The organism is Curtobacterium guangdongense (genome assembly GCF_049341845.1).
Taxonomy (GTDB): Bacteria; Actinomycetota; Actinomycetes; order Actinomycetales; family Microbacteriaceae; genus Curtobacterium; species Curtobacterium guangdongense.
The window spans coordinates 57,307-114,851 of record NZ_JBMPIT010000004.1 but is presented as its reverse complement, the minus strand read 5'-3'; the positions used below and the strand labels follow the sequence as shown (position 1 = coordinate 114,851).

Sequence of the window (57,545 nt, the reverse complement as noted above, 5' to 3'; positions counted from 1 at the left end):
CGAAGCCGGTGATGAACGTGATCGTCGTCGCGATGGCGTAGCGGACGGTGTCGGCGAGCAGCGCTCCGGCGAGCGGGGCGATGCGGGCGATCGGCAGCGACTTGAACCGGTCGAACACGCCCTTGTCCATGTCCTCGCGGAGCTGGACGCCGGTGACGATCGACGACGTGATGTTCGTCTGCACGAGGATGCCCGGGATGATGATCGGCAGGTACGACGCCACGTTGCCGGAGATCGCGCCGCCGAAGATGTACGTGAACATCACCGTGAAGACGATCGGCATGAGCGTCACGTCGAAGAGCTGCTCCGGCGTGCGACGGACCTTGACCAGGCCGCGGTACGCCATCGTGAACGACTGCCGGATCGTGGCACCGATGCCGGTGCCGCCGACCCCGGGTCGCGGGGTGATGCGTGGGGTGGTCGGAGCGGCTGGGGTGAGCGTGGTCATGCGATGCTCCCTTCGAGCTCGCGCTGGGCGTCCTCGTCGGCCGCGTCGGCGGTCGGCTTGCCCGTGATGGTCAGGAAGACCTCGTCGAGCGTCGGCTTCTGCACGCTCATCTCGGCGAGGGAGATGCCCGCGTCGCGGAACGACACGAGCAGGTCGGTGACGCGGTCCGGCTCGGCCATCGGCGCGGTCAGCCGGGAGCCCTCGGGACTCGCGACGGCGTCGACGCCGAGCGTCTGGCGCACGATGGTCCTGGCCGCGTCGAGTCGGAGCGCATCGGCGAGCCGGAGCTGCAGCGACGCGGTGCCGATCGACGCCTTGAGCTCGTCGCCGGTGCCCTCCGCGACGACCCTGCCGTGGTCGATCACCGCGATGCGGTCGGCGAGCTGGTCGGCCTCGTCGAGGTACTGCGTCGTCAGGAGCACGGTGGAGCCGGTCGTGACGAGCTCCCGGATCGTGTCCCACATCTGCGCACGGGTCCGCGGGTCGAGGCCCGTCGTCGGCTCGTCGAGGAAGATGAGGGGCGGCTGGGCGATGAGGCTCGCCGCGAGGTCCAGGCGTCGACGCATGCCACCGGAGAAGTTCTTCAGCGGGCGCTTCGCCGCCTCGGTCAGGCCGAACCGCTCGAGGAGCTCCGCGGACTTCCGCTTCGACTCGGCGCGGGACAGCCCGAGCAGCCGGGAGAACACGACCAGGTTCTCGGTCGCGCTCAGCGTCTCGTCGACGCTGGCGTACTGGCCGGTCACGCCGATCAGCCGGCGGACCTCCTGGGGCTCCCGACGGACGTCGTGGCCGAAGATCCTGGCCTCGCCGGCGTCCGCCTTGAGCAGGGTCGCGAGCATGCTGATCGTGGTCGTCTTGCCGGCGCCGTTCGGGCCGAGCACGCCGTACACGGTGCCGGCCTCGACGCGGAGGTCGACTCCGTCCACGGCGCGGTTCTGCCCGAAGGTCTTGACGAGGCCGGTGGCCTCCACCGCGAGTGGTGTCGTCGTCATCGCAGTTCCTTTCGTCGATGTCGAGGACGATGCTGCCGCCTGGCACTCACACGGCACTGACGCGGCGCTGACATCGGTACCGTTGGGGTGTGAGCGAGACCGACGGGCTGCAGAGCGGGGTGCGGCTGCGGCTCGACCTCGCGTACGACGGCGCCGCGTTCTCCGGGTGGGCCAAGCAGCCGGGGCTGCGGACCGTGCAGGGCGCGCTCGAGGACGCGCTCGCCACCGTGTTCAGCCGCTGGGGGAGCGCGCCGCTCCTGACCGTCGCCGGACGCACCGACGCCGGGGTGCACGCCACCGGACAGGTCGCGCACCTCGACCTGACCGCCGAACAGTGGGGTGCGCTCAGCACGAAGCGGGGATCGGGGCGCTCGCCGCTGGACGGGCTCGTCAAGCGTCTGAACGGGCTCGCCGGGCCGCTCGGGGACGTCGTCGTCAGCAGGGTCTCGGTCGCGCCCGACGGGTTCGACGCCCGGTTCTCCCCGCTCTGGCGGCGCTACGCGTACCGGGTCGCGGACCTCGACGCCCCCCGCGATCCACTCCGTCGTGGACACACGACCTGGTACCCGGGGCATCTCGACCCGGCAGCGATGGAGCGCGGTGCGCTGACGCTGCTCGGGCTGCACGACTTCGCGGCGTTCTGCAAGCCGCGCGACGGCGCGACGACCATCAGGACGCTGCAGGAGTTCCGCTGGGACCGTGAGCCGGACGGCGTGCTGGTGGCGAGCCTCCAGGCCGATGCCTTCTGTCACTCCATGGTGCGTGCGATGGTGGGGGCGACCATCGCCGTCGGCGAGGGCCGCTTCGGACCGGACCGTCTCGAGGAGCTGCGTGTCGCGGGGGAGCGGACCAGTGCGTTCAAGGTCGCACCGGCGCGCGGTCTCACCCTGACCGAGGTGGGCTACCCGGCCGACGACGAACTCGCCGAGCGGGCATCGCAGACCCGGGCGCGGCGCTCTGCACCGTCCGGCTCGGATAGCGTCGGGGGATGAGCTCCCGCGAACCCCGGTCCGTCGTCTCCGTGGCACCAGGGGTGGTCTTCGTCGAGGGGCCCGTGTCGAACTGGGTCGTCCTCGCGGAAGAGGACGGCGTCGCCCTCATCGACGCTGGCTACCCCGCCGACACCGACCTGGTGCTCGACACCGTGCGGTACGCCGGACACGACCTCGACGACCTCCGCCGCGTCTACGTCACGCACGGGCACGTCGACCACGTCGGTGGCATCCCCGGGATCCTCGAACAGCACCCGCACGTCGAGGTCCTGGCGCACGCGGACGAGGTGTCGAACGTGCGAGGACCCTCGCGGCAGCAGGTCACGCCGGCGGAGATCGGCGGCCGGCTGGCGTCGCCACGGGTTCTCCGCTGGCTCGCCCGCGCGATCGGGTCCGACGCGCTCCGGCCGACCACGGTGCCGAGCGTCCGGGCCTTCACGGGAGCGGACTTCGAGGGGCGGGCGATCACGCCGTTCCCCGCGACCGGGCACACCGACGGGTCCACCGCGTACCTCCTGCCGGCCGCGGACGCGATCGTCACGGGGGACGCCGTCGTCTCGCGGCACGACACGCAGCCGGCGTCGTGGACGCCGCGGCCGCGGATGATCACGCCGTTCTTCACGGCGGACCCCGCGGTGGCGCTCGAGTCCGCTCGGGCGCTGCCGATCCCCGAGATCGTGCTGCCGGGGCACGGGCCGGCGGTGCACCGGGTCGGGCGGGAGTGGGTGCCGGTCGGGTCGTGATGTTGTCGAGCGCAATCATTTACCTGGGCGCAACCTGAGGGACTCTGCAGGTCTGTACCGTCTGACCATCCACGTCTCCGACCCGAAGGTCAGCATGCCCAAGATCGTCGGCCGCACTCTGCTGTGCGCCACGGTGGCCGCGACACTCCTCGCAGCGCCACTCGCCTCCGTCTCCGTCGCCAGTGCGAACACCGCCGGCACGGGTCTCGTCATCGCCGAGGCCTACCTGAAGGGCGGCAGCGCGAACGCCGTCTTCAACAAGAAGTTCGTCGAGATCGCGAACCCGACCGACGCCCCGGTCTCGGTCGACGGCTGGTCTCTGCAGTACCGCTCGGCGACCGGCTCGGCGGCGTTCAGCACGAGCGGCCTCGAGGGCACCGTCCCCGCGAACGGGACGTTCCTCGTCACGATGGCGGGCAACGGCGCGACGGGTGCGGAGCTGCCTGCCGCGGACGACACCGCGACCCTGAACACCTCGGGCACCACGGGCACGCTGGTCCTGTCCGACCAGTCCCAGGCGCTCACCCTGCCGACCGGCGCGATCGCAGCGGGCACCGCGGGGGTCGTGGACCTCCTCGGCTACGGCGCGTCGAACACCTTCGAGGGGCACGTGCGCACGGTCGACGGCGGGAACACCGTCCCGAACGGCCTGGTCCGCCAGGGCACGGTCGACAGCGACGACAACGCAGCGGACTTCTCCGTCACGACGACGCTCACGCCGACGAACGCCGCCGGCGAGACCGCGCCGACGACGCCGACGGACCCGACCGACCCGACCGACCCGACGGACCCCGGTGCTCCTGCCGAGGCCGTCACCATCGCGCAGCTGCAGGGCACGACGGACACCTCGCCGTACGTCGGCAAGTCCGTCGTCACCAAGGGTGTCGTCACGGCCGTGTACGCCACCGGTGGGTTCAACGGCTACACCGTGCAGAGCCCCGGCACCGGCGGTGCGATCGACTTCGGCACGCACACCGCGTCCGACGGCGTCTTCGTGTTCTCCTCGGCCACCGCGTCCCAGGTCGCGGCGGGCGACTACGTCGAACTGACCGGTTCGGTGAGCGAGTACTACGGCCTCACCGAGCTGAACGTCGCCGCCGGCGGCATGACGAAGCTCACCGAGACCGTGCCGGCACCGCAGGCCGCCACCGTCGCGTTCCCGTCCTCGGACGCACAGCGCGAGTCGCTCGAGAGCATGCTCGTCGCACCGCAGGGCGACTACACCGTCGCCGACAACTACACGACGAACCAGTACGGCGAGATCGTCCTGGCGTCTGGTACGAAGCGGCTGATCCAGCCCACCGAGGTCGCCCGACCGGGCAGCGCAGCGGCCAAGGCGGTGGAGGCCGACAACGCCGCCCGCAAGGTCACGCTCGACGACGGCGGCAGCACGAACTTCCTGACCCAGGCGAACAAGTCGATCCCGGTGTCCTGGCTGACGCAGGGGCCCGTCACCGTCGGCGCAGCGGCGACCTTCACGAAGCCCGTCGTCCTCGACTACCGCAACGACTCGTGGAAGTTCCAGCCGACGTCGCCGATCACCGGTGCGACGGCGAAGACCGACCTGCCCGCGACGTTCTCGAACGTCCGCACGACGAAGCCCCAGGACGTCGGCGGCGACCTCAAGCTCGCCGGTTTCAACGTCCTCAACTACTTCCCGACGACGGGCGACCAGCTCACCGGCTGCTCGTACTACACGGACCGCGACGGCGACCCCGTCACGGTGAACTCCGGCTGCGACGCCCGTGGTGCCGCCGAGCAAGAGGACTTCGAGCGCCAGCAGGTCAAGATCGTCAAGGCGATCAACGGACTCGGTGCCGACGTCGTCTCGCTCGAGGAGATCGAGAACTCCGCCGAGTTCGGCCAGGACCGTGACGCCGCCGTGGCCACCCTCGTCGGGGCGCTCAACGCCGCGACCGGTGCCGACACCTGGGCGTACGTGAAGTCGCCGAAGACGCTCCCTGCGAGCGAGGACGTCATCCGCCTGGCACTCATCTACAAGAAGGACCGCGTCGCACCCACGGGTGAGTCGACGATCCTCATCGACCCGGCGTTCACGAACGCCCGCCAGCCCGTCGCGGACGCGTTCCGTCCGATCGGGGGCACGGTGGACGACGAGTTCCTCGTGATCGCGAACCACTTCAAGTCGAAGGGGTCCGGCACCGGCGAGAACGCCGACCAGGGCGACGGCCAGGGGGCGTCGAACGCGGATCGCGTGAAGCAGGCGACGGCGCTCGCCGCGTTCTCCACGAAGATGCAGACGCAGTACGGCACCGACAAGGTGTTCATGCTCGGCGACTTCAACGCCTACAGCCAGGAGGACCCGATGGTCGTCCTCGACGAGGCCGGCTACACCGACCTCGGGCCGGCGCTCGACTCGTCGGAGTGGTCGTACGTGTACAGCGGCCTGAGCGGCTCGCTCGACCACGTGCTCGCCTCGCCGGCGGCACTCGCGACGGTGACGGGTGTCGACATCTGGAACATCAACTCGGTCGAGTCGGTGGCCCTGGAGTACAGCCGCTACAACTACAACGCGACGAACCTGTACACCGACGACGTCTACCGGGCGAGCGACCACGACCCGATCCTGGTCGGCTTCGACCTGACCGGCGACACCACCCCGACGGACCCGGGCACGGATCCCACGGACCCGGGCACCGATCCGACCGACCCGGGCACGGACCCGACCGATCCCGGTACCGCTCCGGGTGCCGGTCAGACGCCCGCTCCGTCTCCGGGTGCTGGTTCGACGCCGGTTGCTCCGTCGGAGTCGTCGCTGACGGATGCGACCCGCGGAACGGTCACGGCGCCGTCGTCGGCCCGTGCGGGGGAGACGATCACGATCGGTGTCGGCACGCAGTACGCGGGGCAGCGGGTGAGCGTGTGGATGTTCTCGACACCCACGTTGCTGGGCACGGTGACGGTCGCCGCTGACGGGACGGTGCGGGTGACGATCCCCGCGGATGCGCAGGCTGGGTCGCACCGTCTCGCGGTGACGGCTGCTGACGGGTCGCTGATCGGCTGGACAACGATCCGGATCGATCCGGTGACCGGTGCGCTGGCGTTCACGGGTGCCGACCTGACGGGCGGCATCGCCGCAGCGCTGCTGCTGCTCGCTGCGGGTGCGGGTGTGCTGGTGGCACGCCGCCGCCGCGCCAGCGTCGCGTGACCAGAGGCCGGACGGGAGGCACGGTGCCAGCTGGCACCGTGCCTCCCGTCCGCCGTGAACGCGCGTTCCGACCCATGGCACGCGCGCTGGAAAGCCGAATCGCGCGTAGGTGGTCAGAAGTTCGGGCCTCCTACGTGCGTTTCGACCTCCTACGCGCGAAACGGCCACCCGGACCGAGCCGGTCGCGTTTGACCAGCGGGAGGCCGGTCCGGTAGGCTCTCACCTTGGTCTGCGCGCCGTGTGCGCCGGACAGTCAGATGAGCCCTCCACCCGGGCGTTCCGCCGGCTTCTGCCGCGGGGAACCCCGACCGGAGCGGGATTCACGGACTCCTCACCTCGACACGAAAGCAGCACTCCTGTGACTCGCACGTTCTCACCGAAGCCGGCAGACGTCCAGCACGACTGGATCGTCATCGACGCGACCGACGTCGTCCTCGGCCGTCTCGCCACCCACGCCGCGGCGCTCCTGCGCGGCAAGCACAAGGCCACCTTCGCCCAGCACATGGACATGGGTGACTACGTCATCATCGTGAACGCGGACAAGGTCGCCCTCACCGGCTCCAAGCTCGCGAAGAAGGTCTACTACCGCCACTCGGGCTACCCGGGCGGCCTCACGGCGACCTCCTACCCGGAGATGCTCGAGAAGCACCCCACCCGCGCCGTCGAGAAGGCGATCCGCGGCATGCTGCCGAAGAACACCCTCGGTCGCGAGCAGCTCAAGAAGCTGAAGGTCTACGCCGGCGCGGAGCACCCGCACTCCGCGCAGCAGCCCAAGGCGTACACCTTCGACCAGGTCGCACAGTAGTTCCGGCCACGACGACTTCAAGGACATAGAGAAACTCATGGCTCAGATCGCTGATTCCCTCGACCAGACCCCGGAGAGCTTCACCACGGAGAGCGCACCCGCCGCTGCCGAGGCCGCTCCCCGTCAGATCCTCAACGTCTCCGGCGGTGCCGTCGGGCGCCGCAAGGAGGCCATCGCGCGCGTTCGCCTCGTTCCGGGCTCCGGCTCGTTCACGGTGAACGGCCGTTCGCTGGAGGACTACTTCCCGAACAAGCTGCACCAGCAGCTCATCAACGACCCGTTCAAGGTGCTCGAGCTCCTCGGCGCCTACGACGTGACCGCCCGCATCACGGGTGGTGGCCCCTCGGGTCAGGCCGGTGCCCTCCGCCTCGCGATCGCGCGCACGCTGAACGAGATCGACCGCGAGAACAACCGCGCCACCCTCAAGAAGGCCGGCTTCCTCACCCGTGACGCCCGCGTCATCGAGCGCAAGAAGGCCGGTCTCAAGAAGGCCCGCAAGGCTTCGCAGTTCTCGAAGCGCTAGTCGTCACCGGCTGAAGATCGCAATGCCGCGTCTGTTCGGTACCGACGGGGTTCGTGGTCTCGCCAACGGCGAGCTGACGGCCGCGCTCGCACTGGGTCTTGCCCAGGCGAGCGCGGCCGTTCTCACACACGGACACCACGCTGACGCCCGACGGGCGTCCGGTCGACCGCGCCCCCGCGCGGTCCTGGCGCGCGACCCGCGCGTCTCCGGCGAGTTCCTCGGTGCCGCTGTCGCGGCCGGGCTCGCCTCCGCCGGCGTCGACGTGCTCGACGCCGGGGTCATCCCCACCCCTGCTGCCGCGTTCCTCGTCGCGGACGTCGACGCCGACTTCGGCGTGATGATCTCCGCGTCGCACAACCCGGCGCCGGACAACGGGATCAAGTTCTTCGCAGCGGGCGGCCGGAAGCTCCCCGACGAGGTCGAGGACCGCATCGAAGCCGCGATGCACGACCACTCGGCGCCGACCCCCACCGGCGCCGACGTCGGCCGGATCACCCGGTTCGCCGACGCCGAGGACCGCTACGTCGTGCACCTGCTCGGCACGCTGCCGCACCGTCTCGACGGGCTGCACGTCGTGCTCGACTGTGCGAACGGTGCCGCTGCCGGCGTCTCGCCAGAGGTGTTCGTCAACGCGGGCGCCAAGGTCACGCTGATCGGTGCCGACCCCGACGGCATCAACATCAACGACGGCGTCGGGTCCACGCACATCGACAACCTCGCGCGTGCGGTGCTCGAGCACGGCGCCGACGTCGGCATCGCCCACGACGGCGACGCGGACCGCTGCCTCGCGGTGGACGCCGACGGCAACGCGATCGACGGCGACCAGATCATGGCGATCCTCGCGCTGTCGTTGCAGGAGCGCGGGCACCTGAAGGACGACACGCTCGTCGCGACGGTGATGTCGAACCTCGGACTCAAGCGCGCCATGGCCGACGCGGGCATCACCGTGATCGAGGCCGGAGTGGGCGACCGCTACGTGCTCGAGAAGATGAACGCCGGCGGTTTCTCGCTCGGTGGCGAGCAGTCCGGGCACATCATCTTCCAGGAGTACGCCACGACGGGTGACGGCATCCTCACGGGGCTGCACCTCGTCGCCGAGATGGCGCGCACCGGCAAGACGCTCGGCGAACTCGCGTCGTGCATGACGGTGTTCCCGCAGGTGCTGCTCAACGTGAAGGGCGTCGACCGGCACGGCCTGGCGGACCAGGGCGTGCAGGACGCCGTCGCATCGGCCACCGAGTCGCTCGGTGACACCGGCCGCGTGCTGCTGCGTCCCTCGGGCACCGAGCCCGTCGTCCGCGTCATGGTCGAGGCCGCTTCCCAGGACGACGCCCAGCGCATCGCCGAGGAGCTCGCCGCGGTCGTGTCGGACCGCCTGGCGCTCGACGCCGCGTAGGGGCGTCCGGCCGGCGGCGGCGCGCTTCGCTCTCGCACAACCGAAAGCACCCCGCACCACGTGTTCACGTGGTGCGGGGTGCTTTTCGTTGTGCGAACGGAACCCGGTACGCCCGGACCGGCCAGAGCCCGCGCCCGCCCGCGTCAGATCTTGCGGAGCAAGACCGACGAGACCTTGTGGTCGGCGGCCTTCTTCAGCACGAGCGTCGCTCGGGAGCGCGTGGGGAGCACGTTCTCGACGAGGTTCGGCTCGTTGATCGCGCGCCACACCTGGGTCGCCGTCTCCACCGCGTCCGACCGGGACAGGGACGCGAACCGGTGGAAGAACGAGTCGGGGCTCGAGAACGCCTCCTCTTGCAGGGCGAGGAAGCGGTCGACGTACCAGGACTCGATGTCCTTGGTCTTCGCGTCGACGTAGATCGTGAAGTCGAAGAGGTCCGACAGTGCCAGGCGCCCGTGCACCGGTGGCGCGAGCACGTTGAGGCCCTCCACGATGAGGATGTCCGGCTGCCGCACGACGATCTCGGCGTTCGGCACGATGTCGTAGACGAGGTGCGAGTAGTACGGCGCCCGGACCTCGGTCGCCCCGCTCTTCACCTGGCTGACGAAGCGCAGCAGGGAGCGGCGGTCGTAGGACTCCGGGAAGCCCTTCCGGTCCATGATCCCGCGGCGCTCCAGCTCGGCATTCGGGTAGAGGAACCCATCGGTCGTGACGAGCTCCACGCGCGGGGTGTCCGGCCAGCGCTTCGTGAGTTCGCGCAGCAGCCGCGCGACGGTGGACTTGCCGACGGCGACCGAGCCCGCGACGCCGATGACGAACGGCGTGCGCCCGGCCCGTTCCCCGAGGAAGCGGCTCGTCTCCGCGTGCAGGTTCCGCGCGCCGGCGGCGTAGAGCGTGAGCAGGCGGGAGAGGGGGAGGTAGACCTCCTGCACCTCCTGCATGTCGAGGCGGTCACCGAGGCCGCGCAGCTGCACGATCTCCGTCTCGGTCAGGGAGAGGTGCTCCTTGGGGGCCAGCTGCGACCACTCCCCGCGGGGGATCTCCACGAAGGGGGTGGGGTGCGCGACGGCGGTCTCCGGGATCGGCATGGGAACGAGCGTAGCCAGCCGGGAGGCCCGTGGTGCGTGACGCGCGCTGGCAGGCCGACCCGTGCCTCCCGTCTGGTGCCGTGGTCGCGCCCGGCGCGACGGCTCAGGCGGGCAGGGCCGCCTCGATGGCCGCGATCACCTCTGGCGCGTCCGGCTTCGTCGTCGGGCGGAACCGCGTGACGGTGCCGTCCGGCGCCACCAGGAACTTCTCGAAGTTCCAGATCACGCGACCGGCCTTGCCGGAGGCGTCCGGCGTCTGCTTGAGCTCCTTGTAGAGCGGGTGCGCGCCACCGCCGTTCACCTTGACCTTCTCGGACATCGGGAACGTCACGCCCCACGTGGTGGAGCAGTACTCGTCGATCGCCTCGGACGAGCCGAGCTCCTGCAGGAACTGGTTGCTCGGGAACCCGAGCACCGTGAAGCCCCGCGGGCCGTAGGTCTTCTGCAGCTCCTCGAGCTGCTCGTACTGCGGTGCGAGACCGCAGCGCGACGCCACGTTCACCACGAGCACCGCCTTGTCCGCGTAGGCGCCGAACGTGGTGTGCTCACCGTGCAGCGTCGTGATGTCGATTGCGTCGAAACGTCCCATGACGATCACGGTATCCCGCACGATCCGCGGCCTCGCAGGGAGCGGGCCGAGCCGCATCGTAGGATCGGTCCCATGTGTGGAATCGTGGGCTACGTCGGCACCAACAGCAGCACGGACGTGCTCCTCGGTGGACTCCGTCGGCTCGAGTACCGCGGGTACGACTCGGCCGGCATCGCGGTCATCGACCCGGCAGGCGACCTGTCCTCGGCGAAGAAGGCCGGCAAGCTGCAGGCCCTCGTCGACGAGCTCGACGAGCACCCCATCGCCGACGGCGGGACGGGCATCGGGCACACCCGCTGGGCGACCCACGGCGGTCCCACGGACGAGAACGCGCACCCGCACCTCGCCGACGACGGCAAGCTCGCGCTCATCCACAACGGCATCATCGAGAACTTCTCCGCGCTCCGCGACGAACTCGCGGCCGAGGGCGTCGTGTTCCTCAGCGAGACCGACTCCGAGGTCGCGGCGCACCTCGTCGCCCGGGCGTTCCGCGAGACCGGCGACCTGACGACCGCGATGCAGCGGACCGTGCAGCGGCTCGAGGGTGCGTTCACGCTCCTCGTCGTGCACGCCGACCAGCCCGGCGTCGTCGTCGGCGCCCGCCGGAACTCGCCCCTGGTGGTCGGGCTCGGCGACGGCGAGAACTTCATGGGCTCCGACGTCGCCGCGTTCGTCGCGTACACGCAGCGCGCGCTGTCGATCGGGCAGGACGAGATCGCCACGATCCGCCCCGACGGCGTCGACGTCATCCACTTCGACGGCACCCCTGCTGATCGCAACGAGTTCGAGGTGAACTGGGACGCGTCGGCCGCGGACAAGGGCGGCTGGTCCTCCTTCATGGCGAAGGAGATCAGCGAGGAGCCGGAGGCGGTCGCGAACACGATCCTCGGCCGCGTGCACGACGGCGCCGTGACGCTCACCGACCTCGACCCGATCGCGGAGCGCCTGCAGCAGGTCGACCGCGTCATCGTCATCGCCTGCGGCACCGCCGCGTACGCCGGCATCCTCGGCAAGTACGCCATCGAGCAGTGGGCCCGCATCCCGGTGGAGGTCGAGCTCGCGCACGAGTTCCGCTACCGCGACCCGGTGTTGGACGACCGCACGCTCGTCGTCTCGATCAGCCAGTCCGGCGAGACGATGGACACGCTCATGGCCGTCAAGTACGCGCGTGAGCAGGGCGCGCAGGTCCTCTCGATCTGCAACACCCAGGGCGCCACCATCCCGCGCGAGTCCGACGCCGTGATCTACACGCACGCCGGCCCCGAGGTCGCGGTCGCGTCGACGAAGGCGTTCCTCGCGCAGGGCGTCGCGCTGTACCTGCTCGGGCTGCACCTCGCGACCCTCCGCGGCACGCTGACGACCGAGCAGATCGCCGAGCAAGTCGCGGAGCTCGAGTCGCTCGCGCCGAAGCTGCAGCAGACCATCGAGGACGCCTCCGGGGTCGCCGAGCTCGCGAAGTGGATGGCCGACACCCGGAGCGTGCTGTTCCTCGGTCGCCACGTCGGGTACCCGATCGCGCTCGAGGGCGCGCTGAAGCTCAAGGAGCTCGCGTACATCCACGCCGAGGGCTTCGCCGCCGGTGAGTTGAAGCACGGTCCGATCGCGCTCATCGAACCGGGCCAGATCGTCTTCGTCATCGTGCCGTCGCCCCGTGACGCCCGATCGCTGCACCCGAAGGTGGTGTCGAACATCCAGGAGATCCGCGCGCGCGGTGCCCGGGTGATCGCGATCGCCGAAGAGGGCGACGCCGCGGTGCTGCCGTTCGCCGACGAGGTCCTGCGCATCCCGCTCGCGACCCCGCTGTTCGAGCCGCTGCTCGCCGTCGCGCCGCTGCACATGTTCGGCATGGAACTCGCCGCGGCCAAGGGCCTCGACGTCGACCAGCCGCGCAACCTCGCGAAGTCGGTCACCGTCGAGTAGTCGGACGGTGATCATCGGGATCGGGGTCGACGTCGTCGACCTCTCGCGGTTCGAGCGGGTGCTGGAACGCACGCCCGCGATGCGCACGCGCCTGTTCACGTCACGGGAGCTGCTCCGGGACGGCGAACCCCGGCCGATCGCCTCGCTCGCGGCGCGGTTCGCCGCGAAGGAGGCCCTGATCAAGGCGTTCGGGTCGAGCGCGGGGTTGAGCTGGCAGGACCTCGAGGTCGTCTCCGACGACCAGCGGAACCCGTCGCTGACGCTGCACCAGCAGGCGCGGCAGGTGGCCGATGCGCGTGGGGTCACGAGCGTGCACCTGTCGCTGTCCCATGATGGAGGGATCGCCACGGCCTTCGTGGTGCTGGAAGGAACAGGGGACACCGCTTGAGTGCGTTCACCGGGATCACGGTCGACCGGGAGGCCCTCATCGCCAACTACGCGACGGTCGCCGAACAGGTGGCACCGTCCGGCGTCATCGCGGTCGTCAAGGCGAACGCCTACGGACACGGCGCGGCTGACGCCGCCCGGGCGTTCGTGGACGCCGGCGCGGAGTGGCTCGGCGTCGCCGACATCGACGAGGGCATCGCGCTCCGGCAGGCCGGCATCGACGAGGGCGTCCGGATCCTCGCCTGGTTGCACGCGCCGGACGAGGACTTCCGCCGCGCCGCCCAGTACGGCATCACCCCCGCGGTGTCGAGCGTGTCCCAGCTCGCCGCGGCCGCCGACTCCGAGGTGCCCGCTGTACACATCTGCGTCGACACGGGGCTCAGCCGGAACGGCGCCGTCGAGTCCGAGTGGCCCGAGCTCTTCGAGACCGCTGGCCGACTCGCACGGAACGGCGCGAGGACCCGGGTCGAGGGGCTGATGTCCCACCTGTCGAACGCCTCCCGCACCGACGACCTCGACCAGGACGCCGCCCTCCAGCGCGCGATCGACGGCCTCGGCGCGGTCGGCATCGTGCCGCCGATGGTCCACCTGGCAGCCAGCGCCGCGAGCCTCGCCGTCCCCGAGACCCGACGTGACCTCGCCCGCGTGGGGATCGCGCTCTACGGCCTGAGCCCGTTCGCCGACCGCACCTCCGCCGACCTGGGGCTCCGACCCGCGATGCGCCTGACCGCGTCGGTGCTGCGCACGGTCGTCGTGCCGGCGGGCGACGGCGTCAGCTACGGCTACACCTGGCGTGCGGAGTCGGACACCCGGCTCGCGGTGATCGGCCTCGGCTACGCGGACGGCATCGACCGCGCCTTCGGCAACCACGTCGTGGTCCGCATCGGCGACCGGACGTTCCCCGTGGTCGGCCGCGTGGCGATGAACGCCATGCACATCGACATCGGGGACGCCGACGTCGCCGTGGGGGACGAGGTCGTGCTCTGGGGCGACCCGGCGAACGGCGACCCCGCGGTGGAGGACTGGGCGGCGGCCGTCGGCACCATCAACTACGAGGTGGTCGCCCGGCTCGGCCGGAGCATCGAACGGAGGACGACGTGAGCGCACCCCTGCGCCAGGCGGAGATCGACCTCGACGCCTACCGCGCCAACCTCGACCTGGTCCGCGAGTGGATGGACCCCGTCGAGGTCATGGCGATCATGAAGGCCGACGCGTACGGGCACGGCCTCGAACCGATCGCGCTCGCCGCCGTCGACGCCGGCATCCGCTGGATCGGTGTCCTCACCGTCCCGGCCGCGCTCCGGCTCCGGTCGATCGGCGTCGGCGAGGACGTCCACCTCTTCACCTGGCAGCACGACCCGGCGCTCGACTTCCGGGACGCGATCGACTCCGCCGTGGACCTCGGCGTCTCGAACGTCCCCGAGCTGCAGCGCGTCGTGGACGCCGTCGACCAGCGTCCGGCCCGCGTGCACCTCGGACTCGACACGGGGCTGCACCGCGACGGTTCATCCGTCGACGACTGGCCCGCCCTGGTCGAGGCCGCACGGGACGCACAGCGCGCCGGGCGCATCGAGGTCGTCGCCGCGTACACGCACCTGGCCGAGTCGTCGGAGGACGACGACAGCGCCGCCGTCGGGCGCTTCGAGGACGCGGTCGAACGCGCCGAGGACCTCGGGCTCGACATCCCGATCGAGCACGTCGCGGCATCGCTCGCCGGACTCGAGCGCAAGGAGTTCCGCAAGGACATGGTCCGGATGGGGGCGAACCTGTTCGGCATCCCCGGGGCGGACGGCGTCTCGGCATCGGACCTCGGGCTCGAGCCCGTGATGACGCTCACCGCCTCGGTGGCCAAGACGAAGCGCGTGCCGGTCGACACCGGTGTGTCCTACGACTACACGTACCGCACGGCGGCGGAGACCACCCTCGCGCTCGTGCCGGTCGGCTACGCGGACGGTGTCCCGCGGCTGGCGCAGGGGCGGCTCGAGGTGACGATCGCCGGCAAGCGGTACCCGATCGCCGGTCGGGTCGCGATGGACCAGTTCCTCGTCGACGTCGGGGACGACGACGTCCGGACCGGGGACACCGTGGTGCTCTTCGGCACGGGTGAGCGCGACGAGGCGACCGTGCTCGAGTGGGGCGCGGCGCTCGGCACCATCGGCGAGGAGATCGTCTGCCGCATCGGCTCCCGCGTGCCGCGCGTCTACTCCGGGCACTCCGTCGAGGGACGCGTGGGCGAGTACCTGCGGGGCGAGCCGGCGTGACCGTGCTGCTCGACACCACCGTTGCGGGGACCGACGACATGGGCGCACTCGGCGCCCGGCTCGCCGCGCTCCTGCGCGCCGGTGACCTCGTCGTGCTGACCGGACCGCTCGGCGCCGGCAAGACGACCCTCACGCGCGGCCTCGGGGTGGCGCTCGGCGCGCGGGGTCAGGTGTCGAGCCCGACCTTCGTCCTCGCACGGACGCACCCCACCACGGCCGGGCCCGACCTGGTGCACGTCGATGCCTACCGGCTCTCGGACCCCCTGGAGCTCGACGACCTCGACCTCGACTGGGACGGCGCGATCGTCGTCGTCGAATGGGGACGCGGGTTCGTCGACGGCATCAGCGACAGCGTGCTCGACGTCGAGATCGTCCGCGCGACCGGTGCTGCGACGCTCGATGCGGACCTCGACCCCGACGACGTCCCCGACGAGCCCCGCCGGGTCGTCGTCACGGCGTCGGGCCCACGCTGGGAGGGCGTCACGCTCTGACCGGCGACCTGATGAAGGTCCTGCGTGTTGTGGCGCCGAGCGGTCACGATCCGGTAACGGTCGCTACCGTGGGTGCATGCAGATGCGCCGAGTCCTCTTCGTCGCCGCCGGGGTCGCGGTCGCCGTCGTCGCGCTCGGGGCCGCGAACTCGATCCGCTCGGTGGCGTCGAGTTCCGGGGCCGCCTCACCGACGGCATCCATGCAGCACGTCGCCACCATCGGCGACTCGATCATGGCCGGGTACGGCCTGGACAGCGAGGACCGGGCGTGGCCGACGCTCCTCGCCGCGAAGGAGCACTTCGCGGTCACGAACGTCGCGTGCAGTGGTGCCGGCTTCATCAACGACGGCGACGCGTGCAACACCCACTACGACGGACTCGTGTCCAAGGCGGTCGCCGCGAAACCGACGGTCGTCATCGTGCAGTCGTCGGACAACGACATGGGCGAGAGCGCCGCGGACATCCAGCGGGCGACCTCCGAGACGATCGAGGACATCCACTCGGCGCTCCCGCACGCCGAGATCGTCGGGCTGAGCACCCTGTGGGACCAACCCGGGAGCATCCCGGACGAGGTCGCGGTGAGCTCCGACGCGCTCGAGGCCGCGGTGACCGCCGTGCACGGCAAGTACGTCGACATCGGGCAGCCGATCGCCGGCGGGCACGGTCTGCTGCAGTCGGACAGCGAACACCCGACCGTCGCCGGGCAGCGTGTCCTGGCCGCGGCGATCGGGAAGGACCTGCGGAAGGCCGGCGTGCAGCTCGCGCCCCGTCAGGGCTTGTAGACGGCGGTCGACACCCAGTCGATGTTGAGGTGGCCGGACTTCCCCCAGTTGCCGGTCTGGAACATGTACCGGTGCGGGGTCGTCGGGACGTCCTTCGTGACGGTCCGCAGCACGCGCCCGTCGACCGAGTAGGTCACGGACTTCCCGGGGATCCACTCGACCGAGTAGGTGTGCCAGTCCCGCCACGACAGCTTCGTGGGCACCGTGACGGCAGAGACCTCGTTCCCCGGCGTCATCGAGTGGTGGAAGAACGTCGGCGACGTGTCGTAGTTGCCCTCGGGGAAGTCGATCTCGCCCTCCGACCACACGTTTGAGGTCGGCCACAGGATGAAGGCCGCGCCGTTGCCGTCGGCACCGGTGGCCCTGGCCCGGACGGTGAACTTCCCACCGACGTGGCTCCACGCGCCGCTCGGCGTCCCGAAGGTGCCGGCCGCGCCACGCTTGCCGTCGAGCGACACGTCCATGATCCCGCCGTGCGCGCTGATCTGCGTGCCGGACCAGTACATGCCGTCGCCCATCCCGTCCGGGTACGGCTGCCAGGACTTCGCGTAGACCGAGGCGAACTTGCCCTTCGACGCCTTCGTGGAGAAGTCCTCGCGGAACGTCTGCACGAACTTCCCGGAGGTGGTGCCGGCCTGGGCGACGGACCCGCTGCCGATCGGCACGGCGACCAGCGCCGCGGTGAGGACGACGGCCGCGAGGACGGTCCGTGTGGTGCGGTTCTGCATGCGCTTCCACTCCCTGAGGGGTGCGGGCCGACCCGAACGGCCCGCACAGCGCGGACCGACCCGAACGATCCGCATTCACTCCTGTCGGCTGCCGAGAGCCTGCCGACAGCAGCGGCATGCCCCCAGAGGGAGGGTGAGACGCCCGGTCGACGCCTACGATGGACGGGTGCTGCTCGCCATCGACACGTCCGCCGGAACGAGCGTCGCCGTCGTCGATCCGGAGACACGGCAGGTGCTCGCCGAACGCTCCACCGAGGACACCCGCCGGCACGCCGAGGTCATCGGCCCCTTCCTGCAGGGGGTGCTCGAGGACGCGGGGATCACCGCCGCCGACGTCACGGGCGTCGTCGCGGGGATGGGCCCCGGTCCGTTCACCGGACTCCGTGTCGGCATCGCGGCCGCACGGACGTTCGCCGCGGCACGCGGTGTCCCGTTCCTGCCGCTCGTCAGTCACGACGCCGTGGCCGCCGAGCACGACGGCCCGCTGGTCGTCCTGACGGACGCGCGCCGGCGCGAGGTCTACTGGAGCGTCCACGACCAGACCGGCACGCGGATCGCGGGTCCCGGACTCGCCAAGCCGGCGGACCTGGACGACGTGCTGGGAGCCTCCAGTCGGTTCCGGCGGGTCACCGCCGTCACCATCCCGGCCGGGAGGCTCGGCTCGCTCGCCGCGGACCGGCTCGCCTCCGGCGGTTCCTTCGCCGACGACGCGCCCCTCTACCTCCGTGACCCCGACGTCACCATGCCGGGTGCGCCCAAGCGGGTGAAGCAGTGAGCGAGTCCGGCGGGCGTCTGGCCGACGGGCTGCGCCTGCGGCGCGCCCACCCGCAGGACCTCGACGACGTGATGTGGCTCGAGCACGCCTCGTTCCCGACGGACGCGTGGTCGGCGTCGCAGATGTCCGGCGAGCTGTACTCGCCGCACGGGTACTACGTCGTCGTGGAGACCGTCGACGAGGGCGCTCCGACGATCGTCGGGTACGCGGGTCTGTCCTCGCTCGCCGGCAACCCCGTCGCCGACGTGCAGACCATCGCCGTGTCGGCCGAGCACCGGGGCAAGGGCATCGGCCGGGCGCTGTTCACCGAGCTCCTCGACGAGGCACGCCGTCGGGCGGTGGAGGAGGTCTTCCTCGAGGTCCGTGCCGACAACCCCGTCGCGCAGGCGATGTACACCGCGTTCGGGTTCGAGCACATCGCCACCCGGCCGCGGTACTACCAGCCGGACGGCATCGACGCGTGGGTGATGCGTGCGGCGCTCGCGCCCGCAACCACGAGGCACGGGCCCGGCCCGATCGGACAGGAGACGCTCGATGCGTGAACCGCTGGTGCTCGGCATCGAGACGAGCTGCGACGAGACAGGGGTCGGCATCGTGCGGGGGAGCACCCTGCTCGCCAACGTCATCGCGTCGAGCATGGAGGAGCACGCACGCTACGGCGGTGTCGTGCCCGAGGTCGCCGCTCGTGCGCACCTCGAGGCGATGACCCCGACGCTCGAGCAGGCGCTGTCCCAGGCGGGCGTCACGCTCGACGAGCTCGACGCCGTCGCGGTCACCGCGGGGCCGGGGCTCGCCGGCGCGCTCATGGTCGGAGTCGGTGCGGCGAAGGCGCTCGCCGTGGCCACCGGCAAGCCGCTCTACGGCGTGAACCACCTGGTCGGGCACGTCGGGGCAGACGTCCTGCGCGCCGACGGCAGCGCGATCGAGCTGCCGACCGTGGCGCTCCTGGTGTCCGGCGGGCACACGTCGCTGCTGCTCGTGCGGGATCTCGTCGGTGACGTCGAGCTCCTCGGCGAGACCATCGACGACGCCGCAGGAGAGGCCTTCGACAAGGTCGCGCGGCTCCTCGGCCTGCCGTACCCGGGCGGGCCGCAGATCGACCGGGCAGCGGCGGACGGCGACCCGAAGGCGATCCGGTTCCCGCGGGGACTGACCCTTCCGAAGGACATGGCCGCGCACCGCTACGACTTCTCGTTCTCGGGGTTGAAGACCGCCGTCGCGCGGTGGGTCGAGCGCTGCCGCGACGAGGGGCGCGAGGTCCCCGTGGCCGACGTCGCCGCCTCGTTCCGCGAGGCCGTCGTCGACGTGCTCGTCACCAAGGCGCTGAACGCCTGCCGTGACTCCGGGGTGGACCGGCTGCTGCTCGGCGGTGGCGTCGTGGCGAACGCGCGCCTCCGCGCGGTCGCGATCGAGCGCTGCGCTGCGGCCGGGGTCGAGCTCCGCATCCCCCCGCTCGACCTCTGCACCGACAACGGGGCGATGATCGCGGCCATCGGGGCGCGACTCGTCGCCGAGGGGCACGCGCCGAGCGACCTCGACATCGCCGCGGACTCGACGCTGCCGGTGACGACCGTCCAGGTCTGAGCCCGGCTCCCGCGCTTGTGGGAGGATCGGGAGCGACGGCCGCACGGGTCGTCGGGAGGGGTGCAACGTGTCCGATCAGAACCAGTGGCCGAAGCCGGGCGAACAGCAGCCGGACGGGCAGCAGCCGGCGTCGCAGGACCCGACCGCATCGGCACCGGCCCCCGGGTCGGCGGCGGAGCCGAACGGGTACGGCCAGGACACCCAGCAGCCGAACCCGTACGCACCGCAGGAACCGGCGACACAGCGGCCGAACCCCTACGCCCAGCAGGACCCGGCACAGCAGCCGAACCCCTACGCTCCGCAGCAGCCGCAGTACGGCGCTCCGCAGCAGAACCCGTACGCCGCGCCCCAGCAGCCGCAGTACGGCGCTCCGCAGCAGCAGAACCCCTACGGCGCCTCGCAGCAGCCCCGGTACGGCGCACCGCAGAACCCCTACGCCGCGTCCGCCCCCGGTTCGGCCCCGTACGCCGGGCAGGGCGCTCCCGGTTCCGCGCCCTACGCGAACCCCTACGCTCCCGCCGGGGCGTACTCGAACGCCGGGTACCAGCCCTACGCGCAGCGCCCGAAGACGAGCATCCTCGCGATCCTGTCGATCGTGTTCGGTCTCGGCGCGATCCCGTTCTTCTTCATCGCGATCCTGCTCGGCCCCGCCGGTGCGATCCTCGGACACGTGGCGCTCGGCAAGATCAAGCAGAACGGCGAGCAGGGCCGTGGCCTCGCACTGACCGGCATCATCGCCGGCTGGGTGATGACCGGCGTCTGGATCCTCTGGATCGTGGTCGTCGTCTTCGCGATCGGGCACTCCGGCGGCGGGTACTACGACGACAACTACGACTACGGCTCGTCCGGCGCGTTCATCAGCTGAGGCGCTCGCAGAGGATCGCCGTGTGGCGGCCCTCGAGCCGGGTGAGCACCAGGGTCACCCGGCCGACTCCGCCGCGCAGCCGCAGTCGCTTCCGGAACTGGGCGGGGTCGACGTCCACGCCGCGCTTCTTGATCTCCACCGTGCCGATGCCGTCCGCTGCGAGGCGTGCCGCGAGCTGCTTCACGTCGAGGGGCATCGTGTCGAGCACCCGGAAGCCCTGCGCGAAGGGCGTCGTCACCGCACTAGAGGACGTGACGTAGGCGATCCCGTCCGAGAGCATGTGCCCGTCGATCGACCGCGCCAGGTCACCGATCAGGCGCGCACGGATGACGGCCCCGTCCGGCTCGTAGAGGTACTCGCCGATCGGCCCGACCGGCTCGTCCTCGGAGTCGTCCGCCGCGGTCAGCTCCGCGATGCCGTGCGCTCCGATGACCGTGGCCGCGCGCCGGATGCCCGGGCGGGCGAGCGGCCCGAACCAGAGTGCGAGCTCGACGACCTCGCGGTCGACGGACGTCCACTGCGCTTCCGCGGTGTCCGGGACGAGGTCGCGGTCGATCCCGGGGCCGAGCTTCACCCCGGTCGGCGTGGTCGTCGCGGCCGCGAAGACGGTGTCCAGCGACGGCGACCAGTCGTCGGGGTCGGCGAGGCGCCGTGTGTTCGCGTGGCCCGTCGTCCGACGTGCTGGATCCATCCAGACGCCGTCGACGCGCGACAGGTCGAACGAGGCCGCGTGCCCGAGCTCCACGCGGGCATCGGGCCAGAGCGCGAGGTTGTGCGTCGCGACCGCCGCGGTCACCTCGTCGCGGTCGACCGCGGTCACGTCGAGGTCGAGCGCCGCCATCGCCATCGCGTCCCCGCCGATGCCACAGCCGAGGTCCGCCACGCGACGGAGTCCCGCAGCGGCGAAGCGTCCGGCGTGCTGGGCAGCGACGGACAGCCGGGTGGCCTGCTCGAGCCCGGCCTCGGTGAAGAGCATCCGCGACGCGAAGTCGCCGAACTTCCCCCTGGCCTTCTGCCGGAGCTTCGCCTGGGTCAGCACGGCGGCGACGAGCCCGGGATCGTGCCCCTCTGCTCGCAGCCGGGAGACGACGCGGACGATCTCACCGTCGTCGGAGACGCTCGGCGTACGGTCGAGCAGTGCCATCCCGTCCGGGGTCAACAGCTGGGCGAGATCGGCGGCGTCCATGAGACGATCCTGTCATCAACGGATGCGCTGGCACTCGGATTGACCGAGTGCCAGCGGCCCCCTACAGTTGGACCTGGCACTCTCGTGTGCGTAGTGCCAACCGGTTTTCATCTGTACCGAGTCAGTACCGAGAAAGAAGAGGTCACCGTGGCCGTCACCATCAAGCCGCTCGAAGATCGCATCGTCATCCGTCAGGTCGAGGCGGAGCAGACCACTGCTTCCGGTCTCGTCATCCCGGACACCGCGAAGGAGAAGCCGCAGGAGGGCGAGGTCGTGGCCGTGGGTCCGGGTCGCATCGACGACAACGGCAACCGCGTCCCGCTCGACGTCGCCGTCGGCGACAAGGTCATCTACTCGAAGTACGGCGGAACCGAGGTCAAGTACTCGGGCGAGGACCTCCTGGTCCTCTCGGCTCGCGACGTCCTCGCGGTCATCGAGCACTGAACCCATCTCCACGAACGAACGCCCCGTCAGCTCCCGGCTGACGGGGCGTTCGCCGTTCCGGCCTGGAGGCTCGGAGGACGTCCGTCGTGTCGGCGCACGTCCGTAGCATTGGTCCGTGACCGAGCGCGTGGCCAGGAGCGAAGCATCCGTCGGGGTCGTGCAGGCGATCGTCGCCTACGGGCTCTGGGGGCTCATGCCGCTGCTCTTCGCGGCGATGGCCCCAGCCGGCGCGTTCGAGATCGTTGCCTGGCGGATCGTCTTCGGGCTGGGGTTCTGCGTGATCGCGATCGCCGTCACGCGGTCGTGGCTCCGGACGCGGTCCCTGCTCGTCCAGCGTCGGGTGATGGGCGTCATGGCGATCGCCGCGGTGCTCATCGTCGTGAACTGGACCGTGTACGTCATCGCGACGACGACGGGCCACACGGTCGAGGCTGCGCTCGGGTACTTCATCAACCCGCTCGTGACGATCGCACTCGGCGTCGTGCTGCTCCGCGAACGCCTCCGTCCGGCGCAGTGGACCGCGGTCGGCATCAGCGTCGTGGCCGTCGTCGTCATCGCCGTCGGGTACGGCCAGATGCCGTGGATCTCGCTCGCGCTGGCGTTCTCGTTCGGGCTGTACGGCCTGGTGAAGAAGCGCGTCGGCGGCACCGTGGACGCGCTGTCCGGTCTGACGATCGAGACGATGTGGCTCACACCGCTCGCGGTCGGCGCGTTGGTCGTGCTCGGCGTCACCGGGATCGGCGGCGGCATCACGTTCGGCGGCGAGGGCTGGGTGCACGCGCTGATCATGATCGGGGCGGGCCCCGCGACGGCAGTCCCGCTGCTGCTCTTCGCGTCGTCGGCCAGGCGGCTGTCGCTCTCGACACTCGGGCTGACGCAGTACCTGACGCCGGTGATGCAGCTCGTCGTGGGCGTGACCATCCAGCACGAGGCGATGAGCACCTCGCGGTGGATCGGGTTCGGGATCGTGTGGTGCGCCCTCGTGATCCTGTCCGTGGACTCGTTCACCGCCGCGCGCCGCGCCCGACGCACCGTCCTGCCGGCCGCACCCGCCTGACGGACGCGCCCCGAGCCTCCCGTCCGCCCGGCTTGCCGGGCCGTCCTGCCGGGCCGTTCTGCGAAAGCGACAGTCCCCGGCAGGAATCCTGCCGGGGACTGTCGCTTTCGTGGCGGTACGGTTACTTCGCGACCGAGCCCTGGATCGCGCTCTGGTACTGCGGCTTGTTGTCACCGTCGAACTTGTAGATGCCGATGTAGGCGGTCGACGGGTCGTTGTTCTTGTCGAACGGACCGATGCCGGACGGACCCGTGTAGTGGATGTCCTTGCCGTCGTCGAGGAGTGCCTTGCAGTCCTTGAACGTCGAGCACTCGGTGCCGCCGTCCGCGCCGGAGACCGCAGCCATGTTGGCCTGGATCGTGCCGGAGTCGGTGCCCTTGCCCTTCACCGCGGCGAGGGCGGCGAGGGTGGTGGCGTCGTAGGACTCGGCTGCGTACGAGTAGTCGGTGAGGTCCTTGCCCGACGACTTCTTGTAGTAGTCGACGAGGCGCTGCTTCAGCTCGTCCTTCGGCGAGGCGCCGGGGATCGTGCCCTGCGCACCCTCGAGCGTGCCCGGGTCGAAGTCCTTCGAGTAGTCCGCCGTGTTGCCGTCCGACATGTAGATCTTCGCCATGTCGGCGTTCTGCGACTTCAGCTCGGGGATGATCGACTTCGTCTCGTCGAACGCCAGGACGACGATCGCGTCGGGCTTGGTCGCGAGTGCGGCCGTCACCTCGGACGAGAACGTGGTCTGTCCGGGCGGGAACTCCTGGCCCTTGCCCTTGCCGCCGTAGACGACCTGGCCACCGGAGGCCTCGACGGCCTTCTGGACCGAGTTGCGGAGGCCCGTGCCGTACGTGTCGTTGAAGACCAGGAACGCGACCTTGGCGTTGCCGTCGCCCGTGATGAGCTGGCCGAGCGCCGAACCCTGCACCGAGTCCGGCGGAGCGGTCCGGTAGTAGTACGACGAGTAGCCCGAGAGGTCGGTCGCGGTGTTGGCCGGCGAGATCTCCACGATGCAGTTGCTCGTGAGCTGGTCGATCACGTTGAGCGTCACCGAGGACGACTCGGCGCCGATCGCGACCGGGACCTTCGCGTTGACGAGCTTCGTCGCGGCGGAGCTGGAGACGGTCATGTCGGTGCTGTCACCCGAGTCCGTCTGCGGCTCGATCGTGACGTCCTTGTCGAGCACACCGCCGGCGGAGTTGATGTCATCGACCGCGAGGCCGACACCGGATTCGGCGGGCGGGTTGAGGTACGCCAGCGAGCCCGTGAGCGGCAGGATCGTGCCGATCTTCAGCGCATCGGTGCCTGGCGACGACGGTGCCTTGCAGCTCGACGCGGGGTCCTTCTTCGCCGCCGAAGCAGACGACGACGGGTCGGCGCTGCCGGCCGTGGAGCATGCCGCGAGCAGCACCGCTGCCGCTCCCGCCAGTGCCAGCGCCGTGGTGACGCGGGTGGTTCTGATCATCCGTGGAACCCTTTCTCGGCACGGAGGCGGAGCCGCATCGGGTCGAGTGCGACGCCTCCGTGTGGGGATGCGAGCAAAAGTAGGGTCCGGGTGTTTCGCCCGTGTGACGGGGCGGTACGCAAACTGTTTCGTTACCGAGCCGTGACAGAAGCTGAGTGGATGTTCGGGTTGCGGCGGCGGAAAACGCGAAACGCCCCCGTCGACCTGACGGGGGCGTTTCGGCGGGTGGGGCGTCAGCTGCGGTAGTTCGGCGCCTCGACGACCATCTGGACGTCGTGCGGGTGCGACTCCTTGAGCCCCGCCGGCGTGATGCGGACGAACTTGCCGCGCGCCTTGAGCTCGGGGACCGTGCGGCCACCGACGTAGAACATCGACTGCCGGAGCCCGCCGACGAGCTGGTACACGACGTTCGCGACCGAGCCGCGGTACGGCACCTGACCCTCGATGCCCTCCGGCACGAGCTTGTCGTCGGAGGGGACGTCGGCCTGGAAGTAACGGTCCTTCGAGTACGAGGTCTTCTTGCCACGGGTCTGCAGCGCGCCGAGGGAGCCCATCCCGCGGTACGCCTTGAACTGCTTGCCGCCGACGAACACCAGGTCGCCGGGGGACTCGTCGGTGCCGGCGAGGAGCGAGCCGAGCATCACGGTGTCGGCACCCGCCACGAGGGCCTTCGCGATGTCGCCCGAGTACTGCAGCCCACCGTCGGCGATGACCGGCACGCCGGCTTCACGTGCGGCGAGGGACGCCTCGTAGACCGCGGTGACCTGCGGCACGCCGACGCCGGCGACGACGCGGGTGGTGCAGATGGAGCCGGGGCCGACACCGACCTTGACGGCGTCCACGCCGGCGTCGATGAGCGCCTGCGCCCCTTCGCGGGTGGCTGCCTGGCCGCCGATGATGTCCACACCGTCGAACGCGGGGTCGGCCTTGAGGCGACGGACCATGTCGAGCACGCCGGCGCTGTGGCCGTTCGCGGTGTCGACGACGAGCACGTCCACGCCAGCCTCGAGCAGGGCGGTCGCCCGCTGCCAGGCGTCACCGAAGAAGCCGATCGCCGCACCGACGCGCAGCCGACCGGCGTCGTCCTTCGTGGCGTCCGGGTACTTCTCGCTCTTGTCGAAGTCCTTGACGGTGATGAGCCCGCGGAGCTTGCCGTCGGCGTCGACGAGCGGGAGCTTCTCGATCTTGTGCTGGGCGAAGATCGCGACGGCGTCGTCCGGGTCGATGCCGACCTGCGCGGTGATGAGCGGCGCCTTGGTCATGACGTCGCGCACGAGCGTGGACTGCTGCTCGAACGGCGCCACGAACCGCATGTCACGGTTGGTGATGATCCCGACGAGGGTGCCGTCGCCCTCCACCACGGGGAGGCCGGAGACGCGGAACTGTCCACAGAGCGCATCCACCTCGGCGACGGTGGCGTCCGGGTTGGTGGTCACCGGGTTGGTGATCATGCCCGACTCGGAGCGCTTGACCTTGTCGACCGCAGCGGCCTGGTCGGCGATCGACATGTTGCGGTGCAGGATGCCGATGCCGCCCTGGCGCGCCATGGCGATCGCCATGCGTGCCTCGGTGACGGTGTCCATCGCCGCGGAGAGCAGCGGGACGTTGACCGTGATCCGCTTGGTGAGCCGGGACGCGGTCGACGCCTCGCTCGGGATGACGTCGGTGTACCCCGGCAGGAGCATGACGTCGTCGTACGTGAGTCCGATGAATCCGAACGGATCCGGCTGGTCCATGGGTCCCCTTCGTGGGCGAGTGAAGTGGTTTCAGACACCGGGAACGCAGCTGTGGGTTCCGGATAGACCATGCTAACGCGCGCGACGGACCGCGCATTCCGGATGGGCGCGGGCCTGGAGGCTCGGTGCGGGCCCGCCTCGGAGGTCCCTGCACAGCATCACAGTTCCGGCACGAATTCCACAGGGAACGAGATGGAAACACGGGTGACACAAAATCCCCATAGGTTCCTCGGCATCCGAACGAGAGGCTCTTCCGTGGGATCCATCACTCCTGCGGGATCTGCGCTGCTGCGCCGATTCCGCCCCGGTGCGCCAGGTCGTCGCCGACTGGTGCTCGTCGTCGTGCTCGTCGCGGCCTTCCTGGCGACCTTCTTCGTCGACTGGGCCGTGACCCTCCCCGCACAGGGAGCCACGACCGCGGCCACGGCGAGCGCGACCCCCAGCGCGTCCGCCAGCACCGCACCGTCCAGCACCCAGCCGTGCACCGTCAGCCCGACCAACGGCTGCATCCAGGGCACCATCCTCGACTCCGAGCGGAAGCCGGCCGAGGGCGTGGACGTCGACGTGGCCGGCCCGAGCGGCTTCACCGCGACGTCGACCACGACCGACGCCGGCCGCTGGTCCGTCAGCGTCCCGGCCGCCGGCCAGTACTCGGTGACCGTCGACCAGGACACGCTGCCGAAGGGACAGTTCCTGACGAACGCGGCCGACGCGAAGCGCACCGTGCAGGCGAACCTCAACGCCAACGCGGGGCAGATCTTCCAGCTGTCCGACCAGCAGGGTGCGACGACGAGCGACGCCTCGACGAGCGTCACAGCGGCTCGGGCCTGGCAGCAGTTCGTCTCCGGCATCCGGCTCGGGCTGCTCCTCGCGCTCGCGTCGATCGGCCTCTCGCTGATCTACGGCACGACGGGCCTGTCGAGCTTCTCGCACGGTGAGCAGGTGACCCTCGGTGGGCTTCTCGCCTACGTGTTCGCGAACCAGCTCGGCATGAACGTCTGGGTCGTCGGCGTCATCGTCGTGGCCCTCTGCGCGGCGACCGGGTACCTCCAGGACATGGTCATCTGGAAACCGCTGCGGCGCCGACGGATCAGCCTCACGCAGCTGATGATCGTGACGATCGGTCTGTCGATCGCGGCGCAGTACGCGTTCCAGTACTTCTTCGGGGCCTCGACGGTCCGCATCCAGCAGAGCAACCCCGCGACGGTGACGTTCGCCGGGGTGACGCTGACGGTGCAGTCCTACGTGGCGATGGGCATCGCGCTCGTGGTGCTCGTCGCGACCGGGCTGTTCCTGGCGAAGACCCGGTTCGGCCGTGCCACCCGGGCGGTGTCCGACAACCCGGCGCTCGCGTCGGCGTCCGGCATCGACGTCGACCGGGTGATCCGGTTCGTGTGGACGCTCGCCGCGGGTCTCGCCGGACTGTCCGGCGTCATGCTCGGGCTCGTGCTCAACGGCGTGAACTGGCAGACCGGCCTGCAGCTGCTCCTGCTCATGTTCGCCGCGGTGACCCTCGGCGGTCTCGGCACGGCCTACGGCGCGCTCGTCGGGTCGATGATCATCGGCGTCGTCGTCGAGCTCACGAACCTGGTGCTGCCCGGCGACTTCAAGTACGCCACGGCACTCGTCATCCTCATCCTCATCCTGCTGTTCCGGCCGCAGGGCATCTTCGGTCGCGCCGAGCGGATCGGTTAAGGGAGCGCCGTCATGGACTACATCGTCAACCTCCTCAGCGCACTGACGCAGGAGGCCCTCGCGCCCACCACGGCAGCGTTCGCGCTCGCCGCGATCGGGCTGAACGTGCACTTCGGGCTCACCGGGCTCGTCAACATGGGGCAGGCGGCGTTCCTGCTGCTCGGCGCCTACGGCTTCGCGATCTCGATCACGAACGGGCTGCCGTTCGGGATGGCGGTCCTCGTCGCGCTGCTCGTGGCGATCGTCTTCGCGATCATCCTCGGCATCCCGACACTCCGGTTGCGGGGCGACTACCTGGCGATCGTGACGATCTCCGGCGCGGAGATCATCCGCATGGTCGGCAGGTCGAGTCTCCTCACGACGACGACGGGCGGTTCGAACGGCATCGCCGGATCGGCCTACCGCGACCCGTTCAACGCGCTGAGCTTCCTGCCGGACGGCACGACCACGATCCTGTGGTTCACGTACTCGAACAACGGCGTGAACGGCTGGTGGATCCGCATCGTCGGGTGGGGGCTCGTCGCCCTCTTCACGCTCGTGCTCTTCCTGCTCATGCGCAGCCCGTGGGGTCGCGTCGTGAAGGCCATCCGTGAGGACGAGGACGCGGTGCGCTCCCTCGGCAAGAGCGTGTACTCGTACAAGATGCAGGCGCTCGTCTTCGGTGGTGCACTCGGAGCGCTCGCCGGGGTCGTCTACGTCCTGCCGAGCTCGGTGCAACCGGACGCGATGGGTCGCTCGATGACGTTCTTCATCTGGACCGCGCTGATCCTCGGCGGCGCGGCGACGGTGTTCGGGCCGGTCCTCGGCTCGGTGCTGTTCTTCGTCGTGCGGCTCGCGATCAGGACGCTCGCGAGCGACTTCATCCCCAACTCGATCATGAACTCGCAGCAGGCGGAGCAGTTCTCCTACGTGCTCGTCGGCGTCGCGCTCATGCTGCTCATCGTCTTCCGTCCACAGGGACTCCTCGGGAACAAGAAGGAGCTGACGTTCAGTGTCTGAGACCTCCACGAGCGCCGTCGCGCACACGCCGGGCGCCGCGAAGCCCGACGCCATCCTCACCGTCGACAACATCACCAGGAAGTTCGGCGGCATGACCGCCGTCGACGTCGACCACCTCGAGGTCCAGCGCGGATCGATCACCGCGTTGATCGGGCCGAACGGCGCCGGCAAGACGACGTTCTTCAACCTCCTCACCGGGTTCGACAAGCCCTCGAGCGGCAAGGACGCGAGCTGGGTCTTCAACGGCACGACCCTCGGCAACACCGGCGCCGCCAAGGTGGCCCGCGCCGGCATGGTCCGGACGTTCCAGCTCACCAAGGCGCTGTCGCGGCTCACGGTGATGCAGAACATGCTGCTCGGTGCGAAGGACCAACCCGGCGAGAACTTCTTCGCCGCGCTGATCGCACCGGTCTGGCGACCCCGCGAGCGGGAGATCACCGCGAAGGCCGAGGAACTCCTCGCGCGGTTCAAGCTGCTGGAGAAGAAGGACGACTACGCGGGATCGCTCTCGGGCGGCCAGCGGAAGCTCCTCGAGATGGCCAGGGCACTGATGTCCGACCCGACGATGATCATGCTCGACGAACCGATGGCCGGCGTGAACCCGGCGCTCACCCAGTCGCTGCTCGGGCACATCCAGTCCCTCCGCGACGACGGCATGACCGTGCTGTTCGTCGAGCACGACATGCACATGGTCCGGCACATCTCGGACTGGGTGGTCGTCATGGCCGAGGGGCGCGTCGTCGCCGAGGGCCCTGCCGGCACGGTGATGGACGACCAGGCGGTCATCGACGCGTACCTCGGGGCGCACCACGACACCGACCTCGGTGACGACTCGCTCCTCACCGAGGAGACCTACGAGGAACTCGCCGAGGAGGTCGCCGAGGAAGACGCCGACGGCGCTGCGCACACGGCGCCGGCGGCGGACGCGCCGGCGCCGCCCGCGGCGACGGCACCAGCGACGGACGAGACAGCAGACAGCACGGCGGACCCCGCCGACGACGGGAAGGCGACCCGATGACCGACGCGACGAACGGGGCGGAAGCGACCCGTGCCTCCAGTCCGACCGGCGGAGCCCAGACCGGCGGAGCCCAGACCGGTGGAGCGCAGACCGGCGGGACCGGGACGGCCACGCTGGAACCGGTGATGCGGGCCAGCGGCCTGGTCGCCGGGTACCTGCCGGGGGTGAACATCCTGAACGGCTGCGACCTGGACTGCTACCCGGGTGAGCTCATCGGCATCATCGGCCCGAACGGGGCAGGCAAGTCGACGCTCCTCAAGGCGCTGTTCGGGCTCGTGTCCGTCCGCGACGGGTCGGTGACCCTGCAGGGCGAGGACATCACCAACATGAAGGCGAACAAGCTCGTGCAGGCGGGCGTCGGGTTCGTGCCGCAGACGAACAACGTGTTCCCGTCGCTCTCCATCGAGGAGAACCTGCAGATGGGGCTCTACCTGCGGCCGCGGAAGTTCGCCGAGCGGCTCGAGGTCATCTACGACCTGTTCCCGGTGCTCGGCCAGCGTCGTGGCCAGCGCGCAGGATCGCTCTCCGGTGGCGAGCGGCAGTCGGTGGCGATGGCCAGGGCGCTGATGATGGACCCGAAGGTGCTGCTGCTCGACGAGCCGTCCGCCGGGCTGTCCCCGGTGCGCCAGGACGAGACGTTCATCCGCACACGCCGGATCAACAAGGCCGGAGTGTCGATCATCATGGTGGAGCAGAACGCGCGACGCTGTCTGCAGATCTGCGATCGTGGGTACGTGCTCGACCAGGGGAAGAACGCGTACTCGGGCACCGGGCGTGAGCTCGCCGACGATCCGAAGGTCATCGAGCTCTACCTGGGGACGCTCGCGAAGGACGTCGACGCCGCTCGCTAGCGCGAGTCGGGGTCGACCTGCCGGTGCCGCTGTGGGGGCGGTACCGGCAACCGAGAGGGGTCGTGCGAAGTCGCTTCTGCGCCGCACGGCCCCTCTCCCAGCCTGGAGGCTCGGCTCGGCCCCGCCAGGCGGGTAGCGTTCCGCAGGTGGAACGCGTCTCGAGCATCGCGATGGACATCCTGGTCTGGGTCGTCTTCGCTGTGCTCTTCGTCGGTGCCGCACTGCTCGTGAAGGTCGCGGCGGCGCTGCTCGTCGTGCTCATCGTCCTGGCGCTCGCACTCGGCCTGACGCTCCGCATGCTGCGCCGACGACGCTCGCGGTAGGCCACCGGTAGGCTTGCCGGGTGAGTGAAGTCGAGATCGGTGCAGGCAAGCGCGGACGTCGGGCGTACGCGTTCGACGACATCGCGGTGGTCCCCTCGCGGCGCACGCGTGACCCGCGTGACGTGAACGTGCAGTGGTCGATCGACGCCTTCACGTTCGAAGCGCCGATCCTCGCCGCACCGATGGACTCCGTCGCCTCGCCGGCGACGGTGATCCAGATGGGCAAGGCCGGGATCCTCGGTGTCCTCGACCTCGAAGGGCTCTGGACCCGGTACTCGGACCCGGAGCCCTACTACGCCGAGATCCGGGCGCTCACCGACGGCAACGTCACGAAGCGCATGCAGGAGATCTACGCCGAGCCGGTCAAGGCCGAGCTCATCACCGCGCGGCTCGCCGAGATCCGCGCCGCCGGGGTCCCGGTCGCCGGGTCGCTCAGCCCGCAGCGCACGCAGGAGTTCTCGCAGACCGTCGTCGACGCCGGTGTCGACCTGTTCGTCATCCGCGGCACCACCGTGTCGGCGGAGCACGTGTCGCAGAGCACCGAGCCCCTCAACCTCAAGAAGTTCATCTACGAGCTCGACGTCCCCGTGATCGTCGGCGGCGCGTCGACCTACACGGCCGCCCTGCACCTCATGCGCACCGGTGCCGCCGGTGTGCTCGTCGGGTTCGGTGGCGGCGCTGCCTCGACCACGCGAGCCGCGCTGGGCATCCACGCGCCGATGGCCACCGCGGTCGCCGACATCGCCGGCGCCCGTCGTGACTACATGGACGAGTCGGGTGGCCGCTACGTGCACGTCATCGCGGACGGCGGCCTCGACACCGCCGGCGACGTCGTCAAGGCGATCGCGATGGGTGCCGACGCCGTCATGCTCGGCACGGCGCTCGCGCGTGCGACCGAAGCGCCCGGCGGTGGGTTCCACTGGGGCGCCGAGGCGCACCACCCGGAGCTGCCGCGGGGCCGCCGTGTCGAGGTCGGCACGATCGCCCCGCTCGAGAACATCCTGAACGGCCCGACCCCGACGTGGGACGGCCGGGCGAACATCGTCGGCGCGCTGCGTCGCTCGATGGCGACGACCGGTTACTCCGACGTCAAGGAGTTCCAGCGAGTAGAAGTGGTCGTGGCGCCGTACCACCAGCAGTGACGGTGGCACCCGTGCAGCGCGGGTGACGCTCCGGCGCCGCTCGCAACGGCAGCGCGGAGGCGATGATGGCAACGACGGTCTCGGGCAAGAAGGCACCGACCGGAGCATTCGGCACGGCGGGGTTCGATCCCCGGGCGAAGCTCGGACCGGACGAACGCGCGGCCGCGATCGAGGTGCTGAAGACCAAGGAGCTGGACGTCCTGGTCGTCGGCGGCGGGATCGTCGGTGGCGGCAGCGCGCTCGATGCGGTGACCCGCGGACTGAGCGTCGGCATCGTCGAGGCCCGTGACTGGGGATCCGGCACGTCGAGCCGCTCGTCGAAGCTCGTCCACGGCGGCATCCGCTACCTCGAGCAGCTGAACTTCGGGCTCGTCCGAGAAGCCCTCATCGAGCGTGGGCTGCTGCTCCAGCGCATCGCGCCGCACCTCGTGAAGCCGGTCCGGTTCCTGTACCCGCTGAACCACCGCGTGTGGGAGCGCTTCTACATCGGCATCGGCATGGCGATGTACGACGCGTTCAGCTGGTCGGGTGGACGGCCGCCCGGTGTCCCGCACCACCGACACCTCAGCCGCACGCAGGTGCTCCGCTCGATGCCGTCGCTGAAGAAGGACGCGTTCGTCGGCGGCATGACCTACTACGACGCGCAGGTGGACGACGCGCGCTACGTCTCCTCACTCGTGCGGACGGCGGCGTCCTACGGTGCCCACGCCGCGTCGCGCATCCGCATCGAGGGGTTCATCAAGGTCGGTGAACGAGTCGTCGGCGCGCACGCGCACGACATCCAGACCGGCGAGAAGTTCGACATCAAGGCCAAGCAGGTCGTCAACGCCACCGGCGTCTGGACGGACGACACCCAGGCGATGGTCGGCACGCGGGGGCAGTTCAAGGTGCGGGCGTCGAAGGGCGTGCACCTCGTCATCCCGCGTGACCGCTTCCAGTCGAACATGGGCATGATCCTCCGCACCGAGAAGAGCGTGCTGTTCGTGATCCCGTGGGGACGGCACTGGCTCGTCGGGACCACCGACACCGACTGGTACCTCGACAAGGCGCACCCGGCAGCCACCGCGGCGGACATCGACTACATCCTCGAACACGTCAACAAGGTGCTCCGCGTCCCGCTCACCCGCGAGGACGTCGAGGGCGTCTACGCCGGACTCCGGCCGTTGCTCGCGGGGGAGTCCGACCAGACGTCGAAGCTCAGCCGCGAACACGTCGTCGCGCACACGGTGCCTGGGCTCGTCGTCGTCGCGGGTGGCAAGTGGACCACCTACCGGGTGATGGGCAAGGACGCCATCGACGAGGCGGTCGCCGCGATGGACGGCAAGATCCCGGCGTCGACCACCGAGGACATCCCGCTGCTCGGCGCCGAGGGGTACCCGGCGGCGTGGAACAAGCGTGGACGCACCGCTCGGACGTTCGGACTGCACAAGGTCCGCGTCGAGCACCTGCTCAACCGGTACGGCACGCTCACCAGCGAGGTGCTCCAGCTCGTGAAGGAGGACCCCGCGCTCGCCGAGGCGCTCCCGGGGGCGGACGACTACATCGGTGCCGAGGTCGTGTACGCGGCCTCGCACGAGGGAGCGCTGCACCTGGAGGACGTCCTCGCCCGCCGGACCCGCATCTCCATCGAGGCGTGGGACCGTGGCGAGTCGGCGGCTCCCGTCGCGGCGAAGCTCATGGCCGGCGTGCTCGGCTGGGACCAGGAGCAGACCGAGGCCGAGGTCTCGAACTACCTCACCCGGGTCGCTGCCGAGCGGGCCTCGCAGCTCGAACCCGACGACGCGTCGGCGGACCGTGTGCGTCTCGAGGCGCCGGACATCGCGTTCGGGTTCGAGGAGGACGACGTGGTCGTCGGTGGCGGGCGGAGCGATGGGGCCGAGGGCGCGACGGCGAGCGACGAGCAGGTCGTCGGCGAGAAGACGACCGAGCCGAAGTAGTCGCGAGGTCGATCGGGTGCTTCAATTGCTGTACCGGGTAGCCGGTACAGCAAAGGAGCATCATGACCGTCACCGTGCCTCGTACCGTCTCCGTCGACGACGGCGCCCTCGACCCGGCTGACGTCGTCGCCGTGGCACGGCACGGTGCCCGCGTCGAGGTCAGCGCTGCGTCCCTCGGCGCGATGGCCGACAGCCGCGCCGTCATCGAGGCCCTGGCCGACGACACCGCGCCGCACTACGGGGTGTCGACGGGCTTCGGCGCGCTCGCGACGAAGCAGATCCCGTTCGACCGACGGAAGCAGTTGCAGGCATCCCTCGTCCGGAGTCACGCCGCGTCGAGCGGTCCGGCGATCGAGGACGAGGTCGTCCGTGCGCTCATGCTCCTGCGGCTCTCCACCCTGGCGACCGGGCGCACCGGGGTCCGGCCGGACGTCGCGCTGACGTACGCGTCGCTGCTCAACGCCAGGATCACGCCCGTGATCGGCGAGTACGGCAGCCTGGGCTGCTCCGGCGACCTCGCACCGCTTGCGCACTGCGCGTTGGCCGCGATGGGCGAGGGCGAGGTGCGGGTCGACGGCGTCCCGATGCCGGCCGCGGACGCGCTCGCCGCTGCGGGCATCGAGCCGCTCGTCCTCCGCGAGAAGGAGGGTCTCGCGCTCATCAACGGCACCGACGGCATGCTCGGGATGCTCCTCCTCGCGCTGGCGGACCTGCGGGACCTCGTGGCCACCGCCGACCTCGCCGCTGCCATGAGCGTCGAGGGGCTCGCTGGGACGGACACGGTCTTCGCCGCCGACCTCCAGGCGCTCCGGCCGCACCCGGGCCAGGCGCGGTCGGCAGCGAACATGCGGGCTGCCCTCGACGGCTCACCCGTCATCGCCGCACATCGCTCGTCCGGCTTCACCCGGGTGCAGGACGCCTACTCGCTGCGGTGCGCACCCCAGGTGCACGGAGCGGCGCGCGACACCCTCGATCACGCGGCGCTCGTCGCCTCGCGTGAGCTCGCGTCGGCGGTCGACAACCCCGTCGTGACGATCGACGGGCGTGTGGAGTCGAACGGCAACTTCCACGGGGCGCCGATCGGCTACGTGCTCGACTTCGTCGCGATCGCGGTGGCTGACGTCGCGAGCATGTCGGAGCGACGGACGGACCGGTTCCTGGACGCGAGCCGGTCGGGAGGGCTGCCGCCGTTCCTGGCGAACGACCCCGGCGTGGACTCCGGGCACATGATCGCGCAGTACACCCAGGCCGGGATCGTCTCCGAGCTGAAGCGGCTCGCGGTCCCGGCGTCGGTGGACTCGATCCCGACGTCCGCGATGCAGGAGGACCACGTGTCGATGGGCTGGAGCGCCGCGCGGAAGCTCCGTCGTGCCGTCGACGGACTCGGGCGCGTGCTCGCGATCGAGATCATGACCGCGGCTCGGGCGGCGGACTTCCGTGGTGAGTCGCCTGCGGCGGTGACGGGTGCAGTGCGCACGGCGCTCCGGCAGCGGGTGGCGGGACCCGGTGACGACCGGTGGTTGGCCCCCGAGATCGCCGCCGCGGTCGAGCTCGTCGTCGACGGCACGCTCCTGGAGGCGGCTCGGAGCGCGGGCGCCGAGATCGTCTGAGGAACCGCAGGGCGCCGTTCGGCGAGTTCTCCACAGGTGGAATGCACGAGCACTCGCGGTGGTTAGCATGGGCGTACTCGAAAAGGGAGCCATCATGGTCGACGTTCACCGCGTCAAACTCCCCGGAGTCGGCGTGCTGCACAGCTTCTACACCGACGACGGTGGCAAGTGTGGTGTCATCACGCACCGGTCGGGACACTCCGACCTCATCTCCTTCGCGGACGTCTCCGACGGCGCCGACAAGTCGGAGAAGGTGTCGCTGCGCCTCAGTGAGGACGAAGCACACACCCTCGCCGAGCTGCTCGGCGGTACCCGCATCACCGAGGGGCTCGACAAGCTCGACGAGATCCCCGGGCTCTCGATCGACTGGTTCTCCGTCGACTACGACGACGCGATCGCCGGCAAGCCGCTCGGCGACCTGCACGACTCGGGCTTCATCGGCCTGACCGTCGTGGCCGTCGTCCGTGGCGACAGCGCGAACCCGGCTCCGTCCCCGGACTTCGTCGTGTTCCCCGGCGACACCATCGTGGTGGCCGGCGCTCCCGAGAAGGTCGCGAAGGCCTTCTCGTTCTACCGCAGCGGTGAGCTCGCGGCGGCAGCAGCTGCCGAGGCCCCGCCCGGAAGGTAGCGCGGATGCACCTGGGTGGTGAGCTGCTCACCATCGGCGGCCTGTTCCTCATCGCCTACGTCCTCGGACGCCTCGGCAAGCTGATCGGCCTGCCCGCCATCCCGATCTACATGATCGTCGGGCTCATCGCGAGCCCGCACACGCCGTGGATCGGGCTGAGCGTCGAATCGCACACGATCGAGCTCATCGCCACCTTCGGCTTGATCCTGCTCCTGTTCAACCTGGGGCTGGAGTTCGACCAGGAAGAGTTCTACGGCAACGCCGGCAAACTCCTGGTGTCCGGCGGCACGTACGTCGCGATCAACATGGGCGTCGGGTTCGCCTTCGGGTTCTCCCTGGGCTGGGGCACCCGGGAAGCCCTGATCATCGCCGGCATGACGGCGACGTCGTCCAGCGCGATCGTCACGAAGCTGCTCATCGAGCTCCGCCGCCTGGCGAACGACGAGACGCCGATGATCCTCGGCGTCACCGTGATCGAGGACGTCTTCATCGCGATCTACCTCGCGATCGTCTCCGTCGTGCTGTCCGGTGACACGAACGTGTGGGGCGTGATCGGCAAGCTCGGGCTGGCGTTCGGGTTCCTCATCGTGATGTTCAGCCTGGCGCGCTGGGGCGGCAAGCAGGTCTCGCGGATCTTCGCGACCCGCGACGACGAGCTCTTCACGATCCTGTTCTTCGGGCTCGCCGTGATGTTCGGTGGCATCGGCGAGCTCCTCGGCGTGACCGACGCGATCGGTGCGTTCGTGATCGGCCTGCTCTGCGGCGCGACGCGCTACCGCGACCGCATCGAGCAGCTCGCGCTCCCGATGCGTGACGTCTTCGCGGCGTTCTTCTTCGTCAACTTCGGCCTCGGTCTCGACATCGCCACGTTCGGCGAGGTGCTCTGGCCGGTCCTCGCGGCGGTCGGCATGACGGTCGTGCTGAACGCCGTCGCAGGGCAGCTCGTCGCCCGCATGAACGGCTTCTCCGTCCAGCAGGGCATCAACACCGCGGTGATCCTGGTGAACCGCGGCGAGTTCGCGCTGATCCTCGCGACGCTCTCGGCTGCCGCCGGACTGGAGGCACGGATCACCGCGTTCGCGGGCCTGTACGTCCTCATCATGGCGATCCTCGGGCCGCTGCTCGCCTCGAACTCGGATCGCATCGGCCGCCTCGTGGTCCGCCCTGCTCGGGTGCGCAAGTTGCGTGGGCGCGAGCGCGCCGCCGCCGAGGCGGCTGCTGCGCGCAAGGCCGAACGCGATGCCCGGTTCGCTGAGGAGATCGCCCTCGTGGAGGCTGCTGGCAGCGAAGAGCGCGAGAATGGTCGACCGGAGACGACTCCCGAGCGTGAACCGGAGACGGTGAGCACGGGGACGTCGTCGGTCGAGATCCCCGCCGAGCGCCCCGAACGCCCGGCACGCCAGCGCGATCCGGAGTACTGATACGCATGTGGGCCGTAGCCCGACGACCGAGATGGATCGCGCTGCTGCTGCTCGCGCTGGTCCTCGCAGCGGTGTTCGCCTTCCTCGGCAAGTGGCAGCTCGAGCGCAGCATCGAGAACGGCAAGCCGCTCCCGGCCACCACCGAGACGCGCCACGTGTTGTCGGACGTGTCGAAGCCCGAGCGCGGGGTGGGCGACAGCCTCGCCGGTCAGAAGGTGACCGTCACCGGCCGCTTCGTGGAAGGTGACACGACCGTCCTGACCGGGCGCAGCGGGGGTGGGACGTACCAGACCGTCGGACACATGGTCGACACGACCACCGGAGCGAGCCTCCCGGTCGTCATCGGCTGGTCCGACCAGAAGGCGGCCGCCGTCGCCGGCGGTGACCGTCTGGCGGACGGCGCGACCGTGACGGTGCAGGGGCGGTACTACCCGTCCGAGTCCCCGGACCAGGACTCGTTCCAGCAGAACGAGTACTCGGCCGTCGCACCCGCGCGGTTCGTGAACACGTGGAAGGCATTCGACGACCGCATGTACGGCGGCTACGTCGTTGCGGACGGCACCACGGCGAAGGCAGCGGACCTGTCCACCGTGGCCGACCGCGCACCGACCCGCGACGTCCAGTTCGACTGGCTGAACCTGTTCTACGCGGTCGAGTGGGTCGTCTTCGCCGGGTTCGCCGTGTTCCTCTGGTGGCGCTTCGTGAAGGACGCCTGGGAGCGCGAGAACGAGGACGAAGAGGTCATGCTCGCGCGACGGTAGGATGGCCGATATGGCTCTGACCGTCCGAACCCGCGACATCCCGAAGATCCCGGGAGCGGTGAAGTGGTACCGCGTCTCGGCGTACATCACCGGTGTGCTGCTGCTTGCCCTGGTGGTCGAGATGGTCATCAAGTACACGCCGCTGCACCTCGAGATGCAGCTCGGCGGCGGTGCGTTCTTCGTGCCGGAGGGCACGGCGGGCAAGGACCCCGGCACCTTCAACCTGTCGATCGGCATCCTCATCGCCCACGGCTGGCTGTACGTGCTGTACCTGTTCACGGACTTCCGTCTGTGGAGCATCATGCGCTGGAAGCCGATCCGGTTCCTGCTCATCGCCCTCGGGGGCATCATCCCGTTCATGTCGTTCGTGGTCGAGCACCGCATGCAGAAGATCGCCATGGACACCTACCACGAGCTGACCGCGCAACAGGCGCGTGAGAAGGAGGCCGCTCGGTGAGCGAGACCGAACAGCGTCCCGTCCTCGTCGTCGACTTCGGAGCCCAGTACGCGCAGCTCATCGCTCGCCGCGTCCGGGAAGCGAACGTCTACAGCGAGATCGTCCCGCACTCCATCACCGCGGACGAGGTCCGTGCGAAGGCCCCGGCAGCGATCGTGCTGTCGGGCGGCCCGTCGTCCGTGTACGAGGACGGCGCACCGTCGCTCGACGGTGACATCCTCGAGCTCGGCGTCCCGGTCCTCGGCATCTGCTACGGCTTCCAGGCCATGGCATCGGCGCTCGGCGGGACGGTGGCGAACACCGGTCTCCGCGAGTACGGCGCGACGTCCGTCGAGGTCAGCGGGACCGATTCCGTCCTGCTCGGTGGACAGCCGGCGGCCCAGACGACCTGGATGTCGCACGGGGATTCCGTGTCGGCGGCGCCCGCCGGGTTCGACGTGCTCGCATCGAGCGCCTCGACTCCCGTCGCGGCCTTCGCGTCCGACGAGCGCAAGCTCTACGGCGTGCAGTGGCACCCCGAGGTGAAGCACTCGGAGCACGGGCAGGAGATCATCGAGAACTTCCTGCACAAGGCCGCCGGGCTCCCCGGCGACTGGAACTCGTCCAACGTGATCGAGGAGCAGGTCGCCCGCATCCGCGCGCAGGTCGGGACCTCCCGCGTGATCGCGGGCCTGTCCGGCGGGGTCGACTCCGCCGTCGCCGCAGCGATCGTCCACAAGGCCGTCGGGGACCAGCTGACCTGCGTCTTCGTCGACCACGGGCTCCTCCGCGCCGACGAGCGCAAGCAGGTCGAGGAGGACTACGTCGCCTCGACCGGCGTCCGCCTCATCACGGTCGACGCCGAGCAGCAGTTCCTCGACGCCCTCGCCGGCGTGAGCGACCCCGAGCAGAAGCGCAAGATCATCGGGCGCGAGTTCATCCGCACGTTCGAGGCCGCTGCCGAGGCACTCGTGCTCGAAGCACGCGCGTCCGACGGTGACGCCGAGGTCAAGTTCCTCGTGCAGGGCACGCTGTACCCGGACGTCGTCGAGTCCGGGGGTGGCTCCGGGACCGCGAACATCAAGTCGCACCACAACGTCGGCGGTCTGCCCGAGGACATGACGTTCGAGCTCGTCGAGCCCCTCCGCGCGCTGTTCAAGGACGAGGTCCGTGCCGTCGGCCGCGAGCTCGGGCTCCCCGAGGTCATCGTCGGCCGCCAGCCGTTCCCCGGTCCCGGGCTCGGTATCCGCATCGTCGGGTCCGTCGACAAGGAGCGGTTGGAGATCCTCCGCGCGGCCGACAAGATCGCGCGTGAGGAACTGACCGCGGCGGGGTTGGACGACGAGATCTGGCAGTGCCCGGTCGTCCTGCTCGCCGACGTCCGTTCCGTGGGCGTCCAGGGCGACGGTCGCACGTACGGGCACCCGATCGTGCTGCGCCCGGTCTCCTCCGAGGACGCGATGACTGCTGACTGGACGCGCCTGCCGTACGAAGTGCTCGCGAAGATCTCGAACCGCATCACGAACGAGGTGCGCGACGTCAACCGGGTCGTGCTCGACGTCACGTCGAAGCCGCCGGGGACGATCGAGTGGGAGTGACCCTCCCCTGACGCCGAAGGCCCGGTACGCGTGCAGCGTGCCGGGCCTCCGGCGTGTGCGGGCTTTCCGCTGAGATCGCACTTCGTGTCGCTTCCTTCCGAGTCGAACCGACACGAACTGCGATCTCAGCGCCCGGGCGCCGGGCGCACACACGAAGGGCCCCGGCGAACGCCGGGGCCCTTCGTGTGTGCGCTGCCGCTAGTTCCGGGAGCTGCTCGCGATGATGGCGAGGATGCGCAGGATCTCGAGGTACAGCCAGACGAGCGTCACGATGAGGCCGAACGCTGCCGTCCAGCCGTAGATGCGCGGGGCACCGCGCTCGACACCGGTCTTGATCTGGTCGAAGTCGAGGATGAGCGAGTACGCGGCCATCAGGACCACGAAGATGCCGATCAGGACGCCGAGGGGGATCCCGAAGACCTTCATGCCGAGGAGGCCGAACGCCGTGTTCGTGACACCGGTCCACATCAGCACCAGGTTCACGAGCGAGAACGCCATGTACCCGACCATCGCGACGAGGAAGAACCGGGTTGCCTTCGGCGTGGCACGGACCTTGCCCGAGCGGAAGAGCAGCAGCGTGACGAAGAACACGCCGAGGGTGCCGAAGACCGCCTGCGTGACGATGCCGTCCCACATGGAGTTGTAGGCACCGGAGATGCCACCGACGAAGAGCCCCTCGAAGAACGCGTACGCGAGCACCAGGCCGCCGGAGGGCTTCTTCTTGAAGGTGTTCACGAGCGCCAGGACGAACCCGATGATCGCGCCGGCGATCCAGACGATCGGAGGGAGGTTCCACCCGGCGACTGCGCCGACGATGAGCACGCCGAACGCCATGAGCGTCTTGACGATCGTGTCTTCGTACGACATGCGGTCGGTGTCGACCGTGCTCGCCGACGGGCGGTCGTACATGTGCTGCAGCTGCTCGGGCGTCATGCCCGCCGACTGCTGCGGGGTCTGGCCCCATCCGGCCTGCTGCGAGTTGGCGCCGGCGCCCCAAGCGTTCCGGCCCGCGTCGTTGAAGGCGGGGGACTGGTCGAAACCGGGCTTGAAAGCCATGGTGTCCTCGTGATTCCTCTGGATTCGGGTCGTCGAGCGGGAACGATGGCCGTTCCTTCGCGTCCTCTCAGCCTAGGTGTGCGTCGCGCCGAAAGGCTGAGGATTCGCAGCGAGCGGACGCCGGTGCTGGCGTCCGTCCATGCACTCTACGGGCGCGGGCTGCGGGATGGGTCGGTGTGGGTCGGGAGTTCACCGAGCGGGTCGCGAGCGGGCGCGGCGGGTGGATCCACGTGACCAGCGCGACGGAGATCGTCCTGAGCAGGAGCAACGCCACGATCTTCGTCGGTGCCCGTGGGTACATCGCGCTGCACATCGGGGAGGAAGCGTTGACACGAGTAAACCCTCGTGGCCACAATGGTCGGGCAACGACGCACACCCACCCAAGGAGCCAGCATGACGTTCACCCTCGGCATGGTCGGAGCCGGCCAGTTCGCCAGCCACTTCGCGACCCTGTTCGACAAGCACCCCGGCATCTCCGACGTCTACGCCACGGACGTCATCCCGGAGCGCGCCGAGCACCTCGTCGACGAGCTCGCCCTCGCCGGGACCTTCCCGAGCTTCGAGGCGATGCTCGCGAGCCCGGATGTCGACGCCGTCGCGATCTTCACCCAGCGCTGGACGCACGGACCGCTCGTGCTGCAGGCACTGCGCGCGGGCAAGCACGTGTACTCGGCCGTCCCGATGGCGACCGCGCTGACCGAGATCGAGTCGATCATCGCCGCGGTGCAGGAGACCGGGCTCACCTACATGATGGGCGAGACGAGCCAGTACAACCCGGCGACGGTGTTCGCGCGGCAGAAGGCAGAGCAGGGTGCGTTCGGCCGTGTGTTCTACGCCGAGGGTGACTACGTCCACGACATGGACCTCGGCTTCTACGACGCGTACAAGTACAGCGGCGGCGACGGGTGGAAGGCCACGGCGAGCTACCCGCCCATGTGGTACCCGACCCACGCGATCGGCGGTGTCCTCGGCGCGATGTCGCGGCACGCGGTCAGTGTGAGCTGCATCGGGGTGCACGACGACCGCGGCGACGGGGTCTTCGACACCGAGGTCAGCATGTTCGACAACGACTACTCCAACATGACGGCGCTGTTCGAACTCGACGGCGGCGGCTCCATGCGCATCAACGAGTTCCGTCGCGTCGGCTTCCCGTCGTACATCCGCGAGAGCCGCTTCCGCTGGTTCGGCACCGACGGCAGCTTCGAGCAGCTCGTGACGAACTCGGTCTGGCAGGACCGCGACGGCGTGACCGACGTCTCCGACCAGATCGCGACCCGTCCGACCATGTCCGAGGACGACCCGCGCCTGGCGGACGTCTCCCCGGCGCTCCGCAGTTCGTTCATCTCCGGGCACGCGCCCGTGCACGACGCACTGACGGACCGCTTGCCCGAGGAGTTCGCGTTCGCGCCGAACGGGCACGAAGGATCGCACCACCTGCTGGTCGACGACTTCGTCCGCGCGGTCAACGACGGCGTGCTGCCCCCGGTGAACGCGTGGCAGGCAGCGCGGTACACGTTGCCCGGGCTCATCGCGCTCGAGTCCGCCCGGCGGGACGGGGAACGGCTGCCGGTCCCGGACCAGGGCGACGCTCCCGTCGCCGTCGGCGAGGCGCTGCCCGTTGCCGATCGGGTGTCATGATCGACCGGTGACGAACGGAACGAGCGACGAGCGCCCCCGGAAGCCCACGCGGCGGGACGTCGCCCGGCTCGCCGGGGTTTCGGATGCGCTCGTCAGCTACGCGCTGAACGGTGGAGCGCCCGTCGCTCCCGAGACTCGGCGGCGGATCCTCGCGGCCGTCGCCGAACTCGGGTACCGGCCGAACCAGGCGGCGCGGGCCCTCCGATCCGGGTCCGCCCGCACGCTCGTGCTGGCGGTGCCGGATCGCGAGGATCCCGTGTTCGCAAACCCGTTCTTCGCCGAGTACGCGGCGGCGATCGAATCCGCGGCATGGGAGCGCGGGTACGCGCTCTACACGACGGCGACGAGCTTCGAGTCCGACCGGCTCCGTGCGCGCTTCGAGGAGTTCGCGGCGCGCATGGTCGACGGCGTGCTCGTGCTCTCCAGTGGAGCGGCCGACCCCGGTGCCATCGACCCGGTCGGCCTGCCGTGGGTGGAACTGAACGTCTCGTCGGCGCGAGCGGGTGTCGCGAGCGTCGGCACCGACCTGCAGGCCGGCGCCGAGCAGGCGACGGTGCACCTGCTCGGCCACGGTGCCCAGCGGGTGGCGTTCGTCGGTGAGCCGAACGCCCGAGAACCCCGCCACCGTGGATGGCGAGTCGCCTGCGAGCGGTGGGGCGTGCCTCCAGGCCGGGTCTACGACGGTGGGTACACGCGCGAAGGTGGTTACGTGTCCGGGTTGCAGATCGCCGACGAGGGCGATCGCCCCGATGCGGTGTTCGCCGCCTCGGACCGCACCGCGGTCGGAGTCCTCCGTGCGTTCCACGAGCGCGGCGTCCGGGTCCCCGACGACGTCGCGGTCGTCGCGTTCGATGGATCCTGGGAAGCCGAGTACACCTGGCCCCCGCTCACCACCGTCCGGCAACCGGTCGTGCCGATGGCCGCTGCCGCCGTCGGGCGACTCCTCGGCGCGCCGGGGACCGAACACCGGGAGTTCCCGGCCGAGCTCGTCGTGCGGGCGTCCTGCGGCGGGCACGATGCCCACGGACCGGCAACTCCCGCCCAGTAGGGTCGGCCGCATGACCCTCGTGATCGCCCACCGTGGTGCCTCCGGGTACCGCCCGGAGCACTCCCGCAGCGCCTACGAGCTCGCGATCGACCTCGGTGCCGACGCCATCGAACCGGACCTCGTCCCGACGAAGGACGGCGTGCTCGTGCTCCGGCACGAGAACGAGATCTCCGGCACGACGGACGTCGCCGACCACCCCGAGTTCGCGGCGAGGCGCACCACGAAGGTCGTCGACGGGAACCGGCTCAGCGGCTGGTTCACGGAGGACTTCACGTGGGACGAACTCACGACGCTCCGCACGCGCGAGCGGCTTCCGGCACTGCGCCCGCGGTCCGCGGAGCGCGACGGCGAGGACCCGATCCTGCGGCTCGAGGACCTGCTCGCCGTCCTCGACGCGGCACCTCGCCCCGTCGGGCTCGTCGCCGAGGTCAAGCACGCGACGTACTTCGACTCGATCGGGCTGCCGATGGGGGAGCTGGTCGACGGCGTCATCGGGGGAGCCGGGTGGCGTGGTGACGAACGGCTGACGTTCGAGTGCTTCGAGAAGGGCGTCCTCCGCGACATCGGCTCGCGTGGCGCCGGTGGCCGGCTCGTGTACCTCCAGGAGGCTCGGGGCAGCGCCGCGGACGAGGTCGCGTCCCACGGACGATCGGCTCCGACCTACGCGGACGAGCGCACGGACGGCGCGCTGGGCGCACTGGCCGAGGAGTTCGACGGGATCAGCGTCGACCTGAAGACGCTGATGGCCGGCACCGACCCGGCGGCGCTCGACGCCCCCCGTCCGGTGCGGTCCGACGTCGTCGAACGTGCGCACGCGGCCGGACTCGCGGTCTTCACGTGGACCCTGCGGCCGGAGAACCGCTTCCTGCCGGCACCGCTCCGGCGCGGTGGGGACGTCGCGGCGCACGGCGACTGGGAGCGGTGGTTCACCTCGGTGCTGCGGACGGGGGTCGACGGGGTGTTCGCGGACCACACCGACCTCGCGGTCCGGGCGCGTTCGCTCGTCGAGGAGCGGGGCGCCGGTGTCGGGGGTCCGGCCTAGACTGTCCCGGACATGACGATCGTGCTCGACCCATTCGACTCGACGCCCGAGCCGGGTGCCGGGGCCCGCCCGTACGACGACCCGTTCACCGCCGGTCTGAACCCCCAGCAGAAGGAAGCCGTCGAGTACCGCGGCGAGTCCCTGCTCATCGTGGCCGGCGCCGGTTCCGGCAAGACCAGCGTCCTCACGCGCCGCATCGCCCTGCTGCTCGCGAACCGTGAAGCATGGCCTTCGCAGATCCTCGCGATCACGTTCACCAATAAGGCCGCTGCCGAGATGCGGGAGCGCGTCCGTGCCCTCGTCGGCCAGGCGTCAGAGGGCATGTGGATCTCGACGTTCCACTCGGCGTGCGTGCGGATCCTGCGCCGTGAAGCCGAGCGCTTCGGGTTCCCGCAGTCCTTCACCATCTACGACTCCGCCGACTCGCGGGCGCTGCTCAAGCGGATCATCAAGGACCTCGAAGCGGACACGCTCGGTCTGACGGTCGGTGCGGCGGCGTCGAAGATCTCGAAGCTCAAGAACGAACTGCAGGACATCGACTCGTACGCGCGGAACATCAACGCGAACGACCCGCAGGAAGTCATGTTCACCGAGGTGTTCCGGCGGTACACGAACGACCTCCGCCGCGCCAACGCGTTCGACTTCGACGACCTCATCGGCCAGACGGTGTTCCTGTTCCGGGCGTTCCCGGAGGTCGCTGCGCTGTACCAGCGGCGCTTCCGGTTCATCCTCGTCGACGAGTACCAGGACACGAACCACGCGCAGTACTCGCTCATCCGCGAGCTCACCCGGCCGGTTCCGGTGGAGCAGGTCGACCGGCTCGAGGACGAAGGCCAGCACGTCGCCAGGATGCGCGAGGCGGACGGGTCGATCGCCGGTGCGTCACTGACGGTCGTCGGCGACTCCGACCAGTCGATCTACGCCTTCCGCGGTGCCGACATCCGCAACATCGTCGAGTTCGAGCGGGACTTCCCGAACTCCAAGGTGATCCTGCTCGAACAGAACTACCGCTCGACGCAGAACATCCTCGACGCGGCGAACGCCGTCATCGCCAACAACTTCGACCGCCAGGTGAAGAACCTGTTCACCGAGGTCGGCGCCGGCGACAAGATCGTCGGGTTCACGGGCTACACCGGGCACGACGAAGCCCAGTTCGTCGCGGACGAGATCCAGCGCCTGCACGAGGACGGCACGGACTACCGCGACATGGCGGTGTTCTACCGGACGAACTCGCAGACCCGTGCGCTGGAGGAGATCTTCATCCGCGCGGCGATCCCCTACCGGGTGCTCGGCGGCACGAAGTTCTACGAACGTGCCGAGATCAAGGACGCGATGGCGTACCTGATCACCGTCGCGAACCCGGCGGACCCGATGGCGCTCCGCCGTGTGCTCAACGTCCCGAAACGGGGCATCGGCGCGGTGACCGAGACGACGTTGCAGCGCTACGCCGACGACCACGACGTCACCATGCGCGAGTCGCTCCGGCACGCGGACGAGCTCGGGTTCGGGCCGAAGGTCCGGAACGCGATCACGGCGTTCGCGGCGCTCCTCGACGAGGTGTCCGCCAAGGCGCCGGACCAGCCGGTTGTCGACACCCTGACGCAGCTGTTGGACGGCTCCGGACTGCTCGAGCAGCTCCGGAAGTCCCCCGACGCGCAGGACTCGGCGCGCGCCGACAACATCGACGAGCTCGTCGCGGTGACGCGGGAGTTCCAGAAGAACAACCCCGACGGCACGCTGAGCGACTTCCTGACCGAGGTCTCCCTGGTCGCCGCGGCGGACGAGCTCGACGACTCCTCCGGAACGGTGTCGCTCATGACGCTGCACACGGCGAAGGGCCTCGAGTACGACGCGGTGTTCCTGACGGGTGTCGAGGAAGACCTGTTGCCGCACCGGATGTCCGCGAACGAACCCGGTGGCCCGTCCGAGGAACGTCGGTTGTTCTACGTGGGGATCACCCGCGCGAAGAAGTCGTTGTTCCTGTCGCTGGCGATGACCCGCGCGCAGTTCGGCGACGTCAACGTGGCGATGCCGTCCCGCTTCCTGCAGGAGATCCCCGAGGGGCTCATCGAGTGGAAGCAGTCACCCGGCATGGCGAACAGCCGTGGTGGGACGCAGCCGCGCGCGCTCAACGCCAAGCGTGACGGCGCCGGACCCGGTGGATTCGGTGGCGGAGGCGGCGGTGGGTACCGCGGCGGTGGCGGCTGGGGTGGCGGCTCCTACGACCGTGCTGCTGCGGCGGCGAAGACCCGGCCGAAGACCGAGTGGGCGAACCGTGTCTCCGGGCAGGTCCGTGACAACGGCGACATGGAGCTCGCGTCCGGCGACCGCATCAAGCACGTCGACTTCGGCGAGGGCACGGTGTCGGCGGTGACCGGTCAGGGGGCGAAGCGCATCGCGGAGATCGCGTTCGACTCGGCCGGGCGCAAGAAGCTCCTGATCAAGATCGCCCCGATCGAGAAGCTGTAGCGCAGCCCGCGACAGCGCAGCGCACGCCCGCTCAGCGCACCAACCGCACGGCATCGAGCGGGTGTGGGCCGAGGTGCTCGCGCTTCGTCGCGCCGTCACGCCGGAACCCGTTGCGCCGGTAGAACCCCTCGGCGCGCGGGTTGTCGTCCGCCATCCACAGGTAGGCCGGCGCGTCGCCGATGGCTCCGTCGAGCAACGCCTGACCGGCACCGGAGCCGTACGTGGACGCGAGGACGTAGATGCCCTCGAGCTCCCGGTCGCGTGGAGCCTCGGGGTCGCGTCCCGGTCCCGCTGAGGCCCAGCCCACGACGACGTCCTCGATCGTGACGAGGAGCACGTCGGTCTGCGGGTCGGTGATGATCGTCCGCCACCGATCCGCTCGCGCATCGACGTCGAGTGCCGCCAGGAAGGACGCCGGCAACAGGTGCGCGTACGCCTCCTGCCAGGCCTGGACGTGCACGCGTGCAATGCGCTCGGCGTCCGCGACGCTCGCCGGACGGACCACGGGGGTGTTCATCCAACGATGATGCCGCACCGTGCCGTCGCCACGCCCGGGCCCCTGTTCGGGTGACAGTTGGCGAGAGGTGAGGTTAGCCTTACCTAACGTGACACCTGTGATCGAAATGCTGACCAACGCCACCGCCGCCCGCTACCGCGACCTCGTCGGATCGACCGTGGACCGGCTCGCCGACCGTGTCGCCGGGGTGACGACGCCGACGACGAGCACCTCCGCTGCCGAACTCCGCGACCGGGTGGCCGGGATCGATCTCGACGGCGTGCCGCTCGGGACGGATCGGGCACTCGCGGAGCTCGACGAGCTCTTCGTCCGTGAGGCCGTGTGGTTCCACCATCCCGGTTCCCTCGCGCACCTGAACTGTCCGGTGGCCTTGCCCGCTGTCGCTGCGGAGGCCGTGCTCGCGGCGGTGAACCCGTCCGTCGACACCTGGGACCAGTCGCGGATCGGCACCGAGATCGAGCGACACGTCGTCGATTGGCTGGCACGCCGGATCGGCTTCGCGACGGGCGACGGCATCTTCACGTCGGGCGGCTCGCAATCGAACCTGCAGGCGCTCCTCATCGCGCGGGAACGAGTCGAGCAGCGAGAGCGGATCGAGCAGCGGGAGCGAACCGAGCAGCGAGAGCAGCGAGCACCGCGCGGCCCGCACACCGTCTTCACCACCGCCGAGACCCACTTCAGCATCGCGAAGTCCGCACGTCTGCTGGGGATCAGCGAGGTGCGCATCGTCCCCACCGACGCCGCGGGCCGGATGGTCCCCGCTGCCCTGGCCGAGGCCATCGCCGAGACCCGTGCCACCGGCCGCACCCCGACGGCCGTCGTCGCCACCGCCGGTACGACCGACCGCGGTGTGATCGACCCGCTCGAACCCATCGCCGACGTCTGCGACCTCGAGGACGTCTGGCTGCACGTCGACGCCGCGTACGGCTGCGGCCTGCTCGTGTCGCCCACCCGCCGGCACCTGCTGGACGGCATCGAGCGGGCCGACAGCGTGACCACCGACCTGCACAAGTCGTTCTTCCAGCCGGTCTCCTCGAGTGCCCTGCTGGTCCGCGACCCCGCCGACCTCCGCAGGATCGCCTGGCATGCCGACTACCTGAACCCCGAGGACGCGGCGGAACCGAACCAGGTCGACAAGTCCCTGCAGACGACGAGGCGCTTCGACGCGTTGAAGCTCTGGGCGACCCTCCGGGCGACGGGCGCCGACGCGATCGGCCGAGCGTTCGACGCGGTCATCGACCTCGCCGAGGCCACCCACGCGATCGTCGCCGACCACCCGGACCTGCACCTCGTCGCGCCGACGCAGCTCAGCACGGTGTTGTTCCGCTGGCAGCCGGCGGGGATGTCCGACGCCGAGGCCGATGCCCTGGTGGCGCCGCTCCGAGCAGCGCTCCTCGCCGAGGGGCGGGTCCTCGTCGCCAAGACGGTGATCGACGGGCGGCCGTGCAACAAGCTCACGCTCCTGAACCCGGAGACCACCCCCGCGCAGATGCGGACCTCCCTCGACCACGTGGCGCGAACGGCAGCAGCAACCGCAGCAGCAACCGCAACGGCCATGACGGCAGGAGCAGCACGATGAACACGAACACGACTACGACCAAGGACACCCTCGACCTCGTCGCCATCGGCATCGGCCCCTTCAACCTCGGCCTCGCCTGCCTGACCGACCCGCTCGACGACCTCGACGCGGTGTTCCTCGACGCCGCGGACGGCTTCGCCTGGCACCACGGCATGATGCTCGACGACGCCACGATCCAGGTGCCCTTCATGGCGGACCTCGTCACGATGGCCGACCCGACGTCGCCGTTCTCGTTCCTGGCGTGGCTGAAGGAGACGAACCGGCTCTACCCGTTCTACATCCGCGAGGACTTCCACCCCCTCCGCAGCGAGTACGACGCCTACTGCCGCTGGGCCGCCGAGCGCCTCGACACCCTGCGCTGGGGCCGGACGGTCACAGCGGTCGAGCACGACGAGGCGACGGACCTCTTCACCGTGCACGCCGACACGGACCACGGCCCGGAGACGTACCGCGCTCGCCACGTCGTCATCGGCGTCGGCTCGGAGCCGTCCGTACCACCGGCGCTCCGCGACCTGCCCGGACCGGTGATCCACTCCGCCGAGTACGTGCCGAACCGGGAGACCCTCCGGAGCGCTGGCAGCATCGCGGTGATCGGCAGCGGACAGTCCGCCGCGGAGGTCTACCGCGACCTGCTCGAGGACATCCGCGCGCACGACTACGCGCTCGACTGGATCACCCGGTCGCCGCGGTTCTTCCCGATGGAGGACACCAAGCTGACGCTCGAGATGACGAGCCCCGAGTACACGGACCACTTCCACGGCCTGCCCGAGGAACTCCGCGACCGCCTCGGACGCGAACAGCGCGGGCTGTACAAGGGCATCAGCGCCGACTTGGTCGACGACCTCTACGACGCGCTGTACCGGATCAGCGCCCGGGGTCCGATCCCGACGTCGCTGCGGACCGAGACGAGCGTCGTGGACGCCTCGTGGCTCGCCGATCGGGGCACGTACCGGCTGACGCTCCGCCACGAGCAGCTCGGCGAGACGTACGAGCACGAGGTGGAGCGGCTCGTCCTCGCGACCGGCTACGCACCGCGCCCGACGCGGTTCCTCGACCCGGTCGAGCACCTGGTCGCACGCGACTCGCGCGGTCGGTTCGCCGTCGCCCGCGACCACCACGTGGACACCATGGGCGGTCGGATCTGGGTGCAGAACGCCGAGGAACACACGCACGGGCTGACCGCCCCCGACCTCGGCATGGGTGCGTGGCGGAACGCGTCGATCATCCGGTCCGTCACGGGGCGCCCCGTCCACGGACTGGAGGACCGGATCGCCTTCCAGGAGTTCGGCCTGCCCGCCACACGACAGTCCAGGGCCCCGAGCGCCGCGCCGGAACGGCGCGGCTCCGAGCGCGCGGAGGTGCGCGCATGACCGAGAACGGAACCGTCCTGCTCGACGTCCGCGGCGAGGCGGGCGCCACCCCGGGCCTCCTGTCCGTCGAACCCGTGGACCCGGATCGCGACGCCGCCGTCGTGCAGGCGTGGCTCGCGCACCCGGCGTCGAGCTGGTGGGAGATGGGCCACCTCGACGTCGACGCCGTGCGGGCGTACCTGGCCGGCGTGCAGGCGGACCCGGCGCAGGCCGCGTGGTTGGGGCGCCACGACGGCGAGACGTGCTTCCTCGTCGAGACCTACGACCCGGCCGCCGTGCTGTTGACCGACGTCTGGCCCGCCGAACCCGGCGACGTCGGCATGCACCTGCTCGTCGCACCGCCGCCCGCCGACGGACGGGTGCACGGACTCACGAGCGCGGTGATGCGGACCGTGGTGGAGCACTGTCGGGACGCTCTCGGCGCACGTCGTGTCGTGGTCGAGCCCGACGTCCGGAACACCGCGGTGCACGCGAAGAACGCCGAGGTCGGGTTCCGGGTGCTGCGCGAGGTGGACGTCGACGGCAAGCGCGCGCTGCTCTCGGTGCTCGACACCGACCGGATCGGGGTGCCGGACGACGACGGACCCGCTGCGCACCTGCGGCCGGAGCACCTCGACGTCGCGGAGCGGCACCTCGTGGCGAAGGCGATCGCCGAGTTCACCCACGAGCGTCTGATCGCACCGGAGGCCGACGGCGACGGCTGGCGCCTCCTGGCGGGCTCGTCGACGTACCGGTTCCGGGCACGGCTGCACGCGCTCGAGCACTGGTCGATCGACGAGGCCTCGCTCACCCGGACCCGCGACGACGTCCCCGTGGCACTCAGCGCGCAGGACCTCGTCCTCGAGCTCCGTGCCGTCCTCGGGATCTCCGACGAGATGCTCGGCACGTACCTCGAGGAGATCGCCTCGACCCTCGCCAGCGCCGCGGCGAAGCACCGACGGGGTGGGCCGTCCGCAGCCCAGCTCGCGCGAGGACGAGCGGATGCGGTCGCGGCGTTCCAGGCGACCGAGGCGGCGATGACCGAGGGGCACCCGGCGTTCGTGGCGTCGAACGGCCGCATCGGGTTCGGGCTCGACGAGTACCGGGCGTACGCGCCGGAGTCCGGGCGGACGTTCCGGTACCGGTGGCTCGCGGCACGTCGGGAGCACACGCACCTCGCGCTCGCCGCGGACCGGACCGAGGACGCCCACTGGGCGGCCGAGCTGCCCGCGGCGACGGTGGGCGGGTTCCGGCAGACGCTGGAGCGCCGCGGGCTCGACCCGGACGACTACGTGTGGCTGCCGGTGCACCCGTGGCAGTGGCAGCACCGGATCGCCGTGACGTTCGCGCCGGACCTCGGGCGGCAGGACCTCGTCGACCTCGGCGAGGGGCCGGACGAGTACCAGCCGCAGCAGTCGATCCGGACGGCGTTCGACCGGACGGACCCGACGCGGTCGTACGTCAAGACGGCGCTCGCGGTGCAGAACATGGGGTTCCTCCGCGGGATGTCGCCGGCGTACATGCGGAACACGCCTGCGGTGAACGACTGGGTTGCCGGCATCGTCGCGGCCGACCCGACGCTGCGGTCAGCGGGCTTCGAGGTGCTGCGGGAACACGCGGCGATCGGGTACACGGGCGACGCGTACCACCGGGTGGACGTGTCGTCGCCGCAGCGGAAGATGCTCGCGGCACTCTGGCGGGAGAGCCCGGTGCCGCGGCTGTCCGACGGCGAGCAGCTCATGACGATGGCGGCGCTGCTGCACCGCGATGCCTCCGGCGCGGCGGTGGTCTCGGCGCTGGTCGCCCGGTCCGGGCTGCCGGCGGACGAGTGGGTGCGGCGGTACCTCGACGCGTACCTGCTGCCCGTGGTGCACTGCCTGACGGTCCACGACCTGGCGTTCATGCCGCACGGGGAGAACCTCGTCCTGGTGCTCCGCGACGGTGTCGTCGTCCGCGCGGTCATGAAGGACATCGGGGAGGAGGTCGCGGTGCTCGCCCCGGTCGCCGTGCCGGCCGGGATCGAGCGCATCGTGCACCCGGTCGACGACGACGAGGCGGCGCTCGCCGTGTTCACCGACGTGTTCGACGGGGTGCTGCGCTTCGTCGCGGCGGTCCTCGACGACGACGGGGTCCTGGCGGAGTCCCGGTTCTGGGAGCTCGTCGGCGCGTGCGTCGACCGGCACGCTGCGGCTCACCCGGACCGCCGCCGCCCGCTCGACCTGCGTGCGCCGACGTTCGAGCACTCCTGCCTGAACCGGCTGCAGCTGCGGAACACCCTGTCGATGGTCGACCTGGCGGACCAGTCCTCGTCGCTCATCCGCGCCGGGGCGATGCCGAACCCGATCGCGCGGGCGTAGGGGGCGGCGGGCTCGCCGATCGGGTCCGCCGAGCCACCGGGATCGCGATCGCGCCCCGTGACGAACATCGCGCCCCGTCGTGACGGGGCGCGATGTTCGTGTGGGGGCGCAAACGGTGCCTGCGGCGCTGGCCGCGCGGGCGCCCGCCCGCGCCCGCGGGCGCGGCCGCGCACCCGCTACCGCACCGCGCTCCGGCCGCCGACCCGCACGACGAGCCCGGCGATCGCCGCGCCCACGAGCGGCGCCACGATGAACACCCACAGCTGCGCGAGCGGGGTCCCGCCGCCGTAGATCGCCGCCGCGATGGACCGCGCCGGGTTCACCGACGTGTTGCTGACCGGGATCGAGATGAGGTGGATCAGCGTCAGCGTGAGTCCGATCGCGATCGCTGCCAGCGCGCGGTACTCGGGCTTCGCCGTCACGGACAGGATCACCCCGAGGAACACGGCCGTCAGCACGACCTCGGTGAGGAACACCGACCAGAGGCCGAATCCACCGGGCGACGCGGAGCCGTAGCCGTTCGACGCGAATCCGGCGTCGTGCGCTGCCGAGAACGCCCCGGGCTTGCCGGCCAGGATCGCCGCGAGGATGCTCGTCGCCACCGCACCACCGACGATCTGCGAGATCCAGTACCCGGCGAGGTGCTTGGCATCGGTGCGACCGGCGACCCAGAGCCCGAGCGACACCGCGGGGTTGAAGTGGCCGCCGGAGATGTGTCCGACGGCGCTGATGCCGGCGACGAGGGTCAGGCCGAACGCGAGCGCGACGCCGAGGAACCCGACGCCGAGCGCGTTTCCAGCATCCGGGAACGCGGCGGCGAACAGCGCGGTGCCGAGCCCGCCGAAGACGAGCAGGAAGGTGCCGAAGAACTCGGCGGCGTAGAGCTGGACCGCGGAGCGCGCCGGGGCGTCCTCGACGATCTGTTCGGAGGTGGATGCTGCGACGGGACGTTCGGAACTCATGACGCTCCTTGCGACGGCGACGGTGACAGTGACAGTGACGATGACGTTCTGCCGGGGCAGACCGGATCGTCTGCCTCGGTCACCTCAGCGAATCACCGGCAGCGCACCCTGTCCGAAGATGACTCACGGTTGCAACACACGTGTCGTCCAACCGTCATCCGATCGGCGGTACTGCAGGCGTCGGTGCATCCGGTCACGGCTGCCGTGCCAGAACTCCACGACGACCGGTTCGAGCCGGTAGGCGACCCACGACGCCGGACGGGACGCGTCGTCGCCGAGGGCCCCGGCAGCGGACAGCAGGTCGTCGAACGTACCGTCGAGCGGCTCGGACTGGTGTGCTGCGGCCGTCGCGGCCCGGGACTTCGGCGACCGGTCGGCGAAGAGCGCGTCGGACTCGTCGTCGGAGAGCACCACGACGACGCCCTCGAACCGCATCTGCTGCATGGTCTCCCGCCAGTACACCTGCAGCGCGGCCGCCGGGTTGGCGGCGAGCTGCCGTCCCTTCGGGCTCTCGGTGGACGACCCGAACACGAGCCCCTCATCGTCGAGCCGCTTGACGTCGACGGTCCTGGCGCTGACGACGCCGTCCGCCGCGGTCGCGAGCGTCATCGACAGCGGTTCGGAGACGTCGTCGGCCGTCGCCAGCCAGGCCCGCGCGGCGGCCATCGGTGTGGCGGGCGGGTCGGTGAACTCGGGGAACGCGAACGACGGGTCGCCGGAGAGGGGTGCGGTTGGCATGCCATCAGCCAACCCCGGTCAGTCCGCCCACGTCCAGGAGACCGGGGGACGTCCGCCGCGCAGGCCCGACGTCGTGGTCGCCGTCGCCCGGACGAGCGCCGCGTTCGTCCGCAGCGCCCGGTTCAGGTTGCCGGGATCGGGGGCGACGCCGGTCACCGCGGTCTGCAGCCGGCTCGCGTCCGCCGTCGTGAACCGCGTTCCGAGGAGGGCACGGGTGAGCGGCAGGTCCCGCCACAAGCGGGTGCGGACGTGGTCGAGTGCGGCCTCGATGATCCGGTCGTGGTCGAACGGGAGGCTCGGCTCGGCTCGGGCAGGCTCGCGCCAGATCGCGGACGGCGCGGCTCCGGTGCCCCCGCCGGATCCCGCCACCACCGCGACGAACGCGATGCTGATCGCCGTCGACCGCGGGTCCCGATCTGGTCCGTCGAACGCACCGATCTGCGCGAGGTGCCGGACCGACGCGTCGTCGATCCCGGTCTTGGTGCGGAGCGCGCGCCGTGCCCCGTCGGTGAGCAGTTCCGTACCGTCCAGGAGCACGCCGGGGAGGGCCTCCTGTCCGGCGTACGGGTCGTACGGCCGGCGCGCGGTGGCGACCCGCAGCCCGTCGCCCGCCGTGAACGACATCGGGACGACGTCGATCGCGATGAGCGGCTGGTCGCGGGCCGCCACGGCGCCGTCCGTCACGCCGATGCCGCCCGGCGTGCGGCGCGGTCGGCGCGCTCGCGGCGGAGGGTCGCACGCACGTCGGCGAAGGACTGGTGCACGAGGAACCGGCCGTCGGTCCAGACCGGCTGGAGCAGGCTCGTCGCCTCGTCCGCCGCGCTCGCCTGGTCGCTCTGCCGGATCTCGCCGGTCTCGTCGCGGTGCAGGGCGATGCGGCCCTTCGCGCTCTTCTTGCCGCTGCCCGTCTTCGGGTCCTTCTGGATGTCGACGGGCTCGCCGTCCACCAGCGCCCACGTCGCCTTCACCGCGCTGCCGAGGTTGTCGCGGGTCATGTACTGGTACGTGTACGACCCGATGCCGAGCACGATGTTGTCGCTCGAGTAGCCCTTGGCCTCGAGGCGCTCGTAGATGCGTCGAGCCCGGTCGAGGGTGATGCTGTCGCCGTAGATCACGCCGATGTGCTGGTCGAGGACCTTGTACCCGGCGTCGTTCACGGTGTGGCCGAAGAGCTCGTCGAGGAGCTCGACGACGCCCTTCTCCTCGTGGCTGCGTGCCGGGTCGGCGAGCGCGTCGGCACCCACCCCGTGCACGGTGCCGGTGACGATGTCGACCGGGTCGCCCGAGTCCGGACGGATGACGAGCTTGCCGTCGCGCCCGGTGATCCGGTCCTTGAGCTGCGGGAGGGTCTCGGTGATGACCTTGAACAGGTCGAAGCCGTCGCTGACCGCCGACACGATGCCCGTCGGGTAGACGTCGAGGATCTGCTCGAACGTCTCGAGCTCCCCGTCGGCCCCGCGGACGCACATCACGCTGTGCTCGGTCGCCGGGACGCTCGCCGCGACCCAGCCGTTGTCGCCCGGGTAGTAGCGGTCGATGAAGTCGAGCGACGGCATCGAGTCGGTGCCGAGGAACGAGAGCAGGTGTCCGGCGCCACCTGCCGCTGCTGACTCGATGCTGGACTGCCCGCGGAACGAGAAGTCGTGCGCGGCGAAGTCGATGCTCTCCGGGACGGCACCGGTGCGCGCCGCCCAGTCCTCCATCAGGTCCCGGTACTCCAGGGCCTTCGTGGCGACGGTCGAGGGGTGCCAGATCGATGCCGACAGGGCGGTCTCGATGTAGTTCGGCAGCCAGAAGAACTCGTCGACGGTGTTCTCGACCGTGAGCGTGGCGACGCCGATCGGCGCGAGGGTCCCCTCGGGCAGCGCCGCGATGGTCAGCGGGAGGTACCCGAGGCGGTGCAGTGCCCTGACGTGGTCGACGCCGATGTGGTTCGGGCCGAAGTAGCCCTGGAGTGCCTG

At 70.3% G+C, this 57,545-nt stretch carries 52 protein-coding genes (2 of these 52 only partly in view); 38 read left to right on the top strand and 14 right to left on the bottom strand.

Going from position 1 to position 57,545, the window contains the following annotated elements; all coding sequences use genetic code 11:
• Both ACO0E1_RS07090 and ACO0E1_RS07085 read right to left on the bottom strand, forming a co-directional pair.
• Positions 1-448, bottom strand: partial view of an ABC transporter permease gene (locus ACO0E1_RS07090; RefSeq protein WP_422873553.1) — the 5' portion only. 383 nt of this gene lie to the left of the window's left edge; the window shows 448 of its 831 coding nt (coding positions 1-448); it begins with the start codon at positions 446-448; its stop codon lies beyond the left edge, outside the window.
• Positions 445-1,440 carry an ATP-binding cassette domain-containing protein gene (locus ACO0E1_RS07085; RefSeq protein ID WP_402727247.1) on the bottom strand — a complete coding sequence of 332 codons (996 nt, stop codon included), beginning with the start codon at positions 1,438-1,440 and terminating at the stop codon, positions 445-447. Before ACO0E1_RS07085 ends, ACO0E1_RS07090 begins: the two co-directional genes overlap by 4 nt.
• Before the next feature lie 89 nt (positions 1,441-1,529).
• On the opposite strand from ACO0E1_RS07085, the gene ACO0E1_RS07080 reads away from it, so the two are divergent.
• The 6 genes from ACO0E1_RS07080 (at position 1,530) to glmM (ending at position 9,068) form a co-directional block, all read left to right on the top strand.
• Positions 1,530-2,432, top strand: a complete 903-nt coding sequence (locus ACO0E1_RS07080) for a tRNA pseudouridine synthase A (protein ID WP_422873552.1) — start codon at positions 1,530-1,532, stop codon at positions 2,430-2,432.
• Positions 2,429-3,175 (top strand): MBL fold metallo-hydrolase, encoded by a 747-nt coding sequence (locus tag ACO0E1_RS07075; RefSeq protein ID WP_422873551.1) that lies wholly within the window; start codon positions 2,429-2,431, stop codon positions 3,173-3,175. Before ACO0E1_RS07080 ends, ACO0E1_RS07075 begins: the two co-directional genes overlap by 4 nt.
• 94 nt (positions 3,176-3,269) lie before the next feature.
• Positions 3,270-6,344, top strand: a complete 3,075-nt coding sequence (locus tag ACO0E1_RS07070) for an ExeM/NucH family extracellular endonuclease (RefSeq protein WP_422873550.1) — start codon at positions 3,270-3,272, stop codon at positions 6,342-6,344.
• Between the two features lie 358 nt (positions 6,345-6,702).
• Positions 6,703-7,149, top strand: coding sequence for a 50S ribosomal protein L13 (gene rplM / locus ACO0E1_RS07065; RefSeq protein ID WP_022906970.1), 447 nt, complete (start codon positions 6,703-6,705; stop codon positions 7,147-7,149).
• A 37-nt stretch (positions 7,150-7,186) separates the two neighbouring features.
• Positions 7,187-7,672: a 30S ribosomal protein S9 gene (rpsI, locus tag ACO0E1_RS07060; RefSeq protein ID WP_281265988.1), complete on the top strand. Its 486-nt coding sequence runs from the start codon at positions 7,187-7,189 to the stop codon at positions 7,670-7,672.
• A gap of 22 nt (positions 7,673-7,694) precedes the next feature.
• On the top strand, positions 7,695-9,068 hold the full coding sequence (gene glmM, locus ACO0E1_RS07055) for a phosphoglucosamine mutase (protein ID WP_422873549.1): 1,374 nt from the start codon (positions 7,695-7,697) through the stop codon (positions 9,066-9,068).
• Positions 9,069-9,211: 143 nt separating this feature from the next.
• On the opposite strand, the gene coaA is transcribed toward glmM, so the two are convergent.
• Positions 9,212-10,156, bottom strand: a complete 945-nt coding sequence (coaA, locus tag ACO0E1_RS07050) for a type I pantothenate kinase (RefSeq protein WP_402727241.1) — start codon at positions 10,154-10,156, stop codon at positions 9,212-9,214.
• A 103-nt stretch (positions 10,157-10,259) separates the two neighbouring features.
• On the bottom strand, positions 10,260-10,745 hold the full coding sequence (locus tag ACO0E1_RS07045; protein WP_422873548.1) for a glutathione peroxidase: 486 nt from the start codon (positions 10,743-10,745) through the stop codon (positions 10,260-10,262).
• A 72-nt stretch (positions 10,746-10,817) separates the two neighbouring features.
• Between ACO0E1_RS07045 and glmS the strand changes: the two genes are divergently transcribed.
• The 6 genes from glmS to ACO0E1_RS07015 all read left to right on the top strand — a co-directional run bounded on the left by glmS (position 10,818) and on the right by ACO0E1_RS07015 (position 16,585).
• Entirely contained in the window at positions 10,818-12,665 is a 1,848-nt protein-coding gene (gene glmS, locus ACO0E1_RS07040; protein ID WP_422873547.1) for a glutamine--fructose-6-phosphate transaminase (isomerizing), read from the top strand.
• Positions 12,666-12,672: 7 nt separating this feature from the next.
• Entirely contained in the window at positions 12,673-13,053 is a 381-nt protein-coding gene (locus ACO0E1_RS07035) for a holo-ACP synthase (RefSeq protein ID WP_422873546.1), read from the top strand.
• Positions 13,050-14,153 carry an alanine racemase gene (gene alr / locus ACO0E1_RS07030; protein WP_422873545.1) on the top strand — a complete coding sequence of 368 codons (1,104 nt, stop codon included), beginning with the start codon at positions 13,050-13,052 and terminating at the stop codon, positions 14,151-14,153. The genes ACO0E1_RS07035 and alr (ACO0E1_RS07030) overlap by 4 nt, the downstream gene beginning before the upstream one ends.
• Complete coding sequence (gene alr / locus ACO0E1_RS07025; RefSeq protein WP_422873544.1) at positions 14,150-15,313, top strand: alanine racemase; 1,164 nt, start codon at positions 14,150-14,152, stop codon at positions 15,311-15,313. The genes alr (ACO0E1_RS07030) and alr (ACO0E1_RS07025) overlap by 4 nt, the downstream gene beginning before the upstream one ends.
• A gap of 38 nt (positions 15,314-15,351) precedes the next feature.
• Positions 15,352-15,804: a tRNA (adenosine(37)-N6)-threonylcarbamoyltransferase complex ATPase subunit type 1 TsaE gene (gene tsaE, locus ACO0E1_RS07020; RefSeq protein ID WP_422873784.1), complete on the top strand. Its 453-nt coding sequence runs from the start codon at positions 15,352-15,354 to the stop codon at positions 15,802-15,804.
• Between the two features lie 76 nt (positions 15,805-15,880).
• Positions 15,881-16,585, top strand: coding sequence for an SGNH/GDSL hydrolase family protein (locus ACO0E1_RS07015; protein WP_422873543.1), 705 nt, complete (start codon positions 15,881-15,883; stop codon positions 16,583-16,585).
• Here the strand turns inward: ACO0E1_RS07015 and ACO0E1_RS07010 are convergent.
• On the bottom strand, positions 16,573-17,313 hold the full coding sequence (locus ACO0E1_RS07010) for a glycoside hydrolase family 16 protein (RefSeq protein WP_422873542.1): 741 nt from the start codon (positions 17,311-17,313) through the stop codon (positions 16,573-16,575). The two genes, ACO0E1_RS07015 and ACO0E1_RS07010, sit on opposite strands and share 13 nt — an antisense overlap.
• 166 nt (positions 17,314-17,479) lie before the next feature.
• On the opposite strand from ACO0E1_RS07010, the gene tsaB reads away from it, so the two are divergent.
• The 4 genes from tsaB (at position 17,480) to ACO0E1_RS06990 (ending at position 20,537) form a co-directional block, all read left to right on the top strand.
• Positions 17,480-18,088 carry a tRNA (adenosine(37)-N6)-threonylcarbamoyltransferase complex dimerization subunit type 1 TsaB gene (tsaB, locus tag ACO0E1_RS07005; protein ID WP_422873541.1) on the top strand — a complete coding sequence of 203 codons (609 nt, stop codon included), beginning with the start codon at positions 17,480-17,482 and terminating at the stop codon, positions 18,086-18,088.
• Positions 18,085-18,630: a ribosomal protein S18-alanine N-acetyltransferase gene (gene rimI / locus ACO0E1_RS07000; RefSeq protein ID WP_422873540.1), complete on the top strand. Its 546-nt coding sequence runs from the start codon at positions 18,085-18,087 to the stop codon at positions 18,628-18,630. Before tsaB ends, rimI begins: the two co-directional genes overlap by 4 nt.
• A complete protein-coding gene (gene tsaD / locus ACO0E1_RS06995) occupies positions 18,623-19,672 on the top strand; it encodes a tRNA (adenosine(37)-N6)-threonylcarbamoyltransferase complex transferase subunit TsaD (protein ID WP_422873539.1) in 1,050 nt (349 codons plus the stop codon). Before rimI ends, tsaD begins: the two co-directional genes overlap by 8 nt.
• Before the next feature lie 67 nt (positions 19,673-19,739).
• On the top strand, positions 19,740-20,537 hold the full coding sequence (locus ACO0E1_RS06990) for a DUF4190 domain-containing protein (protein WP_422873538.1): 798 nt from the start codon (positions 19,740-19,742) through the stop codon (positions 20,535-20,537).
• Here the strand turns inward: ACO0E1_RS06990 and ACO0E1_RS06985 are convergent.
• Entirely contained in the window at positions 20,530-21,723 is a 1,194-nt protein-coding gene (locus ACO0E1_RS06985) for a class I SAM-dependent methyltransferase (protein WP_422873537.1), read from the bottom strand. The genes ACO0E1_RS06990 and ACO0E1_RS06985 overlap by 8 nt on opposite strands.
• Before the next feature lie 147 nt (positions 21,724-21,870).
• Here ACO0E1_RS06985 and groES point away from each other — a divergent pair, with 147 nt between their 5' ends.
• Complete coding sequence (groES, locus tag ACO0E1_RS06980; RefSeq protein ID WP_056121496.1) at positions 21,871-22,167, top strand: co-chaperone GroES; 297 nt, start codon at positions 21,871-21,873, stop codon at positions 22,165-22,167.
• A gap of 115 nt (positions 22,168-22,282) precedes the next feature.
• Entirely contained in the window at positions 22,283-23,224 is a 942-nt protein-coding gene (gene rarD / locus ACO0E1_RS06975; RefSeq protein WP_422873536.1) for an EamA family transporter RarD, read from the top strand.
• A 121-nt stretch (positions 23,225-23,345) separates the two neighbouring features.
• On the opposite strand, the gene ACO0E1_RS06970 is transcribed toward rarD, so the two are convergent.
• Complete coding sequence (locus ACO0E1_RS06970; RefSeq protein ID WP_422873535.1) at positions 23,346-24,674, bottom strand: ABC transporter substrate-binding protein; 1,329 nt, start codon at positions 24,672-24,674, stop codon at positions 23,346-23,348.
• A gap of 233 nt (positions 24,675-24,907) precedes the next feature.
• Complete coding sequence (guaB, locus tag ACO0E1_RS06965; protein ID WP_422873534.1) at positions 24,908-26,410, bottom strand: IMP dehydrogenase; 1,503 nt, start codon at positions 26,408-26,410, stop codon at positions 24,908-24,910.
• 342 nt (positions 26,411-26,752) lie between these two features.
• Here guaB and ACO0E1_RS06960 point away from each other — a divergent pair, with 342 nt between their 5' ends.
• From ACO0E1_RS06960 to guaA, 13 genes are all read left to right on the top strand, one after another.
• The gene (locus tag ACO0E1_RS06960) at positions 26,753-28,105 is read left to right on the top strand and encodes a branched-chain amino acid ABC transporter permease (protein ID WP_422873783.1); all 1,353 of its coding nucleotides are present in this window, start codon (positions 26,753-26,755) and stop codon (positions 28,103-28,105) included.
• A 12-nt stretch (positions 28,106-28,117) separates the two neighbouring features.
• A complete protein-coding gene (locus ACO0E1_RS06955) occupies positions 28,118-29,104 on the top strand; it encodes a branched-chain amino acid ABC transporter permease (RefSeq protein WP_422873533.1) in 987 nt (328 codons plus the stop codon).
• Positions 29,097-30,122 (top strand): ABC transporter ATP-binding protein, encoded by a 1,026-nt coding sequence (locus ACO0E1_RS06950; RefSeq protein WP_422873532.1) that lies wholly within the window; start codon positions 29,097-29,099, stop codon positions 30,120-30,122. Before ACO0E1_RS06955 ends, ACO0E1_RS06950 begins: the two co-directional genes overlap by 8 nt.
• Positions 30,123-30,247: 125 nt before the next feature.
• Entirely contained in the window at positions 30,248-30,973 is a 726-nt protein-coding gene (locus ACO0E1_RS06945; protein ID WP_281267638.1) for an ABC transporter ATP-binding protein, read from the top strand.
• A gap of 146 nt (positions 30,974-31,119) precedes the next feature.
• The gene (locus ACO0E1_RS06940; protein WP_422873531.1) at positions 31,120-31,296 is read left to right on the top strand and encodes a hypothetical protein; all 177 of its coding nucleotides are present in this window, start codon (positions 31,120-31,122) and stop codon (positions 31,294-31,296) included.
• Positions 31,297-31,316: 20 nt separating this feature from the next.
• Complete coding sequence (locus ACO0E1_RS06935; protein WP_422873530.1) at positions 31,317-32,438, top strand: GuaB3 family IMP dehydrogenase-related protein; 1,122 nt, start codon at positions 31,317-31,319, stop codon at positions 32,436-32,438.
• A 65-nt stretch (positions 32,439-32,503) separates the two neighbouring features.
• A complete protein-coding gene (locus ACO0E1_RS06930; RefSeq protein WP_422873529.1) occupies positions 32,504-34,375 on the top strand; it encodes a glycerol-3-phosphate dehydrogenase/oxidase in 1,872 nt (623 codons plus the stop codon).
• Positions 34,376-34,437: 62 nt separating this feature from the next.
• Positions 34,438-35,985 carry a histidine ammonia-lyase gene (gene hutH / locus ACO0E1_RS06925; RefSeq protein WP_422873528.1) on the top strand — a complete coding sequence of 516 codons (1,548 nt, stop codon included), beginning with the start codon at positions 34,438-34,440 and terminating at the stop codon, positions 35,983-35,985.
• A 94-nt stretch (positions 35,986-36,079) separates the two neighbouring features.
• Positions 36,080-36,613 (top strand): cation:proton antiporter regulatory subunit, encoded by a 534-nt coding sequence (locus tag ACO0E1_RS06920; RefSeq protein WP_144760467.1) that lies wholly within the window; start codon positions 36,080-36,082, stop codon positions 36,611-36,613.
• 5 nt (positions 36,614-36,618) lie between these two features.
• Positions 36,619-38,034: a cation:proton antiporter gene (locus ACO0E1_RS06915; RefSeq protein WP_422873527.1), complete on the top strand. Its 1,416-nt coding sequence runs from the start codon at positions 36,619-36,621 to the stop codon at positions 38,032-38,034.
• Positions 38,035-38,039: 5 nt separating this feature from the next.
• A complete protein-coding gene (locus ACO0E1_RS06910; protein WP_422873526.1) occupies positions 38,040-38,795 on the top strand; it encodes an SURF1 family cytochrome oxidase biogenesis protein in 756 nt (251 codons plus the stop codon).
• Positions 38,796-38,805: 10 nt separating this feature from the next.
• Positions 38,806-39,252 carry a DUF3817 domain-containing protein gene (locus ACO0E1_RS06905; protein WP_281265959.1) on the top strand — a complete coding sequence of 149 codons (447 nt, stop codon included), beginning with the start codon at positions 38,806-38,808 and terminating at the stop codon, positions 39,250-39,252.
• Positions 39,249-40,829, top strand: a complete 1,581-nt coding sequence (gene guaA / locus ACO0E1_RS06900) for a glutamine-hydrolyzing GMP synthase (protein WP_422873525.1) — start codon at positions 39,249-39,251, stop codon at positions 40,827-40,829. Before ACO0E1_RS06905 ends, guaA begins: the two co-directional genes overlap by 4 nt.
• Positions 40,830-41,027: 198 nt before the next feature.
• Here the strand turns inward: guaA and ACO0E1_RS06895 are convergent, their stop codons facing one another.
• Positions 41,028-41,885 (bottom strand): Bax inhibitor-1/YccA family protein, encoded by an 858-nt coding sequence (locus tag ACO0E1_RS06895; RefSeq protein ID WP_422873524.1) that lies wholly within the window; start codon positions 41,883-41,885, stop codon positions 41,028-41,030.
• Positions 41,886-42,278: 393 nt separating this feature from the next.
• Here ACO0E1_RS06895 and ACO0E1_RS06890 point away from each other — a divergent pair, with 393 nt between their 5' ends.
• The 4 genes from ACO0E1_RS06890 to ACO0E1_RS06875 are packed head-to-tail and all read left to right on the top strand — an operon-like array spanning position 42,279 to position 48,082.
• Positions 42,279-43,523: a Gfo/Idh/MocA family protein gene (locus tag ACO0E1_RS06890; RefSeq protein ID WP_422873523.1), complete on the top strand. Its 1,245-nt coding sequence runs from the start codon at positions 42,279-42,281 to the stop codon at positions 43,521-43,523.
• A gap of 7 nt (positions 43,524-43,530) precedes the next feature.
• Positions 43,531-44,571: a LacI family DNA-binding transcriptional regulator gene (locus ACO0E1_RS06885; protein WP_422873522.1), complete on the top strand. Its 1,041-nt coding sequence runs from the start codon at positions 43,531-43,533 to the stop codon at positions 44,569-44,571.
• Between the two features lie 10 nt (positions 44,572-44,581).
• Entirely contained in the window at positions 44,582-45,613 is a 1,032-nt protein-coding gene (locus ACO0E1_RS06880) for a glycerophosphodiester phosphodiesterase family protein (protein ID WP_422873521.1), read from the top strand.
• 12 nt (positions 45,614-45,625) lie between these two features.
• Positions 45,626-48,082: an ATP-dependent helicase gene (locus tag ACO0E1_RS06875; RefSeq protein ID WP_422873520.1), complete on the top strand. Its 2,457-nt coding sequence runs from the start codon at positions 45,626-45,628 to the stop codon at positions 48,080-48,082.
• 31 nt (positions 48,083-48,113) lie between these two features.
• On the opposite strand, the gene ACO0E1_RS06870 is transcribed toward ACO0E1_RS06875, so the two are convergent.
• The gene (locus ACO0E1_RS06870; RefSeq protein WP_422873519.1) at positions 48,114-48,599 is read right to left on the bottom strand and encodes a GNAT family N-acetyltransferase; all 486 of its coding nucleotides are present in this window, start codon (positions 48,597-48,599) and stop codon (positions 48,114-48,116) included.
• Positions 48,600-48,705: 106 nt separating this feature from the next.
• Here ACO0E1_RS06870 and ACO0E1_RS06865 point away from each other — a divergent pair, with 106 nt between their 5' ends.
• The 3 genes from ACO0E1_RS06865 to ACO0E1_RS06855 are packed head-to-tail and all read left to right on the top strand — an operon-like array spanning position 48,706 to position 53,884.
• Complete coding sequence (locus ACO0E1_RS06865; RefSeq protein WP_422873782.1) at positions 48,706-50,178, top strand: pyridoxal phosphate-dependent decarboxylase family protein; 1,473 nt, start codon at positions 48,706-48,708, stop codon at positions 50,176-50,178.
• Entirely contained in the window at positions 50,175-51,548 is a 1,374-nt protein-coding gene (locus tag ACO0E1_RS06860; RefSeq protein WP_422873518.1) for a lysine N(6)-hydroxylase/L-ornithine N(5)-oxygenase family protein, read from the top strand. Before ACO0E1_RS06865 ends, ACO0E1_RS06860 begins: the two co-directional genes overlap by 4 nt.
• Positions 51,545-53,884 (top strand): GNAT family N-acetyltransferase, encoded by a 2,340-nt coding sequence (locus ACO0E1_RS06855; RefSeq protein ID WP_422873517.1) that lies wholly within the window; start codon positions 51,545-51,547, stop codon positions 53,882-53,884. The genes ACO0E1_RS06860 and ACO0E1_RS06855 overlap by 4 nt, the downstream gene beginning before the upstream one ends.
• Before the next feature lie 176 nt (positions 53,885-54,060).
• Here the strand turns inward: ACO0E1_RS06855 and aqpZ are convergent, their stop codons facing one another.
• The 4 genes from aqpZ to ACO0E1_RS06835 all read right to left on the bottom strand — a co-directional run.
• Positions 54,061-54,846, bottom strand: a complete 786-nt coding sequence (gene aqpZ, locus ACO0E1_RS06850; RefSeq protein WP_422873516.1) for an aquaporin Z — start codon at positions 54,844-54,846, stop codon at positions 54,061-54,063.
• A 123-nt stretch (positions 54,847-54,969) separates the two neighbouring features.
• Complete coding sequence (locus ACO0E1_RS06845; RefSeq protein WP_402727204.1) at positions 54,970-55,584, bottom strand: pyridoxal 5'-phosphate synthase; 615 nt, start codon at positions 55,582-55,584, stop codon at positions 54,970-54,972.
• Positions 55,585-55,602: 18 nt separating this feature from the next.
• Positions 55,603-56,253, bottom strand: a complete 651-nt coding sequence (locus ACO0E1_RS06840; protein ID WP_422873515.1) for an NUDIX hydrolase — start codon at positions 56,251-56,253, stop codon at positions 55,603-55,605.
• Between the two features lie 11 nt (positions 56,254-56,264).
• Positions 56,265-57,545, bottom strand: partial view of a nicotinate phosphoribosyltransferase gene (locus ACO0E1_RS06835; RefSeq protein ID WP_422873514.1) — the 3' portion only. It continues 294 nt past the right edge of the window; only the last 1,281 of its 1,575 coding nucleotides appear in the window; its start codon lies off the right edge, out of view — the gene reads right to left on this strand; it ends in the stop codon at positions 56,265-56,267.

Excerpts from the sequence above, each read along its gene's own strand:
- ACO0E1_RS06870 (WP_422873519.1), bottom strand. The coding sequence starts at position 48,599 with ATGAACACCCCCGTGGTCCGTCCGGCGAGCGTCGCGGACGCCGAGCGC.
- ACO0E1_RS06920 (WP_144760467.1), top strand. The coding sequence starts at position 36,080 with ATGGTCGACGTTCACCGCGTCAAACTCCCCGGAGTCGGCGTGCTGCAC.
- ACO0E1_RS07075 (WP_422873551.1), top strand. The coding sequence starts at position 2,429 with ATGAGCTCCCGCGAACCCCGGTCCGTCGTCTCCGTGGCACCAGGGGTG.
- ACO0E1_RS06955 (WP_422873533.1), top strand. The coding sequence starts at position 28,118 with ATGGACTACATCGTCAACCTCCTCAGCGCACTGACGCAGGAGGCCCTC.
- ACO0E1_RS06945 (WP_281267638.1), top strand. The coding sequence starts at position 30,248 with ATGCGGGCCAGCGGCCTGGTCGCCGGGTACCTGCCGGGGGTGAACATC.
- tsaE (WP_422873784.1), top strand. The coding sequence starts at position 15,352 with ATGGGCGCACTCGGCGCCCGGCTCGCCGCGCTCCTGCGCGCCGGTGAC.
- ACO0E1_RS06930 (WP_422873529.1), top strand. The coding sequence starts at position 32,504 with ATGGCAACGACGGTCTCGGGCAAGAAGGCACCGACCGGAGCATTCGGC.
- ACO0E1_RS06970 (WP_422873535.1), bottom strand. The coding sequence starts at position 24,674 with ATGATCAGAACCACCCGCGTCACCACGGCGCTGGCACTGGCGGGAGCG.
- coaA (WP_402727241.1), bottom strand. The coding sequence starts at position 10,156 with ATGCCGATCCCGGAGACCGCCGTCGCGCACCCCACCCCCTTCGTGGAG.
- ACO0E1_RS06875 (WP_422873520.1), top strand. The coding sequence starts at position 45,626 with ATGACGATCGTGCTCGACCCATTCGACTCGACGCCCGAGCCGGGTGCC.
- ACO0E1_RS06860 (WP_422873518.1), top strand. The coding sequence starts at position 50,175 with ATGAACACGAACACGACTACGACCAAGGACACCCTCGACCTCGTCGCC.
- ACO0E1_RS06915 (WP_422873527.1), top strand. The coding sequence starts at position 36,619 with ATGCACCTGGGTGGTGAGCTGCTCACCATCGGCGGCCTGTTCCTCATC.
- ACO0E1_RS06845 (WP_402727204.1), bottom strand. The coding sequence starts at position 55,584 with ATGCCAACCGCACCCCTCTCCGGCGACCCGTCGTTCGCGTTCCCCGAG.
- ACO0E1_RS06985 (WP_422873537.1), bottom strand. The coding sequence starts at position 21,723 with ATGGACGCCGCCGATCTCGCCCAGCTGTTGACCCCGGACGGGATGGCA.
- ACO0E1_RS07015 (WP_422873543.1), top strand. The coding sequence starts at position 15,881 with ATGCAGATGCGCCGAGTCCTCTTCGTCGCCGCCGGGGTCGCGGTCGCC.
- hutH (WP_422873528.1), top strand. The coding sequence starts at position 34,438 with ATGACCGTCACCGTGCCTCGTACCGTCTCCGTCGACGACGGCGCCCTC.
- ACO0E1_RS07010 (WP_422873542.1), bottom strand. The coding sequence starts at position 17,313 with ATGCAGAACCGCACCACACGGACCGTCCTCGCGGCCGTCGTCCTCACC.
- ACO0E1_RS06865 (WP_422873782.1), top strand. The coding sequence starts at position 48,706 with ATGCTGACCAACGCCACCGCCGCCCGCTACCGCGACCTCGTCGGATCG.
- glmS (WP_422873547.1), top strand. The coding sequence starts at position 10,818 with ATGTGTGGAATCGTGGGCTACGTCGGCACCAACAGCAGCACGGACGTG.
- ACO0E1_RS06855 (WP_422873517.1), top strand. The coding sequence starts at position 51,545 with ATGACCGAGAACGGAACCGTCCTGCTCGACGTCCGCGGCGAGGCGGGC.
- ACO0E1_RS06890 (WP_422873523.1), top strand. The coding sequence starts at position 42,279 with ATGACGTTCACCCTCGGCATGGTCGGAGCCGGCCAGTTCGCCAGCCAC.
- glmM (WP_422873549.1), top strand. The coding sequence starts at position 7,695 with ATGCCGCGTCTGTTCGGTACCGACGGGGTTCGTGGTCTCGCCAACGGC.
- aqpZ (WP_422873516.1), bottom strand. The coding sequence starts at position 54,846 with ATGAGTTCCGAACGTCCCGTCGCAGCATCCACCTCCGAACAGATCGTC.
- ACO0E1_RS06905 (WP_281265959.1), top strand. The coding sequence starts at position 38,806 with ATGGCTCTGACCGTCCGAACCCGCGACATCCCGAAGATCCCGGGAGCG.
- ACO0E1_RS07045 (WP_422873548.1), bottom strand. The coding sequence starts at position 10,745 with ATGGGACGTTTCGACGCAATCGACATCACGACGCTGCACGGTGAGCAC.
- guaB (WP_422873534.1), bottom strand. The coding sequence starts at position 26,410 with ATGGACCAGCCGGATCCGTTCGGATTCATCGGACTCACGTACGACGAC.
- ACO0E1_RS06910 (WP_422873526.1), top strand. The coding sequence starts at position 38,040 with ATGTGGGCCGTAGCCCGACGACCGAGATGGATCGCGCTGCTGCTGCTC.
- ACO0E1_RS07070 (WP_422873550.1), top strand. The coding sequence starts at position 3,270 with ATGCCCAAGATCGTCGGCCGCACTCTGCTGTGCGCCACGGTGGCCGCG.
- rpsI (WP_281265988.1), top strand. The coding sequence starts at position 7,187 with ATGGCTCAGATCGCTGATTCCCTCGACCAGACCCCGGAGAGCTTCACC.
- ACO0E1_RS07085 (WP_402727247.1), bottom strand. The coding sequence starts at position 1,440 with ATGACGACGACACCACTCGCGGTGGAGGCCACCGGCCTCGTCAAGACC.
- tsaD (WP_422873539.1), top strand. The coding sequence starts at position 18,623 with ATGCGTGAACCGCTGGTGCTCGGCATCGAGACGAGCTGCGACGAGACA.
- ACO0E1_RS06880 (WP_422873521.1), top strand. The coding sequence starts at position 44,582 with ATGACCCTCGTGATCGCCCACCGTGGTGCCTCCGGGTACCGCCCGGAG.
- ACO0E1_RS06895 (WP_422873524.1), bottom strand. The coding sequence starts at position 41,885 with ATGGCTTTCAAGCCCGGTTTCGACCAGTCCCCCGCCTTCAACGACGCG.